Origin of the sequence: Alkalithermobacter paradoxus (genome assembly GCA_002029295.1) — a bacterium.
GTDB classification, from domain to species: Bacteria; Bacillota; Clostridia; order Peptostreptococcales; family Peptostreptococcaceae; genus Alkalithermobacter; species Alkalithermobacter paradoxus.
Genome location: MZGW01000004.1, coordinates 57,672 through 115,342 on the forward strand (window position 1 = coordinate 57,672; position 57,671 = coordinate 115,342).

Genomic DNA, 57,671 nt, shown 5'->3' on the forward strand with positions numbered 1-57,671 from the left:
TAGTAGGAATAGGGCTTAATATGGTGGGAAATTCCAAAATAAAGGTGGCTAATTTACTGCCAGCAGTTCTTATCCCATTTGTCTATCAAGTATTGTTAAATATATTAGGAAAATAATTCAAAATATATTGAAAAATATGTAGAGTTTTGATAGAATTAGTTGTGAAATAGAATATTGAAAGGGGAGCTAGACTAATCTGGCTGAGAGGGAGTTAAGGAACTCCGACCCTAGAACCTGATCTGGGTAATGCCAGCGTAGGAAGTATAGAAATAGGAATAACTATATTTAATGCTGCATTCAGAGAATGCAGCATTTTTTATAACACATAGGAAATTATGCACTTTAACAAATTGTGTATAAGTCATAATTTACGTAATGTGTTTCAACAAAGTCTTCTTTTGAATCTTTCAAAGAAAGACTTTGTTCTTTCAAGAATTTCTATATACTTCCTGAAAACAAAATATTAATAGGAGGTAGTTAAAATGAAACAAATGTCTACTAAAATGCTAGTAGAAGCAGGTGTTATGATTGCACTTGCACAGATTCTAAGTTATATCAAAATATTTGAGGCACCTTACGGTGGGTCTATTACTGCTGCAAGTATGGTTCCTATAATTGTGTATTCAATTAGATGGGGGCTAAAGCCAGGTCTTTTAGTTGGAACTGTTTATGGAATACTACAATTTATATTAGGACCTAAATATTCTTACCATATACTATCAATACTATTTGATTATGTAGTAGCTTTTGGGGCATTAGGTCTTGCAGGTTTATTCAGAAAGAATATACAGGGAATATTCTTAGGAGTATTTTTGGGTATATTTGGAAGGTTTGTGTTCCACGTTATTTCTGGAGCTATAGTATGGGGAATATATGCACCAGAAGGAACAAATCCTTGGATATATTCTATTCTTTACAATGGATCATACCTATTGCCAGAACTGATAATATCTTATGTAGTGTTTGGATTGATATATAGACCTTTAAAGAGTCTAAGTTTAAGTTAATAATTTAGGATTAGCTGATGAGTATATTCATCAGCTTTTTTGATGGTTAATAGTTTGACAAATTAAAATATTGCAAAAAAACATTTTCCTATTGAATTGTATCCATATAATGTATAAAATAAAATTAAGACAATATTTGGTGAGGAGTGTAAAATTGTGACGAAAATAACTCTAAATGATGTTCAAAAAGCAAGAGAAGTAGTAAAAGACGTAGTACTTAAGACAGAGCTTGTAGAATGTGTACACCTTAGTAAAATAAGCAATAATAGAGTGTTTTTAAAACTTGAGAATTTACAGAAGACAGGGTCTTTCAAAATAAGAGGGGCTTATAATAAAATAGCTAATTTAACACAAGAAGAGAAAGCAAACGGAGTTATAGCATCAAGTGCAGGTAATCACGCACAGGGAGTAGCATTAGGTGCAAAGATGAATGGAATAAAAGCAACTATAGTTATGCCAGCTACTGCTCCTCTTGCAAAGGTTAGTGCAACTAAATCTTATGGTGCTGAGGTTATATTAAATGGTGCTGTATATGATGATGCTTATGCTAAAGCATTAGAAATACAAAATGAAACAGGAGCAACTTTCCTTCATCCATTTGATGATCCATATGTAATAGCAGGACAAGGAACGATAGCTCTTGAAATACTTGAAGACTTAGAAGATGTAGATGCTATTTTAGTACCTATAGGTGGAGGAGGAATAATAGCTGGAATAGCTGTTGCGGCAAAAGCTATTAATCCAAACATAAAAATTATAGGGGTTGAGGCATCTAATGCAGCATCTATGAAAGGATCAGTAGACGAAGGAGAAATAATTACACTTTCTTCAGCTGCTACTATCGCAGATGGAATAGCTGTAAAAAGACCTGGAAACTTAACGTATGAATTAGTAAAAGAATATGTTGATGAAATAGTTACAGTAAATGAAGACGAAATAGCTCAAGCTGTTTTATTCCTTATGGAAAAGGATAAAATAGTAGTAGAAGGATCTGGAGCTGTGTCTGTAGCTGCAATTATCACTGGAAAGATAAAAGAAGAAGGAAAGAATATAGTATCAGTTATCTCTGGTGGAAATATAGATGTTAATATGGTGTGGAGAATAATAGACAATGCTTTAATAAAAGAAGGTAGAAGATTCACTTTTAGAACTATGATACAAGATAAGCCAGGTGGATTATCAAATCTTACTGCATTAATCTATGAATTAAATGCAAATATATTATCTGTAAATACAATTAAACTTTCAAATAATTTAAGATTAGGTGTTCAGCCAGTTGAAGTAGTATTAGAGACTTTTGACAAAGATCATGTTGCACAAATAGTAGAAAAACTTGAATCAAATGGATATACAGTTGAAACATATTGTGATTTAATATAATTATAAATGTATTTAAAAAGTAAATTTGTTAAATTATAATAATATAACAAAAAATAAGAGGAGGAATAAAAATGAATAAGCAAATAATACATACTGAGCATGCACCAAAAGCTATAGGACCATATTCTCAAGCTATAAAAGCAGGAAACATGGTATTTATATCAGGACAAGTTCCATTTGATCCTGTTACTATGGAAATAGTTTCAGAAGATGTTCAAGAGCAAACAAAAAGAGTTTTAGAGAACTTAAAAGCTATATTAAGTGCTGCTAATGCTTCTTTTGAAAATGTTGTAAAAACTACTGTGTTTATAAAAGATATGAATGATTTTGCAAAAATAAACGAAGTATACGCTGAGTACTTTGGAGATAACAAGCCAGCTAGAGCATGTGTAGAAGTAGCTAGACTACCTAGAGATGTTAAGGTTGAAATAGAAGCTATTGCTGTAGTAGAATAACAATTTTAAAATGACCTTGGTTAATCCTTGGTCATTTTTTAAGTAACTAGACATTGAAAGAGGGATCTTATGAAAAATTATAGTATATTTGATATTGTAGGACCTAATATGATTGGTCCATCTAGTTCTCATACAGCTGGAGCTGCAAGGCTTGGGAGAGTTGGATATAAAATAGCTGGAGAGAAAATTACTAACGTTAAGTTTTATCTTCATGGATCATTTGCTCAAACGTATAAAGGTCATGGTACAGATAAAGCTTTAGTAGGAGGAATATTAGGATTTGCTCCAGATGATGAAAGAATAAGAAATTCATTTCAAATAGCTAAGGAAAGTGGATTGGATTTTGAATTTATTACTGTTGATTTAGGAGATGATTATCATCCAAATACAGCTAAAATTGAAATAACAACTGAAAGTGGAAAAAAATTGGAAATTGTTGGAGCTTCCATAGGTGGAGGTAATATAAAAGTTACGCAAATGAATGGGCTAAAACTTGAATTTACAGGAGCATATCCGACACTTATAGTAAAGCAAAGAGATTTACCAGGAGCTGCCACTCATATAACTAGTTGTCTGTCTAAAAATAATATAAATATAGCTTTTATGAGCATATATAGACAAGAAAAAGGAAATGAAGCATTTACAATAATAGAAGCAGATGATGACATTCATGAAAATATAGTTAAAGATATACTAAGCAATGAAGACCTTATAAAAGATGCGTTCATAATAAAGGGGCTTGAGTAAATCTTTAAGGAAAGGTGACAAATATGAACTTTACACATGGAAGCGATTTATTACAGCTTTGCCAAAGTCAAAATAAAAAAATATATGAAGTATGCATAGAAAGAGAAATGGAATTAACTAAAGCATCAAGAGAAGAAATAATAAATAAAATGAAATACAGTTTAGAGATAATGAAAAACTCAATAGAAAGAAGCTTAACAGAAGATATAAAATCTGTAGGTGGGCTTATAGGTGGAGAAGCTAAACTGGTTAGAAATAGACTAAGCTCGAACAAATCAGTGTGTGGATCTCTTATGTCAAAGGCTATAAGTGCAGCTATGGGAGTATTAGAAGTTAATGCTTCTATGGGACTTATTGTTGCAGCACCTACTGCTGGATCTTGCGGTATTCTTCCTGCAGGGGTAATAACTGTAGCACAAGAATATGGACTAAGTGATGAAGATATGCTAAATGCTATATTTACAGCAGCTGCTGTAGGAATAATAATAACTAGAAATGCAACTGTAGCAGGAGCTGAAGGTGGTTGTCAGGCTGAAACAGGTTCTGCCGCAGCTATGACTGCAGCAGGAATAGTTGAAATGATGGGAGGAACACCACAAGAGGCACTTCACGCTGCATCTATGGCTCTAAACAATGTAATGGGGCTTGTGTGTGATCCTATAGCAGGACTTGTTGAAGCACCATGTCAAACAAGAAACTCAATTGGTGTTGCTAATGCATTAATATCTGCTGAAATGGCTTTATCTGGTGTTGTAAGCGTAATACCGTTTGATGAAGTAGTAGAAGCTATGTATAAAGTAGGAAAGAGTCTTCCATATGAATTAAGAGAAACAGCACTTGGGGGAGTTGCAGCTACTTGTACTGGATGTGCATTAACTAAAAAGATATTTGGATAATAAAAAGAGCATAGATCTATGCTCTTTTACTATTTTTTGCGTTTATTTTTTCCTTTTTTTGAGAAATACAGTTTATTTATCTTTATAAAAGTGAATATAAATAGACATAAAATAACTATTTTAAGCAATGTAATTCCTGTTTTATAAAATGTATTTAATGTAGAATATTTGACTAAAATAGGAGTAGCATCGCTTAGTGCTATTAAATCTATCTCGGATAAAACATTGTTATCCCTATAAACTTTTATTTTTCCTACTGTATCTCCATATTTTATAGGAGCAGAAAGATTAGGACTTAGGTTTATATCAGTACGGACATTACCTATATTCTCATTTTTTCTTAAAAGGATTTTATAATTATCTGCAGGGCCGTAGTTAATAGTATTCTCCTTAGAAAGTGGAATTAATTTATTTCCTAGAACTTGATTTTTGAATAATACATTTTCTAATTTATAGTTATCAATTCCATAGTCTATTAAAGTTCTAGTATCTATGTATACATTTTTGCCTTCAGTTTTTAGAACAACTGATATTACCCTTATTCCATCTTTCTCACCAGTACTTATAAGACACTGTCTTGCAAGATTAGTATATCCTGTTTTTATTCCATCTATTACATCGTACTTAATATCCACAGTTTTGCCTTTATAGTCCATGGTATTTCTTCCGCCTTGGCCCCATAACAATCTGTTAGAGTTTCTAAAAACTCTTTCGTTAGGGGTTTGTTCTGTAGGAGGAATTCTAAGGTATGGTGTTTTAACTATTTCTCTGAATACATCATGCTTCATAGCTTCTTTGGCAAATAAAGCTAGGTCATATGCAGTTGAATAGTGGTTTGGATCAGGTAAACCATTAGGATTTGTAAAATTACTGTTTTTGCACCCTAATTCTTTTGCTCTTTTATTCATAAGTTTTGAAAATTCTTCAACAGAACCAGAAATATGATTTGCAAGCGCTACTGCTGAATCGTTTGCAGATTTTATTAATAGGCATTCTAAGAGCTCTTTTACTGTGAAAGATTCTCCTTTTTTTAAGTACATACTGCTTCCATCTATATATCCAAGGTCATAGTCTATAACAACTTTATCATCTAGATTAGCATTTTCTAGAACTAATAAAGCTGTAATTACTTTAGTAGTAGATGCTGGATACATCTTTTGGTGTGCGTTTTTTTCATAAAGTATAGTACCAGTTTCGTACTCTATCAATATCCCTGCTTCTGCAGAAATATGAGGAGATGTATACGCAAATGACACTAGAGAATTTGAAAAAAGCATAAGTATAGGTAATAATATTAATAGAAATTTCCTCATAATTACCTCCGTTTAGATTCAGTGTAGCATAGCTTGATACATATAAAAGCAAAGGAGAGAATAGTTTGAAAGCAAATATAAGAAATATTATGATTTTCTGCTGTGTTTTATTACTTGTTTTGGCTGGAATATTTATGAGTGATAAACTCCAATTTGGAAAAACCATATATGTAGTAAGTCCTGAGGAAAATGAGGTTGCTTATGGAGATGAAGTTAGCGAACAAAGTTATGATGATAAAAAACTAGCTTTAAATAAAGAAATGATGGTATATATTAGTGGTGAAGTAAAAATACCTGGAGTAGTTGTTATTAGTGAAGGTGATAGAATGATAAATGCAATAGAAAAATTAGGAGGACTTACAGAAAATGCAGATTATAATAGAATAAATTTAGCTATGAAATTAGAAGATGGAATGCACTATATAATACCTAAAGTCGGAGAAAATATAGACAATGGAAATAGTCAAATAACTATAAGTTCTAACACCCAAAATTCATCTGGAAAGATAAATATAAATAGGGCAGATGAGATGCAACTAAAATCTCTACCAGGAATAGGTGAAGCTATAGCAAAGAGGATTGTAACATATAGGGATCAAAATGGAGGATTTAAATCAATAGATGAAATAAAAAATGTATCAGGGATAGGAGATAAGAAATTTGAGGACATAAAAGAATTGATATCTATAAACTGAAACTACCAATGTCAAGCTTTCCTTAGGTTGTAAAAAATAGTATAACTATGATATCATAATGTGTAGAATATTGCTTAAGGGGAGAGTGACAGATTTGGGAAAAGAGATTAAAAGACTTACTAAAATGACTACTTCTGCAGGTTGAGCTGCCAAAATTGGACCAGAGGATCTGGCTAAGGTTCTAGGTAGTTTGCCTAAGTTTGAAAGTGAAAAATTACTTGTAGGATTAGATACATCTGATGATGCTGCTGTATATAAATTAAGTGACGAAATGGCACTTATTCAAACTCTAGACTTTTTTACTCCTGTTGTAGATGACCCTTACTTATTTGGTCAAATTGCTGCAGCAAACTCTCTTTCAGACATATACGCTATGGGAGGAAAGCCTTTAGTTGCTATGAATATAGTGTGCTTTCCATCTTGTGAAGATATGAATATACTTGGAGAAATATTAAGAGGAGGAGCAGATAAAGTAAAAGAAGCAGGAGCTTTATTAGTTGGAGGACATTCAGTAGATGATAAAGAACCTAAGTATGGGCTTTCAGTATCTGGAACAGTCCATCCAGATAAAGTTCTTTCTAATGATAAAAGCAAAGAAGGAGATGTATTAGTTTTAACAAAACCAGTAGGAACTGGAATAATAAATACGGCTATAAAAGAAAATTTATGTGATAAAACCGTTGAGAATGAAGCAGTAAAAATAATGTCTCACCTTAATAAATATGCTGCTTTAGCATTTGATAAGGTTAAAGTAAACTCTGTAACAGATATAACTGGATTTGGATTGTTAGGACATGCTTTAGAAATGGCTAAGGCGTCAAATGTTACTTTAGAAATAGATTCTAAAAGTGTTCCTATAATAAAGCAAGCTTTAGAACTTGCTAGTATGGGTATAATTCCTGCTGGAATGTATAGAAATATGCACTATATATCAAAGTATGTAAAGTGTGATAATGTGCCTGAAAATTTAATGGATGTGCTGTATGATCCGCAAACATCAGGAGGATTATTAATTTCAGTAAAGGAAGAGAATTCATTGCAACTTGTAGATGAAATTCTAAAAAATGGAGCATTAGAAGCTAAAATAATAGGAAAAGTAGTTAAAAAAGAAGAAAAGTATATAAATGTCAAGTAAAGAAGCCTATATAGGCTTTTTTATTTTTTCAATTTCACAGAAGATAAGGTAGAAAATACACATAATTTAGAATATATAGGTGAAATATGGTATAATTGTAATATAAAAATGTAAAAAGGGGAGATAATCGTGGATAAGAAGCAGCTATTTTCTCAGCTACCTTCAGTAGACCAGATATTAAATAATGATAATATAATAACATTACTAGAAGAATATCCTAGAGTTATAGTTTTAGAGAGTATAAGAGAGAGTATAGATGTTCAGAGAAAGAAAATACTTTCTTTAGATGATAAAGATATAAAAGATTTTTATATAAATGAAGATAAAATGATACATGAAATAAAAGATAGTACGAAAGCTAAATATTCACTATCTTTAAGAAAAGTTATTAACGGTACTGGAGTAGTTATACATACAAATTTAGGAAGATCTTTAATATCAGATAAAATTAAAGATGAGGTTTGGGGAATAGCATCTAGATATTCTAATTTAGAATATGATTTAAATTTAGGGGAAAGAGGATCTAGATACTCTCATTTAGAGAATATAATAAAAAGAATTACTAATGCTGAAGATGTTCTTGTTGTAAACAACAACGCTGCAGCTGTACTTTTGGTGCTTAGCACTCTTTGTAAGGATAAAGAGGCAATAGTATCAAGAGGAGAGCTTGTAGAAGTTGGGGGTTCTTTTAGAATACCAAGTGTTATGGAGCAAAGTGGTGCTAAACTTGTAGAAGTTGGAAGTACAAACAAAACATATATAAAAGATTATGAAGAAGCTATAAATGAAAACACATCGGCACTACTTAAGGTCCATACAAGTAATTATAGAATATTAGGATTTACTCATAGTGTTGAAATAAACGAGTTATCAGACCTTGGAAAAAAATATAATATTCCAGTTGTAGAGGATTTAGGAAGTGGACTATTTATAGATCTTTCTAAATATGGATTTAGTTATGAACCTACAGTAATGGATTCATTAAAAGGTGGGGCTGATATAGTTACATTTAGTGGAGATAAGATACTAGGTGGGCCACAGGCAGGTATAATAGTGGGAAAGAAAGAGTATATACAGAAAATGAAAAAAAATCAGCTAACTAGAGCTCTTAGAGTAGATAAATTTACAATGGCAGCTCTTGAGGCTACATTTAGAATGTATCTAGATGAGGATATGGCTATAAAGAATATACCTACTATAAAAATGCTGACATACAATATAGAAGAGTTAGAAAGTAAAGCAAATGCTTTGTATAATTGTATAAAAAGCAAAAATCTAGAAATTGATATAAATATAGAAGATGGATACTCTCAAGTTGGAGGTGGTTCTATGCCACTTGAGAAAATCAGCACTAAGCTTGTAAGTATAGTTCCAAACAACATTAGTGTAGCAGCTTTTGAGAGAAAGTTAAGGTTATGCGATAATCATATAATTGGAAGAGTATATGATAATAAATACATATTAGATGTTAGAACTATATTCGAGGATGAATTTGATATTATTGCAGACACTATAAAAGGCATTTTGTATTAGGGGGATTGCAGTATGAAAAATATAATAATTGGAACTTCAGGACATATAGATCACGGAAAAACTACACTTATAAAAGTATTAACTGGAAAAGACACAGACAGATTAAAGGAAGAGAAAAAGAGAGGAATATCAATAGATCTAGGATTTGCATACTTTGATCTTCCAAGTGGAAAAAGAGCAGGAATTATAGATGTTCCAGGGCATGAAAAGTTTATCAAAAATATGCTAGCTGGGGTATCAGGTATGGATGTTGTTTTGTTTGTTGTAGCAGGAGATGAAGGGGTTATGCCTCAGACAATAGAACATTTGGACATACTAAACTTTATAGAAGTTAAAAATGGAATTATTGTAATAACAAAATGTGACTTAGTTGATGATGATTTCTTATCACTCGTTAAAGAGGATATAAAAGAAAAGGTTAAGGGAACTTTCCTAGAAAATGCAAAAATGATAGAGGTAGACTCACTAAGTAAGCGTGGAATTGATGAGCTTACAAACGTTATAGATGAACTGACTAATGATTTAGAAGACAGAAACTTAGACTCATATCCTAGAATGCATATAGATAGAGTATTTACAATTAAGGGATTTGGAACAGTAGTTACAGGAACTCTTATAGAGGGGAAAATAAATCTAGATGATGAGATGATGATATATCCAAAGAACATAAACACTAAGATAAGAGGAATTCAAGTTCATGGAAAGAGTGTAAAAACTGTATATGCAGGCCAAAGGGCAGCTATTAATTTATCGAATGTAAAAGTAGAAGATATAGAAAGAGGAGATATATTAGCGTATCCTAACTATATGGAAGAGTCTATGATGGTAGATATAAAAATAAAGCTAAGTAGGTATTCAAACGCTAAACTTAGTTACTGGGATAGAATAAGACTATATCACGGAACTCGAGAGATTTTAGGTAGAGCTGTACCTTTAGACAAAGAAGAACTAAATTCTGGAGATGAAGGATATTGTCAGTTAAGACTTGAAGAAACTATAGTAGCTAAAAAAGGAGATAGATTTGTTATAAGGTCATATTCTCCTATGGAAACAATAGGAGGAGGAGTAATATTAGATCCAAATCCTAAAAAGAACAAAAGATTTAACGATGAAACCTTAAGAACACTAAAACTTAAGGAAAGAGGAGATTTGAAGGAAATAATAGAGGAAACAATAAGAAAATATACAAAAGAATACCCAGATATCAAATCTATTCTAAAATACGTAGGAGAAAGAGAGGATATAGTAACTGAGAATATAATTAAGCTTATAGAAGATAAATCTGTATTTTCAATAAACAAAATATATATACACAAAAGTCATTACCAAGATCTTAAGCAAAAAACACTTAGTTTACTTAATAGCTTCCACAATGAATACCCTTTAAGAAGAGGTATAGTTAAAGAAGAATTAAGATCAAAGGTAGATAAGAATTTTAAAACAAGGGATTTTGATGCTCTTATAGATTTATTTTTAGAAGATGAGGTAGTGAAGGTAGAAGATAATATAGTGTCGTCTTATGATTTTAAAGTGAAGTTCACTAAAGAAGACCAAAAAATCAAAAACGATATAGAATCAAAGCTTCTAATGGACAAATTCTCTCCTAGAAGCATTAATGATATTATTTTAAATAACCAAAGATACACACAAGTAATAGAGGCACTAAATGGTGATACTATAATAAAAGTAGATGATAATATCATTTACCACAAACAGTATTATGATAAAGCTTTGAATTTACTAAAAGAACATATAAATTCAAAAGGGAATATAACACTATCAGAGTTTAGAGATTTAATAGGTGCTAGTAGAAAATATGCTATGGCACTATTAGAACACTTTGATAGAAATAAAATAACGAAGAGAATAGATGATAAAAGGATACTAAATTAGGTGATAATATGAAAATAAAAATACTTATAGTTGACGATGAGCCACTATTAATAAAAGGAATGAGATATGGATTAAGTGAAGAATATGATATAGATGAAGATGAAGCTGTAAGGAAAGCTAAAAGCAAGGAATACGACATTATTATATTAGATTTGATGCTTCCTAAAAAAGACGGCTTTGAGGTATGTAAAGAAGTAAGGACCTTCTCTCAAGTTCCTATAATAATGTTAACTGCAAAAGGTGAAGATATGACTAAAATAATGGGACTTGAATTTGGCGCTGATGATTATATGACAAAGCCTTTCAATCTACTAGAATTAAAGGCCAGAATTAATGCTATACTTAGAAGAACAAAAAAAGTAGAAGAAAACTCTGTTGCTTCTGAATTTGAGATAGGAGAATTCAAAATAAATACTTTAGGAAGAAAAATAACTAGAAATGGAGAAGATATAAATCTAACAGGTAAGGAATTTGATTTATTTCTTTTCTTAGCTACGAATAAGAACAAAGTATTCTCAAGAGAGGCTTTGCTTGAAAAAATATGGGGATACGACTATTATGGAGATTTAAGAACTGTGGATGTACATGTAAGAAGACTAAGAGAAAAAATTGAAGACAACTCTTCTAACCCTAAATATATATTAACGAAATGGGGAGCTGGTTATTATTTTAAATACAATTAAATACAAGGCTATATCGGTTTATATCTTGATAGCTACACTTGTATTTATAGGTTCTATGTATTACTTTGTTACTGATATAGAAAACAAGTACAAAAAAGAGCATTTAGATGTTATGGAATTTCAGATAGATCTTTTAAAAAAGGATATAGAAACTTATGAAGATATATCAAGCTTAGAGATTAAAGAAAAAGTAGACTATTATCAAGATATGTATAAAAGCAATTCTATCAAAATATTAGATAGCTTTAGATTTGTAGTTATAGAAGGTGGAGTACAAGAAGTTCAAAAAACAAGAATACAAGAAAGTATATTTAGGAATACTCAAGAAAATGGATATATGTATAATATGTACGATAACAAAATAACTAAGATGGCTCCAATTATATTAAATGGATCGCTGCAAGGATATATATATATGGAGAATAAATTAGAAAATCTATACTATATAAAACTTGCATTTGTATTATTTTTAGTTTTATGTATACTATTTGTACTATTAGTAGTATTTTATATATCCAAATCTGTTATATATCCAGTGAAAAAAGTCAATACAGCATTTGAAAATATATCAAAGGGAAGCTTATATGAAAAAGTAAAAATTGAAGGTGGAGGAGAATTATCTAGGTTATGTTCTAATTTTAATGTGATTAGCTACAAATTAAGCCAAATAGAACATCAAAGGAGAGAATTCGTACACAATGTATCCCATGAACTAAAAACTCCATTAAGTTCTATAAAACTTCTTATAGAATCTTTAAAATATGGAACGTACGAAGATGTAAATATATACAAAGAATTCTTTATGGATATCTATGGTGAAGTAGATAGAATAAAACAAATAATAGATGATCTTATGATTGTAGTTAATATCGATGAAAATAAATCTCACATTAATTTAGAGCTTACATACATTAATTATTTAATAGAAAAGCTGATAAGTAGAATGATGCTAAAAGCAAAAGAAAAAAATATTAGTATTATTTATAAAGAAATAGACAATATTCAAATAAAAGTAGATAATATAAAAATAGACAGAGCGATTACCAATATACTAGATAATGCAATAAAATATAGTAATGAAAATAGCAATATATATATATATTTATACAATGAAGAAAAATATGCAGTTATAAAAGTAAAAGATGAAGGTATCGGAATACCTCAGGAAGACATTGGGAGAATATTTGAAAGATTTTACAGAGTAGATAAGGCAAGATCTAGAAAAACAGGAGGAAGTGGACTTGGTCTTTTCATAGCAAAGGAATTAATAGACCTACATGGAGGAGATATAGTTGTAGAGAGCAAAGAAAAAGAAGGAACTACCTTTTATGTGAAACTACCACTAGATTTAAATTAGGAGGACATAATAATATGAAAAAGACTTATATATGTGTATTGGTATTCGCAATAATAGCCATTTTAGCTGGATGCAGTGTTAGATCTACAGAAACTATAAAAAAAGAAGAAATTAAGCTTTATTACGGAAATCTAGATAATTCAAAAATAGAATGGATTATAAGACCTATTCAATATTCAAATGAAACAGAAAAATATTCAAATGCTCTAAAAGAACTGATAAATGGACCTTATTCATCAGATATGATAAGAAATATAAATGAAAATACAAAGATATTATCTATCCAAAATAGAGATAGTATAATATATTTAGATCTTTCAAAGGAATTCTTGCTTCCTTCTTCAGATATTTCTCAAATGAATGCTATAATTACAATCACAAATACATTAACTCAATTTAATGAAATTGAAGGTGTGAGAATAACAGTCGCAGGAAAGAGTATAGTTTCACCAAGTGGGGAGCCATACAAAGTTCTAAGTGAATTTAACTTAGCTAAAAATAGAAAAATAAATATAAGACTTTATCTACCAGATGATAATGCAGAGTATCTACTTCCAAAAGTCAAGGAAATAGAGATAGGAGAGGGAGAAAGTATAGGTCAAAGAATATTAGAAGAACTAATACAAGAATCAAATGAAGGTGGATATGGCATAATTCCTAAAGGAGCTAAGCTTATAAGTTATTCTGAAGATAAAGGAATAGCTACTGTGAATTTTAGTAAAGAATTTATTGAAAATCATCAAGGAGGAAGTACAGGAGAAACTATGACTATTTACTCAATTGTCAATTCTCTTACCGAACTTGAAAACATAACAGGAGTACTATTTTTAATCGAAGGTGAAAAAAGAGAAAATTTAGGACATTATAGTATAAATGAACCATTTAGAAGAGCTGAAAATTTGATAAAACAGTAAACAATAAACGATTAGGATATATGAAATCCTAATCGTTTTTAGTTATAGGAGGTCTTGATACCTCTTTTATAAATAAATCAATAAACTTCTTCCAATCAAGGTCATACTGAACTTTTATTTTTTTAGCTCCTTCAGCTCCCGGCCATATACCGTCCCATCCAACAGATGTACCATAATTTATCCCATGATTTATATCTACATCAACATAAAGATCTACTGTTTTAACTATATCAGGGTATATAAGGCTCATAATAGCAACCTGATCATACATAAGGTCTATAAATTCAGGATCTTTTTCAAACTCTGGGCCCATTGTTTGTTTAAGTAAGGAAGTAACTGGTGTATTAACAGAAACTACTTTTTCATACCAAGTTTCGCTTCCTTTAGTTTTTCTTGATACGTTTAATGGGGACAATGTAATTGGAATTCCAGAACGAAGAACTACTCTAGCAGCTTCTGGATCTACCCAAAAATTAAATTCAGCATTTGGGGTTGCATTTCCAGCACCATCAGGAAGGGTAGCTATAGCACCTCCCATAACTATTATCTCTTTTACACTTTTAGCAAAGTCCGGGTGCTGACGAATAGCTTTTGCTACATTAGTAAGTGGACCTATGGCTACAATTGTTATTTCTTGTGGCCTATTTATTACAGTGTTAACCATAAAATCAACTGCACTTTGCCTTTCAGCTTTCTTTTTAGGAAATCCTCCTAATGGCATTGAAGGAGGTTCATCAGACCACCATTTTCCCCATGTAGATTTAGCAAAATCACTTACTTCATGAACTAATGGCATATTAGATCCAACAAACACTGGAACATCTTCTCTTTTTACTATTTCTAAAAAACGAAGAAGGTCTACGGTTGCTTGCTCTAAACTATTATTTCCAGCTACAGTTGTAATTCCCAGGACATTAATTTTAGGAGAATTTAAAGCTACTATAGTTGCTAGAGCATCATCTTGTGGTGGCATAGAAAAGTCTGTATCTAATATAATATCATGAATTTCATCTGACAACACCATTGTTGGCCTAGTTGCTAAATTAAGACTTAGCATAGATAGACTTAAGAAAATTGAAGCTATTGTAAGAATTAATATTTTCTTCATGATAAATCTCCTTGTATAAAATAGTATTTTAATTAGTGTTTGCTTTGATTAGATAATTATTTATGAAAAATATGGATAAGTTATTGCGTGATGTCGAAAGATGTAGTCGAAAAAATATTGTACAAAAAAATAAAGTATGATATATTATTAGTAAAGACAAGTTAAATTATGGGAGTAGATGGGTGCTGGTGTGCCCTCTGGTCTTCAAAACCAGCGCGGGGGGTTAGGAGCTTCCTGGGTGGGTTCGATTCCCACATATTCCCGCCAATACAAAAACGACCTTCATTATGAAGGTCGTTTTCTAGTTCACATCACTTTTCTCTTGCAGCTTAAAAGACTTATCAATAGCATCCCATACATATAAATATTTTTCAGTTTTTTCACTTTCTTTTTTAAAGTCTTCTACTTTAGGGAAATTAGGTGACAGTCCTTTATAATTTGTAGTAGTAGCTATATATAGTATTTTTATAGGGTCTTCATCTAAATAGTCTACAGAAGAAGTCAATGTGGTTTTGTTCCACAGATTATCTGGAGCATTTTTATCTATCCAGATAGCTTTATAAGCCTCCTCGTAATTTACAGATTTTTTTAGTACACTTTTAAAAGTATTGTCATCATCGTAATAAAATATTTGAATAAAATTATCTATCAGAAAAGCTCCAACTCTTTCATCTAGAATTTGTTCAATTATTAAAAAGTTCTTAAAAAACTTTATATCTTTTACTGGAACTATATTTGTAATTTTGTTTTTGTAATAATAGGAAAGATCATTCATTTGCTCATACACTGCAACTAGAGCAGTATCTTTAGATAGATTTAAAGCAAATACTATATTTTCTTTTCCGTTTGGAATTACATTTCCCTTATAAATTTTTAGATCTATATAATCTATATATTCTTCCCACTTAGAATACCCAGTAGCATTAAGAATAGATTTTATTATGTCTTTTTTTAGATTTTGCTTTTGAACACTGTCATCAGGAATTGCTATGTAATTTTCAACAGTACTTTTAGGTATAACATTGTTATATGATCTTACAGAAATAGAAAAAGCATTAGCGATAATTAGTAATATTAAAACATAGATTACTTTTTTCAATAAATCACCCCCTATATACCTATGAATATGGGGGTGAACTTTATTCTAATATTTTTTGTCAAAAAGTATTCCTTCTTTGAAACTATATTCTTTGCTTATTTCATCTATAATACATTTACATTTTTTATATATAGATATAACTAATCCATCTTCAGGATTAAGAAAAGATAGTATGTACTCTTTATTTGTAGAATTTACTAGACAGAACATACCTTCATTTAGAGAAATGTAACCATATTTATTAAGTGATATTCCTATAAGAGAAAGAGATGCTTTATTTTCGTTTAATATATTATTGATTTCTTTTGTGTAGTGATTTTTAGAATCTAATTTTTTTAGATAGTATATAAAGGTATTAAAATTTTGTATTAGTTTTTGGAAGATTTCTAGAAGGTTATCATTTGAGCTAGGCTGTATATTGGAATTTTGATTATGAAGGTTAGAGTTGCCATGTTTTAAGTTGTTATAAAAATAATCTGTCCAAAGCATAAAATTAGGATTGTATCCATTTAGATTATTATTTACTTTATTAGCTTTTGATACTTGTTTTATTTTGCTTATAGAATTTGGAGATATGCTTTTGTTTACATACATCGATTGAATTCGGGTTGTAGAAGCAGAAGATACCTTTATCATAATTATCACCACCTTTATATAATATATCTAAATTAAAGCCTTACTATTCTCAATTTAGATATAAATAGTGATGATACTTGCATATATATACTCTTACATAAATATAATTGTTTAATCGGTGTATTTTTAGTTTTTGAAAAGGAGGAAGATATGGAAAAAATAATTAAAGAAGCTATATATATACAAAGTCCAACTTATATAGGTAGTTATAAAGAAGAAGACTGTATATTTTTGCTAAAAGATATTTCACATTTAGTTACCGAAAAGGATGATAAGGAAAGAGAAGAAGATATTAACGATGGAGTTCACTATTCACAAATGCTTCCATTTGAAGATACCCCATCAGATGAGTATATGAATATTTTTTATGAAAGCTTAAAAGAGAACGCTATGAAGGTTGCAGTTAATACATTAAGAATTTGTGAACAAATACTTAAAAATAAAGGAAATGATGTAATATTAGTATCACTTGCTAGAGGAGGTACACCTGTAGGTGTATTAGCTAAAAGATATATAAAATACAAATACAATATAGATTGTCCTCACTATAGCCTATCAATAATAAGAGATAAGGGACTAGACGAGAATGCATTGATATATATAATCAATAAGCATAAATCAACAAATATACAATTTATTGATGCATGGACAGGAAAAGGTGTAGTTAATCATACTTTAGAGAAAGCTTGTAGAGAGTTTAATATGAAATACGAAGTAGATATAGATTCAGGATTAGCTGTTTTAAGTGATGTAGGTAGATGTGCTAAGATATATGGAACTAGAGAAGACTTTTTAATTCCATCAGCATGTCTAAACTCAACAGGGTCGGGGTTGATTAGCAGAACGTTTTTAGATGATAAAATTATATCTAAGCATGATTTTCATGGAGCTAAATATTATTCAAATTGGAAAGACATAGATTGTTCTAATTATTTTGTTGATTATATAAGTGAATTATTCGAAAAGATAGATACAAAGTCAGGGGATAAGTATACAGATATAAATATAAAGACTGCAAGAGAGGATCTAATTGATATTCAAAAAAGGTTTGGGGTAGATAGTATAAGGAAAATAAAAGCAGGCATAGGAGAAACAACTAGAGTTCTTCTAAGAAAAATACCCTACAAGATACTAGTAAGTGATATAAATAATCCAAATGTTAAATACGTTTTGCTACTTGCAAAGGACAGAGGTATCCCAATTGAAATTTATAAAGATATGAATTATTTATGTTGTGCATTAGTTACATTTGCTGAATAAAGGTATATTAAAAAGAACTCTAACATATTAAATATTATGCATTAAGAATGATGACCACTAAAAGTATGTGGATGGGGGGATATATTTGTTTGCTTGGATAAACAACTATTGGGTAGCAATAATCGTATTATTTACTATGTCGTACATAATAAATAAAGCAGCAGATAAGTTAGGTGATGCTCTGAGAACTTTGGGGGTTAAGCTAAGAGTACCGAATACTGTAAGAGGAGCTATTTTTGATGCAACTAGTTCTTCATTCCCAGAATTTTCAACAGCAATGATTGCTGTTTTAATTTATAAGGATTTTGGAAATATAGGAATACCTACAATAGCTGGTTCAGGAATGTTCAATATTTTACTAATACCTATGCTTAGTATTTTAGCATATAAAGGCAAAAGTGTACTTACGGTAGAAAGGCATGGTATATATAGGGATATGTTTTTTTATACAGCTTCGATACTTACCCTATGTTTTTTCACTTACTTTGGTAAACTAACTGTCTTTGCTGGGATGATATTAGTTAGTATTTATGTATGTTATATAATAGTACTTTACATTGAAACTCTTAAGTATAGAAAAAATCTTAGGAATTTTTCAAATACAGAAGATGATGAAGATTTGAATATGGGAAATCTTGAAATTATAGTTACTTTAATTACAACTTCTACAATAATATGGATATGTTGTGAAGCTATAGTAAAATCTGCTCTTGTTATCTCAAGCACATTTAATATACCGCCATTTTTAGTTTCAGTTATAATTTTAGCAGCATGCACATCAATTCCGGATAGCCTTTTATCAGTAAAGTCTGCTAGAAGAGGAGATGTTGATGGAGCTATTTCTAATGCTGTAGGATCTAATATTTTTAATATATGTATATGTCTAGGGGTTCCGATTATAATAGCTGGGAAAGACTTAGCGGTTAGTTTTGGTCAGAGTTTGGTTACATATGAATTCTTATTAATATCTATGGTAGTAACATCTTGCATACTTCTTAAAAAGGAAGGAATAGACAAAAAAGATGGATATTTAATGCTTCTTGTATATTTAATATTTGTAGCGTATGTAACGGCTGTTGCTCTTAATATCATACCTATGCATTTACAACAATAAGCCTGTCATTTGACAGGCTTATTCAAATAATTCGTCTATTAAATTATCTATATCTTTTTTTAACTTTTCTGTTTCAATGTAATCTATTTTAACTTTACCATCTCTTAATAAGAATATTACATCTCCTTCTTTACAGTTGTGAGGGAGTATATCCTTACTTATGTGAATAAATTCTTTATTTTCTAGCTCAACTATTGCTACATTTGTTTCGAATCTATCTATTATTCCTTTCATTATATCACCTACCTATTTCCATAATAGTTATAAGTGCCTGGTTTTTTATCTGTCCATATTTTCTTTCCATCACTGAAAAAAACTATAGTACCTTGCTCATCAGTTCTATAAAGAGGTATGTTACAATTTTTTAAGATATCTAAAACTTCTTTATGAGGATGTCCATACTGATTTTTATATTTACAAGACACAACTGCAATATGTGGAGAAACTGCTCTTAAAAAATCCTCAGATGTAGAAGATGAACTTCCGTGGTGACCTAATTTTAGTATATTAGATTTTAGATTAGACCCAGAATTGATCATATCAATTTCATTAGGATATTCTGCATCTCCGGTAAACATAAAACTCTTTTGGTCATACTCTAATTTCACAACTATTGACCATAAATTATTATTATCACCATAGACATTAACAGGATTTAGCATCTTACAAATAACATAATCTCCTAAGTTAAAGTTAACGCCATATTTACCTTCTTTTATTTTTAATCCTTTGTTTTTAGCAGCTACTAATACGTCTTTAAAAGTCTTAGTGGTATGAGATTTTCTAGGCATATAAAAATCACCAATCTCAAAATTATGAATAATATAATCTAGACCTCCTATATGGTCCGCATCAGGATGAGTTCCTATTAAAACATCTATCTTATTTATATTATGTTTTTTTAGGTAATCATGGACAGTTTTGCCTGAATTGTTATCACCAGCATCTATTAGCATCGTTTTATTATCTGGGGTAATAATAAGTGTAGAATCTCCCTGACCAACATCTATAAAGTGAACACTTAAAGGTTGATTTAGAGTCAATTCATTAATTTGTCTAGAAGCATCTAGACTTTCACACCCAATCAATAATAGTAGTACTAAAATTAATAAAGCTATTAATATTTCTTTCAAAAATATCACCTCGTTTTGATTATAGCATAAAAATAAGGAAATATATAATGTGACGCAACTTAGAAAATTCTAGAGTGCTTGAGTGAATTTATATATTATGATATACTAATAAAGTAATATTAAAGGAGGTAGATTAGTATTTTTTCAAAAATAGATATTAACTCAAAAGATATACTACAACCGTACTTTAAAATGGTAGACTATGAGGCTTGCGAATACTGCTTTACAACTATATATATGTTTGAGCACATATATAATACCATGTACTACAGAGAAAAAGACTTTGCAGTTTTAATAGGAGAGTATGACGACCATAAATTCACTGTTATACCACTTGCACAAAAACAAAACTTAGGCAAGGTATTTGATTTTATACGTAAATATTTCAAAGAAAATAATATAAAATTTCAGTTAAGAGCGGCCACTGAAGAATTTGTAGAATTCTTAGAAGAAAACTACAAGGGGAAATTTAAGTATATAGAAGAAAGAGACTATTTTGATTATGTATACTTAGGAGAAGATCTTAGGACTTTAAACGGAAGAAAATATCACAAAAAAAGAAATCATATAAATGCATTTATTAAGGAATACGAAAATAGGTATTATTATAAATCTCTAGGAAAAGAAGACTTTAATGATTGCTTAGCTTTGTTAGATAAATGGATGATAGATAAGGAAGATAAAACGACTTTGCAAACCGAAAGAATAGCAATACAAAAGGTACTAGACAATTATGAAAAGTTAGATGTTAAAATAGGTGGAATATATATAGATGGAAATCTAGAAGCATTTTCTATAGGTGAATATCTAAATCCTAATATGGCTGTAATTCATATTGAAAAAGCAAATGGAGAGATAAGAGGACTTTATCCTATGATAAATAAAACATTCCTTGAAAATGAATTTCCAGATGTGGAATTTGTAAATAGAGAAGAAGATCTTGGAATAGAAGGTCTTAGAAAAGCAAAGTTGTCGTATTATCCATATAGGTTAGTTCATAAATATACTGTGCTGGAGGATTAATATGAACGTTAGAATAGCTAGAAAAGATGATTTAGAGCAAATAAAAAATATCTGGAAATACTGTTTTAATGATCCTGATGGCTTCTTTAACTATTACTTTCAAAATAAATATAAGGAAGAAAATACTTTAGTTGTAGAAAATGAAGAAGAAATAATATCATCTTTGCAAATGAATCAATACAAAATAGTTCTCAATAACAAAGTCTATGATACATCATACATAGTAGGAGTATCTACCCTTGCGCAGGCAAGAGGAAAAGGGTCTATGAGAATTTTAATGAGCGAAGCTTTGAGAGAATTATATAGAAGAAATCAGCTAATATCTATACTTATGCCAATAGACTATAGACTTTACAGACCATATGGATATGAACACTGTTATGATCAATTAGAATATTTAATCCAAATTGAAACTCTAGGCAATTTTAAGATAAGCGGTGAGTTTAAAAAAGCAAAAATAGAAGATGTGGATGCTTTAATAGATATATATAACTTTTCAATGAAAGATAAAAATGGATTTACAGTGAGAGATAAGTATTATTTTGAAAATTTATTCAAGGAAATAGAATGTGAAAATGGACATATATATCTTCACAAATCAGAAGAATTTGACGGATATATGATATATTTCTTATTAGAAGATAAAATTTTCGTAAGGGAGATTTTTTATAAGAACATACAAACTCTCAAATCTTTTCTTAAATTTATATACAATCATAATACACAGTTTAAGAATGTATCAATAACGACTCCTATAGACGATAAAATAAAATGTATAATATCTAATTTAAAAGATATAGAGATAAAGATAAAACCATTTATGATGGGAAGAATAATAAACTTTGAAGAATTTATCAAAACTTTAGACCTAGATAAAATTAACTGTAACCTAAAATTAAAAATAGAAGATAATTTTATAGACGAAAATAACAAAACGTTTAATATAGATATATGTAATGGAAAAGTACAAATAAATAAAACAGATAAAGAGTATGATATAAAAATAGATATAAACACATTAAGTCAGCTAGCATTTTCATACTCTACAACAAAAGAAGCAGTATTCTTAGGAAAGATATGCTATAAAGATACAAAATATCTAGACATGTTAGAAGATATCTTTAACATAAAAGTTAATTATATTAATGAATATGTATAAAGGCCTTAGGGTCTTTTTTTTTCTTTTTGAATAAATTTATTATAGGAGGTGAAATTATGGAATATTATGCTAATCCTATAATAATTTCAATTATAATTGGTCTGACTCAAGCGGCAAAAACAGCTGGATTTCCAAGTAGATATGCCCCGCTATTGGCACTTTTTTTAGGTATAGGTATATCGATATTTTATGATACATCTATAGATGTAAAGGAGAGAGTTTTAAAAGGAGTAATAGCAGGACTCACATCAAGTGGATTATTCTCAGGATGCAAATCTATAGTAAAAAAGTGAAATTGTACCGATGCAATTTATGTTGTTGCATAACGATCACCCTGATATAATTTCATTATGAAAAATATAAAGGGGGATTCAAGATGGAAAGAACAAAAAAATTAACACTTACAGCCGTTATGGTAGCACTTGTGTGTGTAGGAACAATGGTTATAAATATTCCTATGCCAGCTACAAATGGGTTTGTCAATATAGGAGATAGTATGATATTTATAACTTCAATATTGTTTGGACCAACGGTAGGTATGATTGCTGGAGGAATAGGATCTGCTCTTGCAGATATATTGCTTGGATATGCACATTGGGCTCCATTTACTTTAGTAATAAAAGGACTTGAAGGATTTGTAGTTGGATATATCGTAAGAAAATCTCTAAGCAAAGGAAGAATGGTATTTGGAACATTGGCTGGAGCAGCTATAATGATTATTGGATACTATATTGCAGGCGGAGTGCTTTATGATTTTGCAGTTTCTTTAAAAGACATACCAGGAAATATAATACAGGGTGCTAGCAGTATTGCAATAGGTGTTCCGATTGCTATTGCTATAGGTAACACATCATATTTCAGAAATAACATAAAATCTAAGGTATAGGCTGTGCTAAATTTAGCACAGCTTCTTTAATTGTTATTATATTTCAATAAATTGGTATAATAATCAATATAATATATTTAGAGGGAGTGAGAATATTGAAATTGACTATTATAGGTGCCTATGGGCCATACCCTAAAGCTGGAGGTGCTTGTTCAGGTTATTTAATAGAGTGGGAAGGAAATAAATTGCTCTTAGATCTTGGAAATGGAGTTTTAAGTAAATATTTAAGCCTTGGACATAAAGCACAAGATTTGACAGGAATAATAATATCACATCTTCATGCAGATCATATGAGTGATTTATTAGTTTTAAGGTATCTACTTCAAATACAATTAATGAACAAAACTATCAAAAAAGGAATACCTGTTTATTGTCCTTCAACTCCTACTAAGTTCTATAATGAGATAAACTACAAAAATGTATACGAAGTAAACACAATAACAGATAAACAAGAAATAAGTTTAAACGGTTTAAATATAACGTTTCATAAGACAAATCATCCTGTTGAATGCTACCTTACAAGTATAAAGTACAAAGGGAAGAAGTTTGTATATACTGGAGATACAGCTTATTTTAAGGAAATTGAGAATATAGTAGACCAAAGCGATATGCTTTTATGTGAAGGTGGTATATTAGATAGTCAAAAAACCTCAACTACACCTCATTTATCATCAAAAGAAGCTGCCCAAATAGCTCAAGTTTCAAATGTAAAAAGCTTAATTTTAACCCATATATACCCAGAAAATGATATTGAAGATATATTTAAAGAAGCTAAGAATTATTATTCTGGAAACCTTAAAATAGCAACAGAAAACACCTCATATGATATCTAATGTTAGAAGACCTATTTTATTGGTATTTTGTATAGGCTTACTATTTGTCTTTGTATATACTAAAATATACAAAGATCCTTTTGCTGTCCACGATAAAGAAAGTGTAAAAATAAGTGGGATAATAAAAAATATAGAATATAAAGATAAATACTTTCAATATCATATCGGGAATATTTTGGTTAGGGATTTTAATAAAAGTGAGAATATAAAGGTTGGTTTTAAAGTTGATATAAATGGAAGATTTCAATCTATAGATGACTTGAAATTTGATGATTTTGATTATGGATTATACTTAAAATCAAAAGGATATAGGGGTATTGTAGTAGTCAGTAGTGTAAAAGTTATAAAAGAAAAAAACAATATATATTACATTGCTAACAATTTCAAAAACTATATTAAAGAAAGAATAAATTTACTTTATAAAGCATATTCACCATTCCTATATGCACTGATTTTAGGAGATAAAACTGATATAGATAAATATATTATTGATAATTTTTCAAAGACTGGAACATCACATATAATTGCATTATCAGGATTACATGTAGGTATAATAGGTGGAGTACTTACATTTTTAACTAGAGGAATAAAGAAAGAATATAGATTTATACTTATTTGTACGGCTTTGATATTTTATTGCTTTATTGTTGGTTTTACTCCTTCAATAGTTAGGGCCACTATATTTATAATGATGATATATATAGCATCACTTATAGAAAGAGAATATGATATTATATGTAGCTTATCATTAGTAGGAACTTTACTAATAATCAAAAACCCATTTATAATATATAATTTAAGTTTTCAGCTTTCATTTATGGCTGTACTTTCTATATCTTACTTTTATAAGACTATAGACAAATATGTTAAATATCCTTTGATATCAGTCTCGCTATCTGCATCAATATTGACATGGCCTATAATTTATTATAATTATAGGATTTTTTCTATAATATCAGTATTAGCTAATTTACTTATATTAGGGGTTGTAGGCTTTATAATAATACTGTCTATAACTAGCATACTTTTAAGTATAATTAACACAAATTTAGCCTTTTTGATTGCTAACATAAATTTAGTATTTATAAAATACATACTTATTATTGTAGAATACTTAGCAAGTGTTAGATACTCTCATATTGAATTTAACAGTTCAAGTCTAATGTTGATTGTGTTATATTATATAATTATATCAATTTATATGATATACAAAGAAGTGAAGACGATAAAGGAGCAAAAAAATGGAGTACACGGATATAATAAAGGATATGAAAAAAGGAGTATATAAAAGATTATACTTGTTTTATGGCAAAGAATCATACTTGCTTGATAACGTATTTAAAGTAGCTAAACAAAATTTAAATGAATCATTCCTAGATTTTAACTTTTCTGTAATGGATGGAAAAGAAATTAATTTAGATACACTTATAGGGAGTGTAGAGACTTTTCCATTTATGGATGAAAGAAAAATAATTATAGTTAAGGACTTTGAACTCTTGAAAGGAAAGAAAAGAAATTTTTCTAATGAAGATGAAGAAGAACTGATAAGATATTTTAGCAATATGCCACAAACATCTACTCTTATATTTATAGTGTATGGAGATATTGATAAAAGAAAGAAGATAGTAAAAGAAATTCAAAGTAATGGACTTTTAGTTAATTGCGATAAATTAAGAGGAAATGACCTTCTAAAGTGGGCGGATAAAAAGTTTAAGAATTATAAAAGTATAATAGATTACAAAGAATTAATATACTTTTTGTCAGTTCAAGATTATGAAAATAAAAACTCTACAAAGACACTTTCTGATCTTGAAAATGAGATAATAAAGATAAGTTCTTTTGTTGGAAGAGAAAATAAAGTTACAAAAGAAATCATCGATGAGCTGTCTACAAAAAAAGTCGATAATGATATATTTAAACTTATAGAAGCTATAGGAAACAAAAACTGTACCTTAGGAGTGAAGATACTAAATGATATAATATCTGAAGGTGAATCATCTTTGATGGTATTATCGATGATAGCAAGACAGTTTAGAATAATAATGCAGTGTAAAGAACTTCAGGTAAAGGGCTACTCATCAAAAATTATTGCCCAGAAGTTAGGGCTTCATCCATATGTAGTTACAAAAGCATTAAAACAAAGTGATGTGTTCGATGAAAGTGCTATAGTAAAGACTCTAAATGAATGTATACAAACAGACTTTTGTATAAAAAATGGATTGATAAAGGACAAAATAGCATTAGAAATGCTTATAACTAGTTTATGTATATAATATCAAAAAACCCCAGGATATCCTGGGGTTTATAATTGACACGGTCCGATTGAAATAAGTACAATACTAAGCTTGAGTAGCAGCGTTTAATCTCTTAGCTAACTTAGAGATTTTTCTAGCAGCAGCATTTTTGTGTAAAGTTCCTTTAGCTGCAACTTGAGATATCTTCTTCTCAGCAAATCTGAATTTTATTGTAGCTTCCTCTATATTTCCAGCCATTAAAGCTTCTTCAAATCTTCTTATAGCTGTTTTAACTTGAGATTTTCTAGCTCTATTTAATTCAGTTTTCTTAGCTATTACATTAATTCTTTTCTTAGCTGATTTTATGTTTGCCAACGTGTTCACCCCCTTGTAAGCGAGATACATTTCTTCAATGTCAACAAAGTAGATTTTATCAGAAAAGAAAATAAAAATCAAGAAGAAATATATATTAATTACTTTCAGAAAATATACCTATAAGATTATCTGCAATATTTAAGAAAAATATACCAATAAAATGAATAAAAAATATTTAAATTAAGTGGTAATTTAAGGGTCAATATAATCTTGTATATGTTATAAAAAATCTATCTTCTGTCAAAAATAAAAATACATAATATAGAAGGAGGAATTATCTTGATAAACAAACATATTAGAACGGACTTAGCTATAGAAGCAAGAGAACTTTATAGTGAAGACAGAAATATCGAAATACCTGGAGTGAAAGTAGAACAAGAAAAAGGCAATGACTATACTGTAACTAGAGTTGATATCTTTAATGAAGAAGGCAAACAAATAATGGGAAAAGAAAAGGGTGTCTACATAACAATTGAATCAAAACTAATAAGCTTTGATGATGATGATTCTAGAGAAATTATAATAGACGCTATTCATAAAGAATTAAGTAAACTATTAGGAGATTTCAAAAATAAAAAGGCGCTAGTTATAGGGCTTGGAAACTGGAATATAACATCTGATGCACTAGGACCTAAAGTAGTTGCTAACACATTAGTTACAAGACATTTATTTGAAGCTTACAATAAAGAATACGATGATGATGTGAATGAAGTTGCAGCATTAAGTCCAGGGGTTATGGGTATCACTGGAATAGAAACAAGTGAAACTGTTAAAGCTTTAGTTGAAATGATAAAACCAGATGTAGTTATAGCAGTTGATGCACTTGCTTCTAGAAAATTAGAAAGAGTTAACAATACTGTTCAAATATCTACAGCAGGAATTTCACCTGGTGCAGGAATAGGCAATGTAAGAAAAGCATTAGATCAAGAATATTTGAATGTTCCTGTGATAGCTATTGGAGTACCTACAGTTGTTGATGCAGCAACTTTAACTTCTGATGTTATTGATTACACTATAGACAATCTTATACAAGAAAGTAAAAAGGGCAAAGATTTTTACAAGATGCTAAAGTCACTAAAAGAAGAAGAAAAATATTCACTGATAAAAGATATATTAGAGCCTTACGGTCAAAATGTAGTAGTAACTCCAAAGGATATAGATGAGATAATAGATAATTTATCCTATGTTATAAGTACTGCAATAAATAAATCTTTACATCCAGGAATAAATTAGTATATCAGAGCATATTGATATATAAATGGGACAAGAGGAGGTATACTAATGAAAAAAAATAACATAGCAGTTATTCTAGTTTTAGGTATGTTGTTTGTATCTATATTTTCTTTTACAAGTTTTGCGATAGGATCAAATCAAGAAGATTTTCTCAAATTTCTTATTAGAAAAACTTATCCTGAATTGGGACTAGAAGGAGAAAATAAGGGTCTTATGAGAAGTGCATTAGCACTTTTTAGAAGAAATAATGATACTGAAATTACTCAAACAAATGATAATGGATTTGTCAGCATAGAGGTTGTAGATGAAGAAAATGTTGAAACTTTAAGTCATGACATAGAAGCTGTGGTATCTGATGACAGTAAAAATACACAACAACCAGCTCAAACTATAAATGCGGTTGTTCCTCCAAAAATAGATATTGTAAAAGGAAAGCCTCAAATACTTATTTACCATACTCATGGAACGGAAAGTTACGAAACAAGTGATGATGATCCTAAGAGAGTAGGAAGATATCATTCTCTAAATGAAAAATACAACGTAATGGCTGTAGGATCCAAACTTAAAAAACTTTTAGAAGAAAGAGGATATACAGTTATACACAGCAAAGAATACCACGACTATCCTTCGTTTAATGGGTCATACGCAAGGTCTATAAAACCAGCATCACAAATTCTAAAAGAAAACGACACTATAAAAGTAGTATTTGATGTACATAGAGATGCAATTAGTGGAGTTGATGAAAGCAATAGACAAGCGTTTAAAAAACAAAATACAGTGAAAATAAATGGAGAAGATGTTGCTAAATTTATGATTGTTGTAGGAGGTAACACTCCTAATAGAAAACAAGTTGAGAACTTTGCAAACTATATAACTATGGTGGCAAATCAAAAGTATCCTGGTATTGCAAGACCTGTAAGGGTAAATAATACTGCAAAATACAATCAATATCTTTCAAATAACTACGCTTTATTAGAAGTTGGGACATTCCTAAATACAATAGATGAAGCTTTAAGGACAACGGAGTATTTAGCTGAGATTATAGATGAAGTTATAAAAAGTACGAATAGGTGATAGTATGGGAAGATTAGAAAGAACATTACAAAGAAAAAAAGATAAAAAATTTAAGAAAATAGGTTTTGTAGTTAGCATATTTATATTTTTAGTACTAGTAGTTGGTATAACTATTATAGACTATAGAACAGGAAACTTTTTAGGAATTTATGACCGACCATTATTTATGAAAATATATGATTTTACAAAAGGTTTATCTTATCAATTAAGATAAACCTTGTTTTGTATTGAAATATAGGCTATTACATTATAAAATAAGATAGTTAATATAGTAATTTTTCTAAGGAGGAAAATATGTTTTATGAGTAGACAAAGCAAAATTCGTAATTTTAGTATTATAGCCCATATAGATCACGGAAAATCTACTTTAGCAGATAGATTAATACAAGAAACTGGACTTGTAAGCGAAAGAGAAATGAAAGAACAGCTTCTAGATAATATGGACCTTGAAAGAGAAAGAGGTATTACAATAAAGCTTCAGAATGTAAGACTTGTTTACAAGGCAAATGACGGAGAAGAATATTTCCTAAATCTAATAGATACTCCAGGACATGTAGATTTTAACTACGAAGTATCTAGAAGTCTTGCTGCGTGTGAAGGAGCTATACTCGTAGTAGATGCTGCACAAGGTGTCGAAGCACAAACCCTTGCTAATGTATATTTAGCATTAGACCAAGATCTTGAAATAGTACCAGTAATAAACAAAATAGATCTTCCAAGTGCTAGACCAGATGAAATAAAAGAAGAAATAGAGGATATAATAGGTCTTGATGCTCAAAATGCACCTTTAATATCGGCAAAAGAAGGACTAAATATAAGAGATGTTTTAGAAGCTATAGTAAACAACATACCAGCTCCAAGTGGAGATGAAGATGCCCCTTTGAAAGCATTAATATTTGATTCTTATTACGATAGTTACAAAGGAGTTGTAGCTTATATAAGAGTATTTAATGGAAGCATAACAAAGGGAATGAAAATCAAGATGATGAATACAGGAAAAGTATTCGAAGTTACTGAAGTTGGAGTAATGGCTCCAGGACAAAGGCCAGTTGAAGAATTAAGAGCTGGAGAAGTTGGATATGTTGCAGCAAGTATAAAAGACATAAGAAGCTGTCAAGTTGGAGATACTATAACAGATGCACAAAACCCTACAGAAAATCCTCTACCAGGATACAAAAAAGCAACTCCTATGGTTTATTGCGGAATTTATCCAGCAGAAGGGGAGAAATACGAAAATATAAGAGATGCCTTAGATAAGTTAAAAGTAAATGATGCATCTTTAGAATACGAACCTGAAACATCTGCTGCTTTAGGATTTGGATTTAGATGTGGATTTTTAGGATTACTTCATATGGAAATAATTCAAGAAAGACTTGAAAGAGAATTTGACTTAAATATAATTACAACTGCTCCTTCTGTTATATACAGAGTAACTAAAAATAGCGGAGAAGTAGTAATGATCCAAAATCCAACAAATCTTCCTGCACCAACTGAAATAAAAATGATAGAAGAACCTATAGTTAAAGCCGACATTATAGTTCCAAAAGATTATGTAGGAGCTGTTATGGAACTTGCTCAAGAAAGACGTGGAGAAATGGTGAATATGGAATATATAGATCCAAAGAGAGTAATGCTCCACTATGAACTTCCACTTAATGAAGTAGTATACGACTTTTTCGATGCATTAAAATCTAGAACCAAAGGATATGGATCTTTAGATTATGAATTCAAAGAGTACAAGCCATCAAAACTTGTTAAACTTGATATACTAATAAATAAAGAACAAGTTGATGCACTTTCATTTATAGTACATGAATCAAGAGCATATATGAGAGGAAAGGCAATGTGTGAGAAATTAAAAGAAGAAATACCAAGACACCAATTCCCGATTCCTATACAATCTGCTGTTGGAAGCAAAGTAATATCTAGAGAAACTATAAGTGCTTTAAGAAAAGACGTATTAGCTAAATGTTATGGTGGAGATATTTCACGTAAGAGAAAACTTCTTGAAAAACAAAAAGAAGGTAAAAAACGTATGAGACAAATAGGAAGTGTAGAGGTTCCACAAAAAGCATTCATGTCAGTGCTAAAAATAGATCAATAATGGTTAGGGCTATCCTAACCATTGTTTTTTGGAGGAAAACTATGGAAATCGGATTGTATATACATATACCATTTTGCATAAAAAAATGTAATTACTGTGATTTTAGTTCTTACAAACTTGATAATGAAAGTAAGAATAAATTCATCGATGGACTTATAAAAGAAATGAAGATGTACTCTGATATGTATAAAGATAGAGAATTTTTAACCGTATTTATAGGTGGAGGAACGCCAACTATTTTAGATACTAAGGAATTAAAGTATATATTAGACAATATAAATAAGCACTTTAAGATAAATAAAGATGCAGAAATAACAATAGAATCAAATCCTGGAACGCTAGAGAAAGAAAAATTAAAAGAATTATACGAACTAGGGGTGAATAGACTAAGTATAGGAGTACAAGCATATCAAACTAAACATCTAAATACTTTAGGAAGAATTCACACATTTAAAGAATTCGAAGAAAGTTTCAAAAGTGCATTAGAAGTAGGATTTAGAAATATAAATGTAGATTTAATGTTTTCACTTCCAAATCAAACAATGAAAGAATGGAAAGAAACCTTACAAAAAGTAGTTGATTTAAATCCTACACATATATCTACATACTCGCTGATAATAGAAGAAGGAACAAAGTTTTATGATATGTACAAAAGTGGAGAAATAGTAGATATAGATCAAAATCTAGATAGGCAAATGTACTACTATGCAAGAGAATACCTGAGCAAAAATGGATACAATCAATATGAGATATCTAATTTCTCAAAGAAAGGATATGAATGTAGACACAATATTATATATTGGAAGTGTAAAGAATATTTAGGATTAGGACCATCTGCACATTCTTATATAAACAAAATAAGGTTCTCAAATTACAGCACTATAGATACTTACTTAGAAATATTAAATAATAAGAATTTACCAATAGATGATAGAAATGAACTTACATTTAAAGATAGACTTGAAGAAAAAATATTTATGGGACTTAGAATGAATGAAGGTATAGATGTATATGAAATAAATGAAGAATTTAATATAGATATTAAAAACTTATATAAAGAAACTATAAATAAATTGGTGAATGACGGATATTTAAAGTGTAATAATAATAGAGTGCATCTAACTAATAAAGGTATAGATTTTAGTAACAAAGTATTTATAGAATTTTTGCAAGACTAATCTTGACAAATAGAATTAATAGTGATATTTTTATAGCATAAGCCTTTTAGCACTCAATCATAATGAGTGCTAACAGCAGAAGAGGTGATCTACATGAGCTTAAGCGATAGAAGACTTAAGATATTAGAAGCTATAATAAAAGATTATATAACAACTGCTGAGGCAGTAGGGTCTAGAACTATATCAAAGAAATACGATCTAGGTGTTAGTGCTGCAACTATAAGAAATGAAATGGCAGATCTAGAGGAAATGGGATATTTAGTTCAGCCTCACACATCCGCAGGAAGAATACCTTCGGAAAAAGGATATAAATTGTATGTAGATAGTCTTATGACTCACAGCAATTTAAATCAATTTGAACAAGACATAGTAAGAAAGTGTATAGTAAATAATGTTGGGCAAATGAAGAATTTAATTGAAGAAACATTAAAGCTTCTTTCAACACTTACAAACTATACTGCTGTAGCTATAACACCTCAGGGTAAGCAAAGCAAAATAAAACATTTACAACTAGTACAAATGGATATAAATAGTGTTTTACTAATTGTAGTACTCGACAATGGAACGGTAAAGAATACAAATATAAATATGAATGTTGAAATAAGCAAAGATAAGCTTGAAGTTATATCAAAGGTTTTAAATGATAAACTTGTAGGAAAAGTCATAGATGAAATAGATGACAAATTTGTTGGGTATATAAAGTCAGAAATGATAAGCTATAGCAACATGCTAGATAGTGTGTTCAAAGGATTATTCTCAAGTGTTGTAGAAGTTGATGACTTTGAAATTCTGCTAAGTGGGGCTACAAACATACTCAATTTCCCAGAGTTTAATGATGTAATAAAAGCAAGGGCATTTCTTAATATGCTTGAGCAAAAGGAAACTATAGTAGATATATTGAATGCTAAAGGCATTCAAAAAGACAATGTAAATATAATTATAGGGACACAAAGCTCGTGTGAGATTGCAAAAGATTGCAGTATAATAACTGCAACATACTCTATGAATGGAACTACTATAGGTAAATTAGGTATAATTGGACCTACAAGAATGGATTATTCTAAGGTTTATACAAGTATAGATTATGTAGGTAAAATGCTAAATGATATATTTAATAAATCTAAATGAAACTAAGGGGTGAAAGAGTTGATAGAGAATGAAGAAATAAAAGAAGAAATCAATGAAGAAGTTAACGAGCAAGAAGAGGTTAATCAAGAAGTTGATGAAAATAATAAATTAGAAGCAGAAATTAGCGATCTTAAAGAAACTCTACAAAGATTGCAAGCAGATTTTGTTAATTATAAAAGAAGAGTAGAAAAAGAAAAAAGTGAAATTAGCACATTTGCAAATGAAAAAATAATGACAGAACTTCTTACAGTTATAGACAATATGGAAAGAGCATTAGACTCTTGCAATGAAGAAGAAAAGTCAAGCAGTATATATCAGGGGGTTGAACTTGTACTAAAGCAACTAGTAGATACTTTAAACAAGTTTGGGCTTGAAGAAATATCAGCTCAGAACGAAAAGTTTGATCCAAACGTTCATTATGCAGTAATGCAAGAAGAAATGGACGGAAAAGAAGCAGATGAAGTTGTAGAGGTTTATCAAAAAGGATATAGATTGTCTAATAAAGTAATAAGACCATCAATGGTTAAAGTATCAAAATAATATTAAATGAGTTAAAGGAGGAAATATAAATGAGCAAAGTAATTGGTATTGACTTAGGTACAACTAACTCTTGTGTTGCGGTATTAGAAGGTGGAGAGCCAGTAGTTATAGCAAACGCAGAAGGTTTAAGAACTACTCCTTCTATAGTGGCTTTTGGAAAAGAAGGAGAAAGAATAGTAGGAGAGCCAGCTAAAAGACAGGCAGTTACTAACCCTGACAAAACTATAATATCTATAAAAAGACACATGGGTACAGATTACACTGTTAATATAGATGATAAAAAATACACTCCTCAAGATATTTCAGCAATGATACTGCAAAAGCTTAAAACTGACGCTGAAAGTTATTTAGGACAGAAAGTTACTAAAGCAGTAATTACAGTTCCAGCATACTTTACAGATGCACAAAGACAAGCAACTAAAGATGCAGGAAGAATAGCTGGTCTTGAAGTAGAAAGAATAATAAACGAGCCTACAGCAGCTGCACTTGCATATGGACTTGATAAAGCAGATGTAGAGCAAAAAATATTAGTGTTTGACTTAGGTGGAGGTACATTCGACGTATCTATACTTGAAATAGGGGATGGAACATTTGAAGTTTTAGCTACAAGTGGAAATAACAACTTAGGTGGAGACGATTTTGATGAAGCTGTAATAAACTATATAGCTGAAGAATTCAAAAAACAAGAAGGTGTAGATTTAAGAGAAGACAAGATGAGCCTTCAAAGATTAAAAGAAGCTGCAGAGAAAGCTAAGAAAGAACTTTCAAGTGTTACTACTACAAACATAAATTTACCATTTATAACTGCTACAGCAACAGGACCAAAACACTTAAATATGGATCTTTCAAGAGCTAAATTTGATGAAATTACAGCTAAATTAGTTGAAATGACTATGGAGCCTACGAAAAGAGCTATAGCTGATTCAGGTCTTAGCACATCTGATATAGATAAAGTTTTACTTGTTGGTGGATCAACTCGTATACCAGCTGTACAAGAAGCTATTAAGAAATTTATAGGAAAAGAGCCTCACAAAGGAATTAACCCAGATGAGTGCGTTGCTATCGGTGCTGCTATTCAGGCAGGAGTTTTAACTGGAGAAGTTAAAGACATTCTATTACTTGATGTTACTCCATTATCTTTAGGAATCGAAACATTAGGAGGAGTATTTACTAAGTTAATAGAAAGAAACACTACAATACCAACTAAAAAATCTCAGGTATTCTCTACTGCTGCTGATAATCAAACAGCTGTTGATATTCATGTTCTTCAAGGTGAAAGATCTATGGCATCTGACAACACTACACTTGGAAGATTCCAATTAACAGGAATAGCACCAGCTCCTAGAGGAATACCACAAATAGAAGTTACTTTTGATATAGATGCTAATGGTATAGTTAATGTTTCTGCAAAGGACCTTGGAACAGGAAAAGAGCAAAAAATAACTATAACATCAAACACTAATCTTTCTGAAGAAGAAATACAAAGAAAGATAAAAGAAGCTGAAATGAACGAAAAAGCAGATAAAGAGAAAAAAGAAAGAGTAGAAGCCTTAAATACTGCTGAGTCTACTATATATCAAACAGAAAAAACTTTAAATGAATTAGGAGATAAGGTTAATGCTTCTGACAAGAAAGAAGTAGAAGATGCTCTGAATGAATTAAAATCAGTTAAAGATAAAGAAGGAGCTACTGCTCAAGAAATAAAAGATGCTACAGAAGCTGTTATGAATAGATTCCACAAAATATCTGAAGAAATGTATAAGGCAGCACAAGCAGCTCAAACTCAAGAAACTTCAGATCAAAAAGCTGATGACAATGTAGTTGATGCTGATTATGAGGTAGTAGACGAAGACAAATAAGTTAATTAGCTTGTGGCATTTGCCACAAGCTATTATTGTGAGAAGGTGGTGAGAGTATGAGTAAAAGGGACTATTATGAAGTTCTTGGTATAAGTAAAGGTGCAGATGAAAGAGAAATAAAAAAAGCATATAGAAAACTAGCTATGAAATATCACCCTGATAAAAACCCTGGTGATAAAGAGGCAGAAGAAAAATTCAAAGAAATAAATGAGGCATACGAAGTACTTTCTGATTCTCAAAAAAGAGCAAACTATGATCAGTTTGGTCATGCAGGAGCAAATGCTGGAGCAGGGTTTGGAGGATTCTCAGATTTTGGTGGAGCAGGATTTGGAGGATTTGAAGATATATTTGGAGATGTATTTTCTGATATATTTGGGGGGTCTTTCAGCTCAAGAGCAAGAAGGACTGGGCCTCAAAAAGGAGCAGATATTAAATATAATATAAATATATCCTTTGAAGAAGCTGCATTTGGTACAGAAAAAGAAATAAAAGTAAGTAGAAATGAAGAATGTAGTGAATGTAATGGAACCGGAGCTAAAAAAGGAACATCTAAGAAAACTTGCCATACATGTAATGGAACTGGAGAAATTAGACAAGCTCAGAGAACTCCATTTGGAACTATAATGAATTCAAGAACATGTCATGTTTGCTCGGGTGAAGGAACTATAGTAGAATCCCCTTGTAATACTTGTCATGGAAGTGGAAAGATAAAAAATACTAAGAAAATAAGCATAAAGATACCTGCAGGTGTAGATGAAGGATCTATAATAAAACTTTCAGGAGAAGGTGAAATAGGAAGCAAGGGTGGTCCAAGAGGAGATTTATATGTTGTGATAAGTGTTATGCAGCATAAATTATTTAAACGTGATGAATATGATGTATACTGCGAGGTTCCTATAACATTTGTTCAGGCTACACTAGGAGACGAAATAGAAGTTCCAACGCTTGATGGAAGAGTAAAATACAAAATACCTGAAGGAACTCAAAGTGGAACTGTGTTTAGACTAAGAGAAAAAGGAATACCACATTTAAGAAGCAGCGGCAGAGGGGACCAATACGTAAAAGTAATAGTAGAAATTCCAAGAAAGCTTTCTGAGAAACAAAAAGATATATTAAGAGAATTTGCTAAAGAAAGTGGAGAAGAAGTTCATGAACAAAGAAAAAACTTCTTTGATAAAATGAAAGATATATTAGGTGGCAAATAAGAACTTGGTTTATAAATGAATATCAGATTTAGAAGTGAAAAATTATGTATATTAAAAGAGGATGATGTTAGGAATAACACCATCCTCTTTTAATATAGTTTCAATTTTTTAGAAGAATATCACTGAGAAGCCTTAATTGATATTCAATTGAAAAAAATAACAACAGAATATTGATTGTTACAAAAAAGGGGGGAGATTTAAAATATGTTAACACTTAATAGTAGGTTTTGGAGAGTATTTTTAGTAGTTGCTATACTGGTATTTACACTAGAACGGTCATATTTTACTTTAGCAAAAACAAGATATGAACAAGAAAATTACAAAGAAGTTGAGAGTGGATATGAATATAGAAAAACAAATTAGTTGAGGGTAGGCTTGTCTACAAGAACCCTACCCCATTTTGTAATAATTTTGTATTATTTACCCCTTTATATATTATATAATATATAGATAGGTATAAAATTAAGGGGGAACAAAAATGAGGAAAGATAGAATGAATAAAATTATAAGCAACATGAGAAACCATAACGTAGAAAGCATGATAATAACATCTAGTGATTCTATATTTTACTTACTAGGCAAGTGGATAGAACCGGGAAAAAGGCTTTTAGCTCTTTATATAAATACTTCTGGAGAAACTAAATTATTTATGAACGAATTATTTCCGGTTGAGGAAGGTATGAATGTCGATATAATCTTACATAAAGATATTGATGATCCTATAAAACAATTATCTTTATTTATAAAAGAAAACGAAATAGTAGGAATAGACAAAGAATGGCCAGCACATTTTCTTATAAAACTTATGAATGAAAAGCCTAATGCTAAATTTGTAAACGGTTCAAGGGTTGTTGACGAAGTTAGAATGATAAAAGATGAAGAAGAAATAAATCTTCTTAGAAAAGCATCGGGGATAAATGATATAGCAATGTCACATGTAATAAAACTTATAAATGAAAATAATACAGAAAAAGACATATCTAAATTAATACCAGATATATTTGAAAAAAATGGATGTGAAAGCACTTCTTTTAGTCCTATAATATGTTACGGTGCTAACGGAGCAGAACCACATCATAAACCTGACAACACAAAATTAGAACGTGATAAAGGTATTATAATAGATATGGGTGGAAAATATAAGGGTTACTGTTCTGATATGACTAGAAGCTTCTTTTATGGTAATCCTTGTGATGAATATAAAAAAATATACAATTTAGTATTAACCGCCAATACTGAAGCTATAAAAACTATAAAACCAGGGGTTAAGTTTTCTGAGATAGATAAAATAGCTAGAAATATAATAGAGAAAGGTGGATATGGAAAATATTTTACTCATAGAACGGGCCACAATATAGGTATAGTTTGTCACGAATATCCAGATGTTAGTGGAATAAATGATATGTATCTTCAAGTAGGCATGGTGTTTTCTATAGAGCCTGGAATATATATACCTGGAAAATTCGGGGTAAGAATTGAGGATTTAGTTGTAGTAACTGAAGACGGATGCGAAATTCTAAACAAATACGATAAAAATCTTAAAACCTTATAATTATTAATAACTTAAACAAGTTTACTTTTAAAAGTAGGCTTGTTTTTGCATATATAAAATTATGAAAAAAATGTTGCTATTTGTCTAAAAATAATACTTTTTAAATGGTAAAATTTAATAAGATAGGATATAATAATTAATACAATCAAACGAGATTATATGAGGAGGTATCTTATGAAGTGGATTGAAATCACTGTAAGAACAACAACTGAGGCTACGGAAGCGATTACTAACATACTATATGAAAGTGGAGTAGGTGGAGTTGTAATAGAAGATCCTAAGGATTTTTTATTTCAGGAAAAAAAAGATACAGATTGGGACTACATAGAAGAAGAAGTGTTTAATACAGGATATGAAGGCTCTATAATAAAGGCATATTTATCAGAGGAGAAAAATGTTATTGCAGAAGTTGAAATGATAAGAGAAAAAATAAAATTACTTCCTTCTTATGGTTTAGATATAGGAGAGGGAAGTGTTGAAATAACGCAAGTTGATGAAGAAGATTGGGCTAACGCATGGAAACAATACTACAAGCCAACTAAAGTTTCAAACAAGATAGTTATAAAGCCTACATGGGAAGAATACATAAATAAAGACGATGAAATGGTTATAGAACTTGATCCAGGAATGGCATTTGGTACTGGAACTCATGAAACTACTAGAATGTGTATAGAAGAACTTGAAAATCAAGTAGATGAAAGTAAAGTAGTATTTGATATAGGTTGTGGAAGTGGAATACTTTCTATAGCTGCTGCTAAATTAGGAGCATCTAAAGTTATAGGAGTTGACCTTGATCCTGTTGCTGTTAAAGTATCGAAAGAAAATGTAAAAGTTAACGAAGTAGAAAATATAGTAGATGTAAGGCACGGAAACTTAATGGATGTTATAACGGAAAAAGCAGATGTTATAGTTGCTAATATAATAGCTGATATAATAATAATTTTATCAGATGAAATAGCAAACTTCTTAGTTGATAAGGGAATATTTATATCATCGGGAATAATACTTAGTAAGATTGAAGATGTTAAGGCAGCTTTAGAGAAAAACGGATTTGAAGTTTTAGATGTAAAAACGATGGGTGAGTGGGCTGCTATAGTATCTAGAAAAGGTGAGTAATATGGATAGATTTTTTGTAGATATAAATAATATAAACATAGATAATAAAACGTGCATTATAGAAGGTGAAGATGTAAAGCACATATCTAAGGTTTTAAGGTGTAGTGTAGGAGACAATTTAGAGATATGTGATAAAAACAATAATGAGTATATTTGTGAGATAACTGATATAGACAAGAAAAATGTATTTCTAAAGATAGTAGAAAAAGTGGATATAAATAGAGAATCAAAGCTAAAGGTTAAGGTATATCAGGGACTTCCAAAAGGGCAAAAGCTAGATTTGATTATTCAAAAACTTACAGAAGTAGGAGTAAGTGAGATTATTCCAGTGGTAACTAAAAGAAGTGTTGCTAAAATAGATGATAAAAAAGAAGACAAAAAGCTTGAAAGATGGGAAAGAATAATATACGAAGGAGCTAAACAAAGTAAGAGAGGATTAATACCTAAAATCAAAGGCCCTCTTACTTTTAAAGATGCTTTGATTGATATGAAAAATAATGACATTAATATAGTGGCTTATGAAAAAGAAGACAAGTTAAAACTTAAAGATGCTTTAAAAGCTCAAAATATAAATTCAATAGGTATATTTGTAGGTCCAGAAGGTGGATTTGAGGAAGAAGAAATAGATAAATTAAAAGAAAGCGGAGTTAAATGTGTAGGCTTAGGCCCTAGAATACTAAGAACCGAAACTGCTTCTATTGTGCTAGCATCTATTGTAATGTACGAGCTTGCTGACTTAGGAGGTGATGAATAAATTGAAGAAAGTAGCATTTTATACATTAGGCTGTAAGGTAAATCAGTACGAAACTGAAGCTATGGGTGAACTATTCAAAAAAGCTGATTATGAAGTAGTGAGCTCTGAGAATTATGCTGATGTATATGTTATAAATACATGTACAGTTACTAATATGAGTGATAGAAAATCAAGACAATATATAAGAAAAGTTAAGAAAATAAATCCGGATTCTATAATAGCTGTAGTTGGATGTTACTCTCAAACAGCACCTGAAGAAGTATTAGAAATTGAAGGTGTTAATGTAGTAATGGGAACTAACGATAGAAAAAAGATAGTAGATATAATACAGGATATAAGTGCAAAAGAAAAAGTAAGTACGGTTGACGATATAATGAAGGTTAAGCAATTCGAGGAAATGGAAATAAGTGAGGTAAGGGGAAAAACTAGAGCATTTCTTAAAATACAAGAAGGGTGCGATAGATTTTGTTCTTATTGCATAATTCCATACGCTAGAGGACCTGTTAGAAGTAGACTATTAGATAATATAGTCAAAGAAGTAAAAGAACTTGCAAATAATGGATTTAAAGAAGTAGTTTTAACAGGAATTCATGTAGCATCATATGGAAAAGATTTAGGAAATGTAAGCTTAGTAGATGTTCTTAAAGCAATTCATGAAATAGACGGAATAAAAAGAATAAGAATGAGCTCTGTTGAGCCACTATTATTTACTGATGATTTTATAAATGAATTGACTTCTATGGATAAAATATGTCCACATTTCCATTTATCTCTTCAAAGTGGATGCGATGAAACACTAAAGAGAATGAATAGAAAGTACACTACATCAGAGTATAAAGAAATAGTAAATAAGCTTAGAAAGAAAATAAAAGATGTTGCTATAACTACCGATGTAATAGTAGGATTTCCAGGAGAAACTGAAGAAGAGTTTGAAACTACTTATGAATTCTTAAAAGAAATAAAACTTTGTCAGATGCATATATTTAAGTATTCTCCTAGGAAAGGAACAAAAGCTGCACAGATGAAAAATCAAGTTAGTCCATCTGATAAGCAAATAAGAAGTGAAAAGTTAATAAATTTATCAAGTCAGAATTTTAAGGAATTTGCATCTAATTTTAGAGATGAGAAGCTTGAAGTTTTGTTTGAGCAAAAAAATGAAAGTGGATATTATGAAGGATTAACTCCTAATTATATAAGGGTGTTAGTAAAGTCTGATGAAAATATAGAAGGAAAAATACTAAATGTAGTAATAAAAGAAATAAAGAATGAGTTCGTAGAAGGAATTTTAGTTTAATTGTAGAATTACTAGACTTGTTAAAGGGGGTGAGTAAAGTGGAAAACTGCATATTCTGCAAAATAGTTAATGGAGAGCTTCCATCTAGCAAAGTATATGAAGATGATAAAGTACTTGCTTTTAAAGATATAAATCCACAAGCTCCGGTTCATATACTAGTAATACCAAAAAAACACTACGATTCAATAATTGATATAGATGATAGTGAAATGGATATAGTAGCTCACGTGCATGTTGTTATAAACAAAGTTGCAAGAGAAATGGGCGTTGCACAAACGGGATTTAGAATAATAAACAATTGCGGTGAAGATGGATGTCAAGAAGTAAAACATATACACTATCATATACTTGGTGGAAAAAAGCTAAGATCGCTGTAATAAAAAAAACTTGATAAAACATTGATATTAGTTTATAATATCTGAGTATGGTATTAACCCTGCAAACAACCTAGTTTATGACCTTGCTATAGTCGTAGCAGAATTGCTGGTACCGGAGGGAGGGAAAAGGAATGGCAGAAGTAAGATTAAAAGAAAATGAAACTTTAGATAGTGCTCTTAAGAGATTTAAGCGTCAATGTGCTATGTCTGGGGTATTATCAGAGGTTAGAAAAAGAGAACACTACGATAAACCAAGCGTGAAGCGTAAAAAGAAATCTGAAGCGGCAAGAAAAAACAAGAGAAAATAGTAAGAGGTGAAAGTATGTCGCTGAAAGCAAAGTTAATGGATGACTTGAAATCTGCTATGAAGAATAAAGACGATGTGAGAAAGTCTGTTATCACTTTATTAAGAGCCGGAATAAAGCAATATGAAGTTGATAATAGAGTTGAGCTTGATGATGAGGGAGTTATGGATATAATTTCTAAACAGTTAAAGCAAAGGAAAGACTCACTCGAAGAATTCAATAAAGCAGGTAGAGAGGATTTAATATCTGAAACTGAAGCAGAGATACAAGTACTTATGGAATACTTACCAGCTCAATTAAGTGAAGAAGAGATTGAAGCTATAGTAGTAGATACTATAAAGGAGATAGGAGCTTCTTCAATTAAGGATATGGGGAAAGTAATGTCAGCTTTAATGCCTAAAGTTAAAGGTAGAGCTGATGGAAAAATTGTAAACGAACTAGTAAAGAAAAATTTACAATAGATCAAAAGGCTAAAGCATTTGCTTTAGCCTTTTCATTATGTCCAAAAATGTTGAAAATATGCACAATTTTCTATAAAATAAATATGTATACAATACACTATATGAAAAGATGGTGAAAAAATTGAGAAAAATACATGTTAGCCAAGTAACCCAAGCAGTAAAAGAAATGTGCATCTCATCTAATATATATTTAGGAGATGATGTAATAAGTTCACTAAAAAAAGGTGAAGAAGAAGAGGTTTCTCCTATTGGAAAAGAAATATTAGATATTCTAATAAGAAATGCTACAATTGCAAGGGAAAATAAGATGCCTATATGTCAGGATACAGGAATGGTAGTTGTGTTTTTAGAGGTTGGGCAAGAAGTACATTTTGTAGGTGGAAACATAGAAGATGCCATAAATGAAGGAGTAAGACAGGGGTATGAGGAAGGCTATTTAAGAAAATCAGTAGTGAAAGACCCTATAACAAGGGAAAATACAAAAGATAATACTCCGGCTGTTATACATTATAATATTGTACCTGGTGATAAAGTTAAAATAACTGTAGCACCAAAAGGTTTTGGAAGCGAAAATATGAGCAGAATCAAAATGCTAAAACCATCTGATGGTATAAAGGGTATAGAAGACTTTGTAGTTGAAACTGTTTCAGTTGCAGGAGGAAATCCTTGTCCACCTATAATAGTTGGTGTAGGGATTGGAGGAACAATTGAAAAAGCAGCTTACATAGCAAAAAAATCACTTCTAAGACCAATAGGACAGCATAGTAGGTATGATCATATAAAAGATATGGAAATTAGATTGTTAGAAAAGATAAATAATCTAGGAATAGGCCCGCAAGGACTAGGAGGAAAAACAACAGCTCTAGGGGTTAATATAGAAATATATCCAACACACATTGCATCTTTACCTGTGGTTGTTAATATAAACTGTCATGCTTCAAGACATGAAGAAAAAATAATATAAGGAGAATACAAAAGTTATGAAAGATATAAAAGTTATAACCACTCCTTTAACACAAGATAAAGTGGAAAAATTAAAAAGTGGAGATATTGTACATATTACAGGAACTATATATACAGCTAGAGATGCCGCTCACAAAAGACTAGTAGAAGCCATAAATAAAAAAGAGAATCTTCCATTTGAGCTAAAAGATAGTGTAATATACTATGTAGGTCCAACCCCAAATAGACCTGGTAAAGTTATAGGATCAGCAGGGCCTACAACAAGTTATAGAATGGATGATTTAACTGTACCACTTCTTAACTTAGGATTAAAAGGTATGATAGGAAAGGGTAACAGGTCAGAAAATGTAATTGATGAAATGAAAAAAACGAAGGCTGTTTACTTTGCAGCAATAGGTGGAGCAGGAGCTTTTATATCAAGTTCAATTAAAGAATCTAAAGTTGTAGCGTATGATGACTTAGGGTCAGAAGCTATAAGAGAGCTTAAGGTAGAGAATTTCCCAGCAATTGTTGTTATAGATTCAAAAGGAAACAACTTATACCAAACTGAAAGACAAAAATATGAAAAAAAGTAGGTGGACATTTTGAAAAACTATAATGAATTAGCATTAAGATTACATAAAGAAAACAAAGGAAAAATATCTGTTGAGAGTAAAATAAAACTAGAGAACAAAGATGATTTATCTATAGCATATACTCCAGGGGTAGCAGAGCCTTGCAGAGAGATACATAAAGATGAGAGTTTAGCATATGAATACACATCAAAATCAAACTTAGTTGCAGTAGTTAGTGATGGAAGTGCTGTATTAGGACTTGGTGATATAGGAGCTAGTGCATCTATTCCAGTAATGGAAGGAAAGGCTATACTATTTAAGAGTTTTGCAGATGTAGATGCTTTTCCTATTTGCCTTAATACTAATGATGTAGATGAAATAGTAAGAACTGTAAAGCTATTAGAACCAGTATTTGGAGGGGTGAACTTAGAAGATATAAGTGCTCCAAGATGCTTTGAGATAGAAGAAAAGTTAAAAGATGTACTAAATATACCAGTATTTCATGATGATCAACATGGTACAGCAATAGTTGTAGCTGCAGGAATAATAAATTCACTAAAACTTTGCAAAAAGGAAATAGATGAAATAGATGTAGTTGTAAATGGTGCAGGATCTGCAGGTATTGCTATAACAAAGTTACTTATAGATATAGGAGTTAAAAATATAACTTTATGTGACAAAAATGGAGCAATATATGAAGGGTGTGAAGGACTTAACTGGGCACAAGAAAAGATAAGCAAAATTACTAACAAAAATAAACAATCTGGAAGTTTAAAAGATGTAATAAAGGGAAAAGATGTTTTTATAGGGGTTTCAGCTCCTAATGTACTTACTAAAGATATGATAAAAGATATGGCTGACAATCCTATTATATTTGCAATGGCAAATCCTATTCCAGAAATTATGCCAGATGATGCTAAAGAAGCAGGAGCATTTATTATAGGAACAGGAAGATCGGATTTTCCAAATCAAGTAAACAATGTACTAGCTTTCCCTGGAATATTTAGAGGTGCATTAGATATAAGAGCGAAAGAAATAAACAATGAAATGAAAATAGCTGCAGCATACGCAATAGCAAACAGTATAAGTGAAAATGAATTATCTATAGATAACATACTTCCAAACCCTCTTGATAAAAATGTGGCTACAAATGTTGCAAATGCAGTGAAAAAAGCTGCAGTAACTTCAAATGCTGCTAGAATATAATTAAAAATAAGGAGGAAAATTATGATAAACTCTAACACAAACTTAATATGCCTTATAGGACACCCAGTAAAACATAGCTTTTCTCCTAATATACATAATCATTTATTTAAAAAATACAATCTAAATTACGCATATATTTGCTTTGATGTAGAAAGCAATAAATTAAAGTCAGCCATAGATGGAATAAGATCTCTTGGTATAAAAGGTGCAAATGTTACAATACCTCACAAAACAGAAGTTATCAAATATCTAGATGAAATATCACCTAGTGCAAAACTAATAGGTGCAGTTAACACAATAAAAAATGAAAACGGAAAGCTCATAGGATATAATACGGATGGAATTGGATTTGCAAAATCCATATTAGATGAAGGATACAATATAAAAGGAAAAAATATAATGATATTAGGAAGTGGAGGGGGGTCAAAAGGAATAGCTGTTCAAATGGCCTTATCTGGATGCAGTTTTATACATATAAAAAATAGGACATTAGATAATGCCAAAAACCTATGTCAAATACTTAAGCAAAACTTTGACATAAAAGTAAAATATAGCAATATGAAAATTACTGAAGAAGAGTTAAATGATATAGATATAATAATAAATACTACTCCAATAGGAATGACACCAAATATTGATCAATGTCCTATAGATACTAATATATCCCCTAAAAGAGATGTATTAGTTTGTGATATCGTATACAACCCAAGAGAAACGCAATTTATACAGTGGGCTAAAAAAAGGGGTCTAAAGAGCATAGGCGGAATTTACATGTTGATTAATCAAGCATTAGAATCTTTCAATATATGGACAGGGGTAAAATGTGACGAATATGACACAAAAGAAATCTTACAAAAAGTAGGTGTCTAGTACTTGAAGAAGTATCTAATAAATAATAATGGAATAAGCTTAATTGAGGTTATAGTAACTGTAGCTATAGTCAGTCTTAGCTTTTCTATGTTGCTTACTATGTATATAAGCTCTTTTATGTACTCACTAAAAGGGAAAGAACATTTTGCTGCAAGTAGCATTGCAGGAAATTACATAGAGAATATGAGAAATTACGATACAGAAAAACTGATACAGGACTATAGCGATGCAAAATTTTATGAGGGCGATTATGTGGTAAATACACAAATAGGGCTTCACGAATCTTTCAAAGTGAATAGATTTGACCCAAATACTATAAAATCGGATTTACATATAATAATAAATGATTATGCATATATAAATGATATAAAATACGAAAAAGAGAATGTAGAAATAAAAATAGATAACAGCCTAAATTATATAATAAAGCCATTCAATACTGCAGGAAGAATAGTGGATAACAAAAATATATTTATATGGCAAATAAAAAACAATAATATACACATAGACATACAAAATAATTCTAACGAAAAGATAGATATATATTTTATATGTAATTATGATATTTCTCAAAAAATAGATATTACAGGATACAACTACTCATTAAAATCAAACATAATAAACATAGACAACGAAAAATTATATAACGTAGCTACAATGAAAGTTACTATAACTAAAAACGATGAAGAACTATTTAACGCTCAAGGATACACAAGAGTAAGGTGATTGTATGAAAAATAATAGGGGATCTGCATTAATATCTACACTTATGATATTCTCGGTAGTTATGATTTTAGGGATTACACTCTTGAACATTTCTACCTTGAATTATATTTCAAAAAAAATGAATTCACAGTCTAAACAATCCTTTTATTTAGCAGAAGGTGGACTAGATTTAGTGTATGGACAAGTAATAAAAGAAGTTGAAAAAGCAATTGAGTATGCAAAAGAAGGTATGGATAACTTTATAATCAATAATCTTCAATATGAACTAACTAAAAGTGATGAATATGTAAATGTAAGACATACTGAAAATAGCACCTACTACTCTTTAGACATAGATAAAATAGAAAAGCTATTGACAGATGAATTTAACAAAGAATATAGAAGATATTTCTTGGGTAATAAAAGAGTAGAATTTATAAATAGTTTAAGTAGTATAAACGAAAATGGTATAAGAATAAACGTAGAAAATGGCTCAGTAATTCAAGAAAATAACAAGATAAAGTTTAAAATAGTATCAAATTACAAAGAAAACAATATAGAAAAAGAGATAACTAGCGACGTTTATATAAAAGTACCTACTGTAGAAGATAAATACATAAACTATGCTTTAGATGTAGAAAGAATAAACAAAAATCCAATCTGGGATAAGGGCATAATGACTAACTCAAACATAAACTCAATTCAAGACATCATATCTGAAAGTATTTCCGAGAAAATAAATTACGATATAAAACATTATGTAGAATTAGATAAAGCTATAAGTATTAAAGAAAAAGATGAAATTATATATATAGGAACAGAAAATATAACAATAGAAGAAAATTTCAAAAATGGAATAATAATAACAAGCGGGAAGGTAAATGTAAATACATCTAAATTTAGCGGATTGATTGCATCTGAAAAAGATATAGATATATCTACAAGCTTAGAGTTTACCTATGACCCTTACAAGACATTAGATATAATAAAAAAACATAATCTATTTAGCTACTTTAAAAATGGGAATGAAGATAAATTCGTATTTCTAGAAAAAATAGACATATCTAACATTATGGGAGATAAGAATATCCCAGATTTTATAGAGTATAAAAACTGGATAAGGAGGAAATAGAGTATGGACAATAAAGGAATGTGACTTTGCTTGAAACATTACTTTATTTAGGGATACTTTCAATAATACTAGTAATACCTGCGTGTAAAATTTATGTAAGAGAGTATCAAATAGATTCATTTGTAAGACAATTAGCACATGATATAAGATACACAAGAGTTAAGAATATGAACTCTGACTATTCAACTTATATTTACTACAAAGAATATGAAGATGGCACAAAGTCTTACATACTAAGAGAAGCTGGACAAGACAAAAAAGAGGTTAAGCTTCCTAATAACACTATATTAAGTCGATCTATAAATAAAATAACATTTTCTCTTTCAGGAAGCTTAAGTCAGCAAGGGGAAACCATAGTTGTAATAGATAGACTTAAAAATAAAAGAAAGGAACTTACAATAGTTCCATTTAGCGGGAGAGTTCTTATAAAGGAAGATATTTATGAAGGATACTAAAGGATTTTTAATGATTGAGCTAATTATATCTTTAAGTTTGATAGGTGTAATTATGCTACTGGTATTTAATATAACAATATTTAACATAAAAGCTTTTACAAAAACAGAAGCAAGTGTAGAAATTCAACAACAAGCACAATTTCTAAAAGAATTTATAGAAGATAAAGTCTATAGGTCAACGAGAATAGACAGTATAATAAATTTGAGTGGAAATAGAGTTAATGTAAATACATTCAAAAGCGGAGAAATAAGAGAGATAAGACTTTATCTAGTTGATGGAGTTGTTGGAATTTATATAGATAAAAACAGTAAAAAAATGTTCTACAGAACAGATATAAGATATAATGGATATGAAATTGGAAATTATATAAATAAAATGGAAATAGAAAAACTTCAAAATGGAAGAGGAATAAAGTTTAACTTAGAAATTCAAAAGAAAAAAGAAACATTTGATTTAGAATTTATAGCTTATTTTAGAAATTAAATGATAGGAATGATTGATTTGAATAACATAGTTTTTATAGGATTTATGGCTGTTGGCAAAAGTACCATAGGAAAAGAAGTATCAAAAGTATTAAATATGAAATTTATAGACACAGACAAAGAAATAGAAAAAAAAGAAAATATGAATATAGATAATATATTCAAACAAAAAGGAGAAAAATATTTTAGAGATCTTGAAACTAAAATAATAGAAAATATGCTCTGCGAAAAAAATATAGTTTTATCTACTGGAGGAGGAATTATAGAAAAAGACTATAATTCAAAGCTTCTAAGGCAAATTGGAACTGTAATATGGTTAGATGCAAATAAAGATACTATAATGAATAACCTAAGCAAATCAAAAGAAGAAAGACCTCTTTTGAAGGAATGCAACATAGAGGAGAGAATAAATAGCATAATGAGTAGAAGACTACAAAAATACAAAAATGCATCTCATATAATTATAGATACGAATAATAAAAGTGTAGATGAAGTAGTTTGTGATATACTATTCAATTTGAACAAATTGTGATATTATAGTAATGGTAAATTTTTTCACAGGGAGCTTCTTTATGGAAAAAATATTGGTATTAAATGGACCAAATTTAAATCTAATAGGATACAGAGAAAAACAAATCTATGGAAATAAAACTATGGATGATCTTAAGGAACTAATAAAAAACGAATGTGGCAAACTAGGAGTATCTGTAGATTTTTTCCAGAGCAATCACGAAGGAAGTATAATAGACAAACTCCATCAGTCTATAGATGGATATACTGGAATAGTTATAAATCCAGGAGCTTATACTCATTACAGTTATGCTATCTATGATGCAATCAGATCAATAAAAATTCCAACAGTTGAAGTACATATATCAAACACGTATGATAGAGAAGAATTTAGGCAAAAAAGTGTAACAGCAAGAGCATGTATAGGCCATATATGTGGATTTGGGCTATATAGCTATATTTTGGGAATTTATGCTATTTTAAACCATAGGGGGAGGCATTTAAAATGATGAGTAGAATCCAAAATCTAAGAAAAGAAATGAAAGAAAGAAATTTACAAGCTGTAATTATCTATAAGCCACAAAATAGAAGGTATATATCAGGATTTACAGGTTCGGCAGGATATGCTTTAATTACAGAAGATAAAGCTATATTTTTTACTGACTTTAGATACATACAGCAAGCATCTAATCAATGTAAAGATTTTGAAATACTAGAAATATCTAAAGTTAAATCAGTTACAGAGTATCTAAATGAAATGAACATAGAAACTTTAGGATTTGAAGATGACTTTATGGACTTTGCTACATATTCAAAGTTCACAGATGAACTAAAAAATACAAAGCTTGTTCCTTTGAAAGGATTAATGTTAAATTTAAGAAGCATAAAAGATGAAGAAGAGATTAACATGATAGCTAAGGCTGCACAAATTGCTGACAAAGCTTTTGAACATATACTAAGTTTTATAAAGCCAGGTGTGTGTGAAAGAGATTTATATTTAGAAATTGAGCATTTTATGAAGAAAAATGGAGCATCAGGAGTTTCTTTCGAACCTATAGTAGCTTCAGGTAAAAGGTCATCTCTTCCTCATGGAGTTGCAAGTGAAAAGATCATTGAAGATGGAGATTTCTTGACATTAGATTTTGGTTGTATATATAATGGTTATTGTTCAGATATGACAAGAACAATAGTAGTAGGAAAAGCATCAGATGAGCAAAAGAAAATATATAATATAGTTTTAGAAGCTCAAACTAAGGCTTTAGAGGCTGTAAGACCAGGAATAACTGGGGAAGAATTAGACAAAATAGCTAGAGATATCATAACAAAAGAAGGTTATGGAGATAAATTTGGACATGGACTTGGACATGGTGTAGGTCTTGAAGTTCATGAATTGCCACATGTAAATTCTATAGGCAAAGACCCTTTAAGAGCTGGAATGGTTATAACAGATGAACCTGGTATTTATATTCCAGACTTTGGTGGAGTTAGAATAGAAGATTTGATATTGGTTACTGAAGAGGGTTATAAAGTTTTATCTAACTCTCCTAAGGAATTAATAGAGCTAAAATACTAATAAACATAATAATGGAGGGATATTAATGGTTTCAGCAGGAGATTTTAGAAAAGGAGTTACTTTTGAAAAAGATGGAGAACCTTGTTTAGTAGTTGATTTCCAACACGTAAAACCAGGTAAAGGTGCAGCTTTCGTAAGAACAAAGTACAGAAACCTAAAAACAGGAGCTATAAGAGAAGAAGCATTTAACCCAGGAGATAAATTCCCTAAAGCTAATATAGATACAAGACAAATGCAGTATCTATACAACGATGGAGAATTATACTACTTCATGGATAATGAAACATTCGAGCAAGTTCCTTTAAATTATAGCCAAGTTGAAGATGCAATAAAATTCTTAAAAGAAAATGATAGTGCTACAATAAGATTCTATCATGGTCAAGCTTTCCAAGTTGAAGCTCCAAATTTTGTAGAACTTGAAGTTACAGAAACAGAGCCAGGAATAAAAGGAGATACAGCTTCAAACGTAACTAAATCAGCTACAGTAGAAACAGGAGCTACAGTTCAAGTTCCACTATTTATAAATACTGGAGATAAAATCAAAATAGACACTAGAACTGGAGAATATCTATCTAGAGTTTAATTTTGAATTGCTTTGGATATACTATAAAGTAGATTATGTTAAATCTATCTTAAATTTCCTCTATATAGAGGAAATTTGACTATTAAGTAGAATATTATTAAATAAGGTGATAAGTGGCTAATTATTAGCCACTACCTAAATATAAGGAGGTATATGCCAATGCAACACTTATATGAAAGAGTAGCGTATTTACATGGATTAGCTGAGGGGTTAGGAATCAGCGAAGAAACTAAAGAAGGAAAGCTTTTAACTCACATCATCGATGCATTAGAAGATATAGTTGATGCAGTTGTAGAATTAAGCGAAGAACAACAAGAATTATCAGATTACATAGAATCAGTAGACGAAGATTTAGCAGATATTGAAGATGAATTATATGAAGAAGATGAAGAAGACGAAGATGATGACATAGAGTACTTAGAAGTTGAGTGCCCAGAGTGTGGAGAAGAAGTAGCAGTAGATGAAGATTTATTATATGATGAAGATGTAGATATCATCTGCCCATCTTGTAGAGAAATAGTAATAGCAAGTCATGATGATTGCTGTGATGACAATTGCTGTTGTCACGAAGATGATGATGATTGCTGTTCACACGATGAAAAGTAATAACATATATTATAAAAAGTGACTGCAAAAGCAGTCACTTTTTATAATGTATGATAGCTTAAAATAACACTATAGGAGGAAGACATGATATATAAGACAAACGTAAAGAGTGTAATAGAAAAATTTGAGAAAAAAATAAAATACAGTTTTAAAAATAAAGAATATATAATAGAGGCATTAACTCACAGTTCTTACGCTAATGAAAGTAAACACTTAAATATCAAGCACAATGAAAGATTAGAATTTTTAGGTGATTCAGTACTAGGAATAATCGTAAGTCATCATTTATTTGTAGACCAAAATAAATTACCAGAAGGAGAGCTTACAAAGCTAAGAGCCAACATTGTATGTGAAGAATCGTTAAGTGAAGCTGCTAATAAACTAAATCTAGGACAATATTTATTATTAGGAAAAGGTGAAGAAGCAACAGGTGGAAGAGAAAGAATATCTAACTTAGCTGATGCCTTTGAAGCAGTTATAGGAGCTATTTATTTAGATAGTGGAATGGAAAATGCTAGGAAATTCATAATGGAGACTATGAGTGAAATAATAGACAATTCTATAAAAGGTAAAGTATTTAGAGATTATAAAACTCATCTTCAAGAAGTACTTCAAAGCAAAAACGGTGAAAAAATATCATATGAACTTGTAGAAGAGTTTGGACCAGATCATAACAAGAAGTTCTTAATGCAGGTTAAAGTAGGTGAAAATGTACTAGGATTAGGAGAAGGAAAAACGAAAAAAGAAGCAGAACAAAAGGCAGCAAAAGAAGCTTTGCAAGGAATTGATAACATATGAAAAGAAGAATAATACCTATATTTGTACCGCATAGAGGCTGTCCTCATGATTGCATTTTCTGTAATCAAAAGAAAATAACAGGAGTATCTACAGATGTAACCGCCCAAAATGTAAGAAATATAATAAATGAATATCTTACTACTATAGATGAAAATGCCCATATAGAAGTAGGTTTCTTTGGTGGTAGTTTTACAGCTATAGATATAAATGTTCAAAAAGAATTACTTTCAGTAGCTAAAGAGTATGTAGATAAGGGAATAGTGAAAGATATAAGGCTTTCTACAAGACCAGATTGTATAGATGATGATATTTTAAAAATTCTTAAAGAAAACAAAGTTACAATAATAGAGCTTGGAGTACAATCATTAGATATAGATGTATTAAACCAAAGCATAAGAGGTCATAGTGATATTGATGTTATATCATCATCAAAACTAATAAAAAAATGGGGATTTAAGCTAGGCCTTCAAATGATGGCTGGTCTTCCTGGAGATACTGAAGAAAAGTGCATATACACTGCTAAAGAATTTGTAAAGCTAAATCCTGAATTTGTAAGAATATATCCAACCTTAGTTGTAAGAGACACGGGACTTGAGAAGCTTTACAATGAGAACAAATACAACCCTTTTGATATAGAAAAAACTATTGAGATAGTGAAAAAATTATTAGTTTTATTTTATATAAATAACATAAATGTAATAAGGGTAGGGCTTCAGCCTACAGAAGATATATCACTAGGTAAAGAGATAGTAAGTGGGCCATATCACCCCGCTTTAAGAGAAATTGTAGAATCTAGAATATATAGAGATTATATAGAGTGGACAATAAATCAAAACAACATTAAAGAGGAAATGATTATCTGCACAAATAGAAAAAACATTTCGACTATAGTTGGTAATAAAAAAGCTAATAGTAAATATATATACGAAAAATACAAAGTAAAAATAAAAGTAGAGGATACAGATATGTCTAAAGATGAAATTAAGGTTGTATATAATAATACGTCTCAAAATATAAGCTTGAAAAATATATACAAGAACTTATACTATATGTATAACCTTAATTAGGGGGGGATTTTGTTGCATTTAAAGAAAATAGAAATCAGAGGATTTAAATCTTTTCCTAGCAAAACTGAGATAATATTTGAACAAGGAATAACATCTATAGTAGGACCAAATGGTAGTGGAAAAAGTAATGTGTCTGATGCTATAAGATGGGTACTAGGAGAACAAAGCATAAAAAGTTTAAGAGGAGACAAGCTTGAAGATGTAATATTTGCTGGATCAGAAAATAAAAAACCGATGTCTTTTTGTGAAGTAGCATTAACTATAGATAATAAAGATGGAATTTTAGATATAGATTATAGTGAAGTAACAATAAAAAGAGTTGCGTACAAATCAGGTGAAAGCCAATTTTATATAAATAATAAATCCTGTAGACTAAAAGATATAAAAGAGTTACTCTTAGATACTGGAATAGGCAAAGAAGGATACTCAATAATAGAACAAGGGAAAATTGATGAAATACTGAGCGGAAATGTATCTAGTAGAAGAAAAGTATTTGAAGAAGCTGCTGGAATATCAAAGTACCGATATAAAAAAGAAGAAGGAGAAAAAAATCTAAAAATCACAAAAGAAAATTTAAGTAGAATATGTGATATATATGATGAAATTGAAAAACAGTTAAGACCTTTAGAGATTCAAAGAGAAAAGGCGATCAAATATGTAGATTTAAAAAAAGAGCTAAAAAGTCTAGAAGTCAATAGCTATCTAAAGGAAATAGAAGCTATAGATACTCAGCTTAAAGAATTATGCAGTCACAAAGAAATACTTCAAAATCAGTTAATGAACTTAGAAAACAAAAAAGATAAAGAAGAAAAAAAGGTATATACTCTAGAAGAAAACTTAAATAAATTAGACCTTAAGATAAATGAACAAAACGAACAATTATACTCTCTAAAGATAGAAATAGACCACAAAAAGTCAGATTTAGAGCTCTTAAATGAAAAAATAAAGAATATAGAATTCAATCAGTCTAAAAATGAAAAAGAAATAGTTACGCTAAAAGAAACAATGCTAAAAAATGATGAATATATAACAAACCTTAATAAAAGCAAACAAGAAATAAGTGAAAGATTAGGAAATCTAAAAAAAGAAAAAAATGATATAGATAGCACTATACAATCTTACAATGAAGATTTGAAGAATAAACAAAAAGAAATAGAAAGACTCAAAGATGAGATAATAACTATACTAGACGAGAAAAACAAGAAAAACGCTAAATTATCTAGCTTAAGAACTACATTAGATAATATAAACGAAAGAGAAAAAACAATAAAAAGAGAAATAGAGGATATAAACCAAAATATAAAACAAAAGCATTTCCAGTTAGAACAGTATTTAATCAAGAAGAATGAATATGAAGAAAGATTTAAAAATTTGAATAAAGATAGAAACGAAAAGCACAATAAATCCATCACTATAAAAAACAATTTAGATAATATAAAAGAAAGTATAAACACAGCAAATCTTAAAATAAATGAATATTCGTCAAAGTTAAACATATTCTATGAAATGGAAAAACAATATGAAGGATTTAATAAAGGTGTCAAAGAAGTACTAAAAAATAAGAACCTAAAAAATATTTTAGGTGCTGTAGCAGAGATAATAAATGTTCCAAAAGAGTATGAAACAGCAATAGAAGTAGCACTAGGGGCATCACTTCAAAATATAATAACTGAAAATGAAGAAAGTGCAAAGCATGCAATAGATTACCTAAAGAAAAATAATTTAGGAAGAGTTACATTCTTACCTTTAAATATAATTAAAGGAAGGAAAATAAATAATAATGAAATATCTAATGTAAATGGGGTTTTAGGTGTAGCTAGCGATATAATAAAGTGCGACAATAAGTTCAAAAATGTAGTAGAGCATCTGTTAGGAAGAATAATACTTACTAAAGATATAGATACAGCCATAAGTATAGCCAAATGCACAAACTACAAATATAAGATAGTTACACTAGATGGAGAAGTGTTTAATGCAGGAGGATCACTAACTGGAGGATCAATAAAAAGTGTAAATAATTTACTATCTAGAAAAAGAATGATAGAAGAATTTGAGAAAAATATAAAAATTGAAAATGAGAATTTAAACAAATTCAAAAACTATAAAATCCAAACTGAGCTTGAACTTGAAAGAATATATAGTGACTTAAATGATTTGGATATAAGAATAAAAGAAGAAGACAAACTAATACTAACAAATCAATCAAGCATATACAAAGTAAATGAAGAAATAGAAAGTCTTAATAGCCTAAAATCTAAGTTAGAAAGAGAAGAAAAAGGCTTAATACAAAATATAAATTACACAAATGAACTTATAAATGCTACCTTATCTGAAATAGAAGATACAAACAAAAAAAGCATAGCTATAGAAGAAAGAGTAAGTTTTATAAATGATGAAAAATTACAGAAAGAAAAATTATACGAAAAAGATGTAGCTATATACAATGAAGTAAATCTAGACATAGCTAAGCTTTCAGAAAATCTAAAAAATATTCAAAAAGACATAGAAAGAATGTGTGAAGAAAAACAAAGCTTAGAAAATATAATAAAGTCTAAGGAAGAAGAAATAGCAAATAATAAATCTTTTAAGCAAGATCTAAGCGAAAAGCTTATATTAGTAAGAGTCGAAAAAGAAGAATTAAAAGAAAAGTTAAATGATATAGAACTTAGCCTTAAAGAATGCAAACTTCAAAGAGAAAATATATTAAGTCAGCTCAAAGATAATAAAGAAAATTTAAAGCATACTGATGAGCAATTTATAGACTTAAAAGAAAGTATATATAAATTAGAAAGTAAGCTTGATAAATTAGAATTAAGTCAAGAAAGTTACTTTACAAAGCTATGGAATGATTACGAAATAACATTTTACGAAGCTCTAAAGATAAAAGATGAATTTATAGTTATAGATAAAAAGAGAATAGATAATATAAAAAGAGAAATAAAAAATCTAGGAAATGTAAATGTAGATTCTATAAAAGAGTATGAAGATATAAAGGAAAGATACGATTTATACAAAGAACAAAAGGAAGATTTAGAAAGCTCAATAGAATCTATAGAAGAGCTAATAAAGGATATGGAGCAGAACATGAAGTTTGAATTTAGTAAGAACTTCGAAAAAA

62 protein-coding genes, 1 tRNA gene and 1 riboswitch (2 of these 64 cut by a window edge) are annotated in these 57,671 nt (G+C 29.9%); of the genes, 56 read left to right on the forward strand and 7 right to left on the reverse strand.

The genetic code is table 11. From position 1 onward, the window contains the following. From CLOTH_RS06550 to sdaAA, 6 genes are all read left to right on the forward strand, one after another. Positions 1 to 116: the 3' end of a DUF554 domain-containing protein gene (locus CLOTH_RS06550; RefSeq protein WP_079412320.1), read on the forward strand. Its footprint begins 568 nt before the window's first position; only the last 116 of its 684 coding nucleotides appear in the window; the start codon falls outside the window, past its left edge; the stop codon is at positions 114 to 116. A 53-nt stretch (positions 117 to 169) separates the two neighbouring features. Beyond that, positions 170 to 279, forward strand: a riboswitch (TPP riboswitch). A 203-nt stretch (positions 280 to 482) separates the two neighbouring features. Beyond that, entirely contained in the window at positions 483 to 1,007 is a 525-nt protein-coding gene (gene thiT / locus CLOTH_RS06555; RefSeq protein WP_079412322.1) for an energy-coupled thiamine transporter ThiT, read from the forward strand. A 156-nt stretch (positions 1,008 to 1,163) separates the two neighbouring features. Next, entirely contained in the window at positions 1,164 to 2,387 is a 1,224-nt protein-coding gene (gene ilvA / locus CLOTH_RS06560; RefSeq protein WP_079412324.1) for a threonine ammonia-lyase, read from the forward strand. Between the two features lie 71 nt (positions 2,388 to 2,458). Further along, complete coding sequence (locus tag CLOTH_RS06565; protein ID WP_079412326.1) at positions 2,459 to 2,842, forward strand: RidA family protein; 384 nt, start codon at positions 2,459 to 2,461, stop codon at positions 2,840 to 2,842. A gap of 69 nt (positions 2,843 to 2,911) precedes the next feature. After that, positions 2,912 to 3,589, forward strand: a complete 678-nt coding sequence (gene sdaAB / locus CLOTH_RS06570; RefSeq protein ID WP_079412328.1) for an L-serine ammonia-lyase, iron-sulfur-dependent subunit beta — start codon at positions 2,912 to 2,914, stop codon at positions 3,587 to 3,589. A 23-nt stretch (positions 3,590 to 3,612) separates the two neighbouring features. Continuing rightward, on the forward strand, positions 3,613 to 4,485 hold the full coding sequence (sdaAA, locus tag CLOTH_RS06575) for an L-serine ammonia-lyase, iron-sulfur-dependent, subunit alpha (RefSeq protein WP_079412330.1): 873 nt from the start codon (positions 3,613 to 3,615) through the stop codon (positions 4,483 to 4,485). Between the two features lie 29 nt (positions 4,486 to 4,514). On the opposite strand, the gene CLOTH_RS06580 is transcribed toward sdaAA, so the two are convergent. Next, positions 4,515 to 5,798 (reverse strand): D-alanyl-D-alanine carboxypeptidase family protein, encoded by a 1,284-nt coding sequence (locus tag CLOTH_RS06580; protein WP_079412331.1) that lies wholly within the window; start codon positions 5,796 to 5,798, stop codon positions 4,515 to 4,517. Between the two features lie 65 nt (positions 5,799 to 5,863). On the opposite strand from CLOTH_RS06580, the gene CLOTH_RS06585 reads away from it, so the two are divergent. From CLOTH_RS06585 to CLOTH_RS06615, 7 genes are all read left to right on the forward strand, one after another. Further along, positions 5,864 to 6,493, forward strand: coding sequence for a helix-hairpin-helix domain-containing protein (locus CLOTH_RS06585; protein WP_331722041.1), 630 nt, complete (start codon positions 5,864 to 5,866; stop codon positions 6,491 to 6,493). A 124-nt stretch (positions 6,494 to 6,617) separates the two neighbouring features. Beyond that, positions 6,618 to 7,628: a selenide, water dikinase SelD gene (gene selD / locus CLOTH_RS06590; RefSeq protein ID WP_331722050.1), complete on the forward strand. Its 1,011-nt coding sequence runs from the start codon at positions 6,618 to 6,620 to the stop codon at positions 7,626 to 7,628. Positions 7,629 to 7,757: 129 nt separating this feature from the next. Continuing rightward, positions 7,758 to 9,161, forward strand: a complete 1,404-nt coding sequence (selA, locus tag CLOTH_RS06595) for an L-seryl-tRNA(Sec) selenium transferase (protein ID WP_079412334.1) — start codon at positions 7,758 to 7,760, stop codon at positions 9,159 to 9,161. Between the two features lie 12 nt (positions 9,162 to 9,173). Next, positions 9,174 to 11,054: a selenocysteine-specific translation elongation factor gene (gene selB / locus CLOTH_RS06600; RefSeq protein WP_079412335.1), complete on the forward strand. Its 1,881-nt coding sequence runs from the start codon at positions 9,174 to 9,176 to the stop codon at positions 11,052 to 11,054. An 8-nt stretch (positions 11,055 to 11,062) separates the two neighbouring features. Then, complete coding sequence (locus tag CLOTH_RS06605) at positions 11,063 to 11,737, forward strand: response regulator transcription factor (RefSeq protein WP_079412336.1); 675 nt, start codon at positions 11,063 to 11,065, stop codon at positions 11,735 to 11,737. A gap of 25 nt (positions 11,738 to 11,762) precedes the next feature. After that, positions 11,763 to 13,094: a sensor histidine kinase gene (locus CLOTH_RS06610; RefSeq protein WP_079412337.1), complete on the forward strand. Its 1,332-nt coding sequence runs from the start codon at positions 11,763 to 11,765 to the stop codon at positions 13,092 to 13,094. A gap of 14 nt (positions 13,095 to 13,108) precedes the next feature. Then, a complete protein-coding gene (locus CLOTH_RS06615) occupies positions 13,109 to 14,008 on the forward strand; it encodes a GerMN domain-containing protein (protein WP_079412339.1) in 900 nt (299 codons plus the stop codon). Between the two features lie 28 nt (positions 14,009 to 14,036). Here the strand turns inward: CLOTH_RS06615 and CLOTH_RS06620 are convergent, their stop codons facing one another. Then, the gene (locus tag CLOTH_RS06620; RefSeq protein ID WP_079412340.1) at positions 14,037 to 15,116 is read right to left on the reverse strand and encodes a nucleoside hydrolase; all 1,080 of its coding nucleotides are present in this window, start codon (positions 15,114 to 15,116) and stop codon (positions 14,037 to 14,039) included. 170 nt (positions 15,117 to 15,286) lie between these two features. On the opposite strand from CLOTH_RS06620, the gene CLOTH_RS06625 reads away from it, so the two are divergent. After that, positions 15,287 to 15,383 (forward strand) — tRNA-Sec (locus CLOTH_RS06625). A gap of 34 nt (positions 15,384 to 15,417) precedes the next feature. Here CLOTH_RS06625 and CLOTH_RS06630 read toward each other — a convergent pair. After that, entirely contained in the window at positions 15,418 to 16,215 is a 798-nt protein-coding gene (locus CLOTH_RS06630) for a hypothetical protein (RefSeq protein ID WP_079412342.1), read from the reverse strand. A 45-nt stretch (positions 16,216 to 16,260) separates the two neighbouring features. Beyond that, a complete protein-coding gene (locus tag CLOTH_RS06635; protein ID WP_079412343.1) occupies positions 16,261 to 16,851 on the reverse strand; it encodes a hypothetical protein in 591 nt (196 codons plus the stop codon). A 150-nt stretch (positions 16,852 to 17,001) separates the two neighbouring features. On the opposite strand from CLOTH_RS06635, the gene CLOTH_RS06640 reads away from it, so the two are divergent. Then, entirely contained in the window at positions 17,002 to 18,111 is a 1,110-nt protein-coding gene (locus CLOTH_RS06640) for a cysteine protease StiP family protein (RefSeq protein WP_079412345.1), read from the forward strand. 85 nt (positions 18,112 to 18,196) lie between these two features. After that, positions 18,197 to 19,225, forward strand: a complete 1,029-nt coding sequence (locus CLOTH_RS06645) for a sodium:calcium antiporter (protein ID WP_331722042.1) — start codon at positions 18,197 to 18,199, stop codon at positions 19,223 to 19,225. Positions 19,226 to 19,243: 18 nt separating this feature from the next. Here CLOTH_RS06645 and CLOTH_RS06650 read toward each other — a convergent pair whose 3' ends face one another. Together CLOTH_RS06650 and CLOTH_RS06655 are read right to left on the reverse strand one after the other, a co-directional pair. Continuing rightward, complete coding sequence (locus CLOTH_RS06650) at positions 19,244 to 19,459, reverse strand: DUF3006 domain-containing protein (protein ID WP_079412346.1); 216 nt, start codon at positions 19,457 to 19,459, stop codon at positions 19,244 to 19,246. 8 nt (positions 19,460 to 19,467) lie between these two features. Continuing rightward, positions 19,468 to 20,367 carry a ComEC/Rec2 family competence protein gene (locus CLOTH_RS06655; RefSeq protein ID WP_408605816.1) on the reverse strand — a complete coding sequence of 300 codons (900 nt, stop codon included), beginning with the start codon at positions 20,365 to 20,367 and terminating at the stop codon, positions 19,468 to 19,470. 183 nt (positions 20,368 to 20,550) lie between these two features. On the opposite strand from CLOTH_RS06655, the gene CLOTH_RS06660 reads away from it, so the two are divergent. The 7 genes from CLOTH_RS06660 to holA all read left to right on the forward strand — a co-directional run bounded on the left by CLOTH_RS06660 (position 20,551) and on the right by holA (position 26,532). Beyond that, on the forward strand, positions 20,551 to 21,381 hold the full coding sequence (locus CLOTH_RS06660; RefSeq protein WP_079412347.1) for a DUF2156 domain-containing protein: 831 nt from the start codon (positions 20,551 to 20,553) through the stop codon (positions 21,379 to 21,381). A gap of 1 nt (position 21,382) precedes the next feature. Then, positions 21,383 to 22,540 carry a GNAT family N-acetyltransferase gene (locus CLOTH_RS06665; RefSeq protein ID WP_079412349.1) on the forward strand — a complete coding sequence of 386 codons (1,158 nt, stop codon included), beginning with the start codon at positions 21,383 to 21,385 and terminating at the stop codon, positions 22,538 to 22,540. 56 nt (positions 22,541 to 22,596) lie between these two features. After that, the gene (locus CLOTH_RS06670; RefSeq protein WP_079412351.1) at positions 22,597 to 22,833 is read left to right on the forward strand and encodes a hypothetical protein; all 237 of its coding nucleotides are present in this window, start codon (positions 22,597 to 22,599) and stop codon (positions 22,831 to 22,833) included. Between the two features lie 83 nt (positions 22,834 to 22,916). Further along, positions 22,917 to 23,426 (forward strand): ECF transporter S component, encoded by a 510-nt coding sequence (locus CLOTH_RS06675; RefSeq protein ID WP_079412353.1) that lies wholly within the window; start codon positions 22,917 to 22,919, stop codon positions 23,424 to 23,426. 95 nt (positions 23,427 to 23,521) lie between these two features. Then, complete coding sequence (locus tag CLOTH_RS06680) at positions 23,522 to 24,259, forward strand: MBL fold metallo-hydrolase (protein WP_158080480.1); 738 nt, start codon at positions 23,522 to 23,524, stop codon at positions 24,257 to 24,259. Further along, a complete protein-coding gene (locus CLOTH_RS06685) occupies positions 24,249 to 25,547 on the forward strand; it encodes a ComEC/Rec2 family competence protein (RefSeq protein ID WP_079412358.1) in 1,299 nt (432 codons plus the stop codon). The genes CLOTH_RS06680 and CLOTH_RS06685 overlap by 11 nt, the downstream gene beginning before the upstream one ends. Continuing rightward, positions 25,501 to 26,532 carry a DNA polymerase III subunit delta gene (holA, locus tag CLOTH_RS06690; RefSeq protein WP_079412360.1) on the forward strand — a complete coding sequence of 344 codons (1,032 nt, stop codon included), beginning with the start codon at positions 25,501 to 25,503 and terminating at the stop codon, positions 26,530 to 26,532. The genes CLOTH_RS06685 and holA overlap by 47 nt, the downstream gene beginning before the upstream one ends. Positions 26,533 to 26,598: 66 nt before the next feature. Here holA and rpsT read toward each other — a convergent pair whose 3' ends face one another. Further along, positions 26,599 to 26,868, reverse strand: a complete 270-nt coding sequence (gene rpsT / locus CLOTH_RS06695; protein WP_079412362.1) for a 30S ribosomal protein S20 — start codon at positions 26,866 to 26,868, stop codon at positions 26,599 to 26,601. Between the two features lie 279 nt (positions 26,869 to 27,147). Between rpsT and gpr the strand changes: the two genes are divergently transcribed. From gpr to smc, 33 genes are all read left to right on the forward strand, one after another. After that, a complete protein-coding gene (gpr, locus tag CLOTH_RS06700) occupies positions 27,148 to 28,101 on the forward strand; it encodes a GPR endopeptidase (RefSeq protein ID WP_079412364.1) in 954 nt (317 codons plus the stop codon). A gap of 48 nt (positions 28,102 to 28,149) precedes the next feature. Next, positions 28,150 to 29,175 (forward strand): stage II sporulation protein P, encoded by a 1,026-nt coding sequence (gene spoIIP, locus CLOTH_RS06705; RefSeq protein ID WP_079412366.1) that lies wholly within the window; start codon positions 28,150 to 28,152, stop codon positions 29,173 to 29,175. A gap of 4 nt (positions 29,176 to 29,179) precedes the next feature. Next, a complete protein-coding gene (locus CLOTH_RS06710) occupies positions 29,180 to 29,389 on the forward strand; it encodes a hypothetical protein (protein ID WP_079412369.1) in 210 nt (69 codons plus the stop codon). An 87-nt stretch (positions 29,390 to 29,476) separates the two neighbouring features. Beyond that, positions 29,477 to 31,279: a translation elongation factor 4 gene (gene lepA, locus CLOTH_RS06715; RefSeq protein ID WP_079412371.1), complete on the forward strand. Its 1,803-nt coding sequence runs from the start codon at positions 29,477 to 29,479 to the stop codon at positions 31,277 to 31,279. A 41-nt stretch (positions 31,280 to 31,320) separates the two neighbouring features. Continuing rightward, positions 31,321 to 32,457: a radical SAM family heme chaperone HemW gene (gene hemW / locus CLOTH_RS06720; protein ID WP_079412374.1), complete on the forward strand. Its 1,137-nt coding sequence runs from the start codon at positions 31,321 to 31,323 to the stop codon at positions 32,455 to 32,457. Positions 32,458 to 32,550: 93 nt separating this feature from the next. Continuing rightward, positions 32,551 to 33,585 (forward strand): heat-inducible transcriptional repressor HrcA, encoded by a 1,035-nt coding sequence (gene hrcA, locus CLOTH_RS06725; protein WP_079412376.1) that lies wholly within the window; start codon positions 32,551 to 32,553, stop codon positions 33,583 to 33,585. A gap of 9 nt (positions 33,586 to 33,594) precedes the next feature. Then, positions 33,595 to 34,125 carry a nucleotide exchange factor GrpE gene (gene grpE / locus CLOTH_RS06730; protein WP_079412378.1) on the forward strand — a complete coding sequence of 177 codons (531 nt, stop codon included), beginning with the start codon at positions 33,595 to 33,597 and terminating at the stop codon, positions 34,123 to 34,125. Positions 34,126 to 34,154: 29 nt separating this feature from the next. After that, a complete protein-coding gene (gene dnaK, locus CLOTH_RS06735; protein ID WP_079412380.1) occupies positions 34,155 to 35,984 on the forward strand; it encodes a molecular chaperone DnaK in 1,830 nt (609 codons plus the stop codon). Positions 35,985 to 36,040: 56 nt separating this feature from the next. Next, positions 36,041 to 37,189: a molecular chaperone DnaJ gene (gene dnaJ, locus CLOTH_RS06740; protein WP_079412382.1), complete on the forward strand. Its 1,149-nt coding sequence runs from the start codon at positions 36,041 to 36,043 to the stop codon at positions 37,187 to 37,189. Between the two features lie 204 nt (positions 37,190 to 37,393). Beyond that, positions 37,394 to 37,552, forward strand: a complete 159-nt coding sequence (locus CLOTH_RS10610) for a hypothetical protein (RefSeq protein WP_158080481.1) — start codon at positions 37,394 to 37,396, stop codon at positions 37,550 to 37,552. A 115-nt stretch (positions 37,553 to 37,667) separates the two neighbouring features. Next, entirely contained in the window at positions 37,668 to 38,741 is a 1,074-nt protein-coding gene (locus CLOTH_RS06745; protein ID WP_079412384.1) for a M24 family metallopeptidase, read from the forward strand. Between the two features lie 174 nt (positions 38,742 to 38,915). Continuing rightward, complete coding sequence (gene prmA / locus CLOTH_RS06750) at positions 38,916 to 39,857, forward strand: 50S ribosomal protein L11 methyltransferase (protein ID WP_079412386.1); 942 nt, start codon at positions 38,916 to 38,918, stop codon at positions 39,855 to 39,857. Between the two features lies 1 nt (position 39,858). Beyond that, positions 39,859 to 40,611 (forward strand): 16S rRNA (uracil(1498)-N(3))-methyltransferase, encoded by a 753-nt coding sequence (locus CLOTH_RS06755; RefSeq protein ID WP_079412388.1) that lies wholly within the window; start codon positions 39,859 to 39,861, stop codon positions 40,609 to 40,611. Between the two features lies 1 nt (position 40,612). Next, positions 40,613 to 41,905, forward strand: coding sequence for a tRNA (N(6)-L-threonylcarbamoyladenosine(37)-C(2))-methylthiotransferase MtaB (gene mtaB / locus CLOTH_RS06760; protein ID WP_079412511.1), 1,293 nt, complete (start codon positions 40,613 to 40,615; stop codon positions 41,903 to 41,905). Between the two features lie 38 nt (positions 41,906 to 41,943). After that, on the forward strand, positions 41,944 to 42,282 hold the full coding sequence (locus CLOTH_RS06765; RefSeq protein WP_079412390.1) for a histidine triad nucleotide-binding protein: 339 nt from the start codon (positions 41,944 to 41,946) through the stop codon (positions 42,280 to 42,282). A gap of 131 nt (positions 42,283 to 42,413) precedes the next feature. Beyond that, positions 42,414 to 42,590, forward strand: a complete 177-nt coding sequence (gene rpsU / locus CLOTH_RS06770; protein ID WP_079412392.1) for a 30S ribosomal protein S21 — start codon at positions 42,414 to 42,416, stop codon at positions 42,588 to 42,590. Positions 42,591 to 42,604: 14 nt separating this feature from the next. Further along, the gene (locus CLOTH_RS06775) at positions 42,605 to 43,048 is read left to right on the forward strand and encodes a GatB/YqeY domain-containing protein (protein ID WP_079412394.1); all 444 of its coding nucleotides are present in this window, start codon (positions 42,605 to 42,607) and stop codon (positions 43,046 to 43,048) included. 121 nt (positions 43,049 to 43,169) lie between these two features. Continuing rightward, positions 43,170 to 44,012 carry a fumarate hydratase gene (locus CLOTH_RS06780; RefSeq protein ID WP_079412396.1) on the forward strand — a complete coding sequence of 281 codons (843 nt, stop codon included), beginning with the start codon at positions 43,170 to 43,172 and terminating at the stop codon, positions 44,010 to 44,012. A 16-nt stretch (positions 44,013 to 44,028) separates the two neighbouring features. After that, positions 44,029 to 44,586, forward strand: a complete 558-nt coding sequence (locus CLOTH_RS06785) for a Fe-S-containing hydro-lyase (protein WP_079412398.1) — start codon at positions 44,029 to 44,031, stop codon at positions 44,584 to 44,586. A gap of 6 nt (positions 44,587 to 44,592) precedes the next feature. Further along, a complete protein-coding gene (locus CLOTH_RS06790) occupies positions 44,593 to 45,771 on the forward strand; it encodes an NAD(P)-dependent malic enzyme (protein WP_079412513.1) in 1,179 nt (392 codons plus the stop codon). Between the two features lie 21 nt (positions 45,772 to 45,792). Beyond that, positions 45,793 to 46,641, forward strand: a complete 849-nt coding sequence (aroE, locus tag CLOTH_RS06795; RefSeq protein WP_331722047.1) for a shikimate dehydrogenase — start codon at positions 45,793 to 45,795, stop codon at positions 46,639 to 46,641. Between the two features lie 3 nt (positions 46,642 to 46,644). Further along, positions 46,645 to 47,367 carry a type IV pilus modification PilV family protein gene (locus CLOTH_RS06800; protein ID WP_079412402.1) on the forward strand — a complete coding sequence of 241 codons (723 nt, stop codon included), beginning with the start codon at positions 46,645 to 46,647 and terminating at the stop codon, positions 47,365 to 47,367. A gap of 4 nt (positions 47,368 to 47,371) precedes the next feature. Then, positions 47,372 to 48,478 (forward strand): pilus assembly PilX N-terminal domain-containing protein, encoded by a 1,107-nt coding sequence (locus CLOTH_RS06805; protein WP_079412404.1) that lies wholly within the window; start codon positions 47,372 to 47,374, stop codon positions 48,476 to 48,478. Positions 48,479 to 48,504: 26 nt separating this feature from the next. Continuing rightward, positions 48,505 to 48,933, forward strand: a complete 429-nt coding sequence (locus CLOTH_RS06810) for a hypothetical protein (RefSeq protein WP_079412406.1) — start codon at positions 48,505 to 48,507, stop codon at positions 48,931 to 48,933. After that, on the forward strand, positions 48,920 to 49,417 hold the full coding sequence (locus CLOTH_RS06815) for a PilW family protein (RefSeq protein WP_079412408.1): 498 nt from the start codon (positions 48,920 to 48,922) through the stop codon (positions 49,415 to 49,417). Before CLOTH_RS06810 ends, CLOTH_RS06815 begins: the two co-directional genes overlap by 14 nt. An 18-nt stretch (positions 49,418 to 49,435) precedes the next feature. Then, entirely contained in the window at positions 49,436 to 49,948 is a 513-nt protein-coding gene (locus tag CLOTH_RS06820) for a shikimate kinase (protein WP_158080482.1), read from the forward strand. A 40-nt stretch (positions 49,949 to 49,988) separates the two neighbouring features. Next, positions 49,989 to 50,435 carry a type II 3-dehydroquinate dehydratase gene (gene aroQ, locus CLOTH_RS06825; RefSeq protein ID WP_079412412.1) on the forward strand — a complete coding sequence of 149 codons (447 nt, stop codon included), beginning with the start codon at positions 49,989 to 49,991 and terminating at the stop codon, positions 50,433 to 50,435. Next, entirely contained in the window at positions 50,432 to 51,499 is a 1,068-nt protein-coding gene (locus CLOTH_RS06830; RefSeq protein WP_079412414.1) for a M24 family metallopeptidase, read from the forward strand. The genes aroQ and CLOTH_RS06830 overlap by 4 nt, the downstream gene beginning before the upstream one ends. Positions 51,500 to 51,524: 25 nt before the next feature. Then, complete coding sequence (gene efp, locus CLOTH_RS06835) at positions 51,525 to 52,082, forward strand: elongation factor P (RefSeq protein WP_079412416.1); 558 nt, start codon at positions 51,525 to 51,527, stop codon at positions 52,080 to 52,082. 159 nt (positions 52,083 to 52,241) lie between these two features. Further along, complete coding sequence (locus CLOTH_RS06840) at positions 52,242 to 52,688, forward strand: CD1247 N-terminal domain-containing protein (RefSeq protein ID WP_079412418.1); 447 nt, start codon at positions 52,242 to 52,244, stop codon at positions 52,686 to 52,688. An 84-nt stretch (positions 52,689 to 52,772) separates the two neighbouring features. After that, positions 52,773 to 53,486: a ribonuclease III gene (rnc, locus tag CLOTH_RS06845; protein ID WP_079412419.1), complete on the forward strand. Its 714-nt coding sequence runs from the start codon at positions 52,773 to 52,775 to the stop codon at positions 53,484 to 53,486. Then, positions 53,483 to 54,553, forward strand: a complete 1,071-nt coding sequence (locus CLOTH_RS06850) for an elongator complex protein 3 (RefSeq protein ID WP_079412421.1) — start codon at positions 53,483 to 53,485, stop codon at positions 54,551 to 54,553. The genes rnc and CLOTH_RS06850 overlap by 4 nt, the downstream gene beginning before the upstream one ends. A gap of 12 nt (positions 54,554 to 54,565) precedes the next feature. Continuing rightward, a protein-coding gene (gene smc, locus CLOTH_RS06855) for a chromosome segregation protein SMC (protein WP_079412423.1) crosses the window boundary here: on the forward strand, positions 54,566 to 57,671 show its 5' portion. 455 nt of this gene lie beyond the right edge of the window; the window shows 3,106 of its 3,561 coding nt (coding positions 1-3,106); the start codon lies at positions 54,566 to 54,568; its stop codon lies off the right edge, out of view.

Coding starts and splice junctions, on each gene's coding strand:
- thiT (WP_079412322.1), top strand. CDS start 483: ATGAAACAAATGTCTACTAAAATGCTAGTAGAAGCAGGTGTTATGATT.
- CLOTH_RS06565 (WP_079412326.1), top strand. CDS start 2,459: ATGAATAAGCAAATAATACATACTGAGCATGCACCAAAAGCTATAGGA.
- sdaAB (WP_079412328.1), top strand. CDS start 2,912: ATGAAAAATTATAGTATATTTGATATTGTAGGACCTAATATGATTGGT.
- sdaAA (WP_079412330.1), top strand. CDS start 3,613: ATGAACTTTACACATGGAAGCGATTTATTACAGCTTTGCCAAAGTCAA.
- CLOTH_RS06580 (WP_079412331.1), bottom strand. CDS start 5,798: ATGAGGAAATTTCTATTAATATTATTACCTATACTTATGCTTTTTTCA.
- selB (WP_079412335.1), top strand. CDS start 9,174: ATGAAAAATATAATAATTGGAACTTCAGGACATATAGATCACGGAAAA.
- CLOTH_RS06605 (WP_079412336.1), top strand. CDS start 11,063: ATGAAAATAAAAATACTTATAGTTGACGATGAGCCACTATTAATAAAA.
- CLOTH_RS06615 (WP_079412339.1), top strand. CDS start 13,109: ATGAAAAAGACTTATATATGTGTATTGGTATTCGCAATAATAGCCATT.
- CLOTH_RS06620 (WP_079412340.1), bottom strand. CDS start 15,116: ATGAAGAAAATATTAATTCTTACAATAGCTTCAATTTTCTTAAGTCTA.
- CLOTH_RS06635 (WP_079412343.1), bottom strand. CDS start 16,851: ATGATAAAGGTATCTTCTGCTTCTACAACCCGAATTCAATCGATGTAT.
- CLOTH_RS06640 (WP_079412345.1), top strand. CDS start 17,002: ATGGAAAAAATAATTAAAGAAGCTATATATATACAAAGTCCAACTTAT.
- CLOTH_RS06650 (WP_079412346.1), bottom strand. CDS start 19,459: ATGAAAGGAATAATAGATAGATTCGAAACAAATGTAGCAATAGTTGAG.
- CLOTH_RS06660 (WP_079412347.1), top strand. CDS start 20,551: ATGGTAGACTATGAGGCTTGCGAATACTGCTTTACAACTATATATATG.
- CLOTH_RS06665 (WP_079412349.1), top strand. CDS start 21,383: ATGAACGTTAGAATAGCTAGAAAAGATGATTTAGAGCAAATAAAAAAT.
- CLOTH_RS06670 (WP_079412351.1), top strand. CDS start 22,597: ATGGAATATTATGCTAATCCTATAATAATTTCAATTATAATTGGTCTG.
- CLOTH_RS06675 (WP_079412353.1), top strand. CDS start 22,917: ATGGAAAGAACAAAAAAATTAACACTTACAGCCGTTATGGTAGCACTT.
- CLOTH_RS06685 (WP_079412358.1), top strand. CDS start 24,249: ATGATATCTAATGTTAGAAGACCTATTTTATTGGTATTTTGTATAGGC.
- holA (WP_079412360.1), top strand. CDS start 25,501: ATGGAGTACACGGATATAATAAAGGATATGAAAAAAGGAGTATATAAA.
- spoIIP (WP_079412366.1), top strand. CDS start 28,150: ATGAAAAAAAATAACATAGCAGTTATTCTAGTTTTAGGTATGTTGTTT.
- CLOTH_RS06710 (WP_079412369.1), top strand. CDS start 29,180: ATGGGAAGATTAGAAAGAACATTACAAAGAAAAAAAGATAAAAAATTT.
- lepA (WP_079412371.1), top strand. CDS start 29,477: ATGAGTAGACAAAGCAAAATTCGTAATTTTAGTATTATAGCCCATATA.
- hemW (WP_079412374.1), top strand. CDS start 31,321: ATGGAAATCGGATTGTATATACATATACCATTTTGCATAAAAAAATGT.
- hrcA (WP_079412376.1), top strand. CDS start 32,551: ATGAGCTTAAGCGATAGAAGACTTAAGATATTAGAAGCTATAATAAAA.
- dnaK (WP_079412380.1), top strand. CDS start 34,155: ATGAGCAAAGTAATTGGTATTGACTTAGGTACAACTAACTCTTGTGTT.
- dnaJ (WP_079412382.1), top strand. CDS start 36,041: ATGAGTAAAAGGGACTATTATGAAGTTCTTGGTATAAGTAAAGGTGCA.
- CLOTH_RS10610 (WP_158080481.1), top strand. CDS start 37,394: ATGTTAACACTTAATAGTAGGTTTTGGAGAGTATTTTTAGTAGTTGCT.
- CLOTH_RS06745 (WP_079412384.1), top strand. CDS start 37,668: ATGAGGAAAGATAGAATGAATAAAATTATAAGCAACATGAGAAACCAT.
- prmA (WP_079412386.1), top strand. CDS start 38,916: ATGAAGTGGATTGAAATCACTGTAAGAACAACAACTGAGGCTACGGAA.
- CLOTH_RS06755 (WP_079412388.1), top strand. CDS start 39,859: ATGGATAGATTTTTTGTAGATATAAATAATATAAACATAGATAATAAA.
- rpsU (WP_079412392.1), top strand. CDS start 42,414: ATGGCAGAAGTAAGATTAAAAGAAAATGAAACTTTAGATAGTGCTCTT.
- CLOTH_RS06775 (WP_079412394.1), top strand. CDS start 42,605: ATGTCGCTGAAAGCAAAGTTAATGGATGACTTGAAATCTGCTATGAAG.
- CLOTH_RS06785 (WP_079412398.1), top strand. CDS start 44,029: ATGAAAGATATAAAAGTTATAACCACTCCTTTAACACAAGATAAAGTG.
- aroE (WP_331722047.1), top strand. CDS start 45,793: ATGATAAACTCTAACACAAACTTAATATGCCTTATAGGACACCCAGTA.
- CLOTH_RS06805 (WP_079412404.1), top strand. CDS start 47,372: ATGAAAAATAATAGGGGATCTGCATTAATATCTACACTTATGATATTC.
- CLOTH_RS06815 (WP_079412408.1), top strand. CDS start 48,920: ATGAAGGATACTAAAGGATTTTTAATGATTGAGCTAATTATATCTTTA.
- aroQ (WP_079412412.1), top strand. CDS start 49,989: ATGGAAAAAATATTGGTATTAAATGGACCAAATTTAAATCTAATAGGA.
- CLOTH_RS06830 (WP_079412414.1), top strand. CDS start 50,432: ATGATGAGTAGAATCCAAAATCTAAGAAAAGAAATGAAAGAAAGAAAT.
- efp (WP_079412416.1), top strand. CDS start 51,525: ATGGTTTCAGCAGGAGATTTTAGAAAAGGAGTTACTTTTGAAAAAGAT.
- CLOTH_RS06840 (WP_079412418.1), top strand. CDS start 52,242: ATGCAACACTTATATGAAAGAGTAGCGTATTTACATGGATTAGCTGAG.
- rnc (WP_079412419.1), top strand. CDS start 52,773: ATGATATATAAGACAAACGTAAAGAGTGTAATAGAAAAATTTGAGAAA.
- CLOTH_RS06850 (WP_079412421.1), top strand. CDS start 53,483: ATGAAAAGAAGAATAATACCTATATTTGTACCGCATAGAGGCTGTCCT.